Source organism: Asticcacaulis sp. W401b (assembly GCF_046503825.1).
Taxonomy (GTDB): Bacteria; Pseudomonadota; Alphaproteobacteria; order Caulobacterales; family Caulobacteraceae; genus Asticcacaulis.
Genome location: NZ_JBKFEE010000018.1, coordinates 1 through 50,584, shown reverse-complemented (window position 1 = coordinate 50,584; position 50,584 = coordinate 1). Strand labels below are relative to the sequence as shown.

The 50,584-nt window shown below is 58.4% G+C and carries 46 protein-coding genes, 1 pseudogene and 1 other annotated feature; of the genes and pseudogenes, 19 read left to right on the top strand and 28 right to left on the bottom strand.

Annotated features, from left to right (window positions below; genetic code table 11):
- The first annotated feature begins 567 nt into the window (after positions 1-567).
- On the top strand, positions 568-3,558 hold the full coding sequence (locus ACK8OE_RS18905) for a Tn3 family transposase (protein WP_410273886.1): 2,991 nt from the start codon (positions 568-570) through the stop codon (positions 3,556-3,558).
- An 18-nt stretch (positions 3,559-3,576) separates the two neighbouring features.
- On the opposite strand, the gene ACK8OE_RS18900 is transcribed toward ACK8OE_RS18905, so the two are convergent.
- Positions 3,577-4,614, bottom strand: a complete 1,038-nt coding sequence (locus ACK8OE_RS18900) for a Y-family DNA polymerase (protein WP_410273885.1) — start codon at positions 4,612-4,614, stop codon at positions 3,577-3,579.
- The gene (locus tag ACK8OE_RS18895) at positions 4,529-5,278 is read right to left on the bottom strand and encodes an ImuA family protein (RefSeq protein ID WP_410273884.1); all 750 of its coding nucleotides are present in this window, start codon (positions 5,276-5,278) and stop codon (positions 4,529-4,531) included. The genes ACK8OE_RS18900 and ACK8OE_RS18895 overlap by 86 nt, the downstream gene beginning before the upstream one ends.
- A 445-nt stretch (positions 5,279-5,723) precedes the next feature.
- On the opposite strand from ACK8OE_RS18895, the gene ACK8OE_RS18890 reads away from it, so the two are divergent.
- Together ACK8OE_RS18890 and ACK8OE_RS18885 are read left to right on the top strand one after the other, a co-directional pair.
- Positions 5,724-6,833, top strand: coding sequence for a hypothetical protein (locus ACK8OE_RS18890; RefSeq protein WP_410273883.1), 1,110 nt, complete (start codon positions 5,724-5,726; stop codon positions 6,831-6,833).
- A gap of 15 nt (positions 6,834-6,848) precedes the next feature.
- Positions 6,849-8,077, top strand: a protein-coding gene (locus ACK8OE_RS18885) for an IS3 family transposase (protein ID WP_410273882.1) whose coding sequence is annotated in 2 segments (ribosomal slippage) — positions 6,849-7,140 and positions 7,140-8,077 — 1,230 coding nt in all. Because the reading frame shifts where the segments join, the coding sequence is not laid out codon by codon here.
- Positions 7,130-7,246, top strand: a sequence feature (AL1L pseudoknot). It overlaps the preceding gene by 117 nt.
- 172 nt (positions 8,078-8,249) lie before the next feature.
- Here the strand turns inward: ACK8OE_RS18885 and ACK8OE_RS18880 are convergent.
- Positions 8,250-9,059: a DeoR/GlpR family DNA-binding transcription regulator gene (locus tag ACK8OE_RS18880; protein WP_410273881.1), complete on the bottom strand. Its 810-nt coding sequence runs from the start codon at positions 9,057-9,059 to the stop codon at positions 8,250-8,252.
- 206 nt (positions 9,060-9,265) lie between these two features.
- Here ACK8OE_RS18880 and ACK8OE_RS18875 point away from each other — a divergent pair, with 206 nt between their 5' ends.
- Together ACK8OE_RS18875 and ACK8OE_RS18870 are read left to right on the top strand one after the other, a co-directional pair.
- Positions 9,266-9,967, top strand: coding sequence for an SOS response-associated peptidase (locus ACK8OE_RS18875; RefSeq protein ID WP_410273880.1), 702 nt, complete (start codon positions 9,266-9,268; stop codon positions 9,965-9,967).
- Positions 9,967-10,401: a DUF1810 domain-containing protein gene (locus ACK8OE_RS18870; protein WP_410273879.1), complete on the top strand. Its 435-nt coding sequence runs from the start codon at positions 9,967-9,969 to the stop codon at positions 10,399-10,401. Before ACK8OE_RS18875 ends, ACK8OE_RS18870 begins: the two co-directional genes overlap by 1 nt.
- Positions 10,402-10,430: 29 nt before the next feature.
- Here ACK8OE_RS18870 and ACK8OE_RS18865 read toward each other — a convergent pair whose 3' ends face one another.
- On the bottom strand, positions 10,431-10,862 hold the full coding sequence (locus ACK8OE_RS18865; RefSeq protein WP_410273878.1) for a helix-turn-helix domain-containing protein: 432 nt from the start codon (positions 10,860-10,862) through the stop codon (positions 10,431-10,433).
- Between the two features lie 208 nt (positions 10,863-11,070).
- Between ACK8OE_RS18865 and ACK8OE_RS18860 the strand changes: the two genes are divergently transcribed.
- Both ACK8OE_RS18860 and ACK8OE_RS18855 read left to right on the top strand, forming a co-directional pair.
- Positions 11,071-11,271: a hypothetical protein gene (locus ACK8OE_RS18860; protein WP_410273877.1), complete on the top strand. Its 201-nt coding sequence runs from the start codon at positions 11,071-11,073 to the stop codon at positions 11,269-11,271.
- A gap of 81 nt (positions 11,272-11,352) precedes the next feature.
- A complete protein-coding gene (locus tag ACK8OE_RS18855) occupies positions 11,353-11,628 on the top strand; it encodes an HU family DNA-binding protein (protein ID WP_410273888.1) in 276 nt (91 codons plus the stop codon).
- Between the two features lie 129 nt (positions 11,629-11,757).
- Here the strand turns inward: ACK8OE_RS18855 and ACK8OE_RS18850 are convergent.
- From ACK8OE_RS18850 to ACK8OE_RS18840, 3 genes and pseudogenes are all read right to left on the bottom strand, one after another.
- Positions 11,758-12,129, bottom strand: a pseudogene (locus ACK8OE_RS18850) (MucR family transcriptional regulator); the annotation flags it as partial.
- 195 nt (positions 12,130-12,324) lie between these two features.
- Complete coding sequence (locus ACK8OE_RS18845) at positions 12,325-12,546, bottom strand: hypothetical protein (RefSeq protein WP_410273876.1); 222 nt, start codon at positions 12,544-12,546, stop codon at positions 12,325-12,327.
- Positions 12,547-12,640: 94 nt separating this feature from the next.
- Positions 12,641-13,420 (bottom strand): hypothetical protein, encoded by a 780-nt coding sequence (locus ACK8OE_RS18840; RefSeq protein WP_410273875.1) that lies wholly within the window; start codon positions 13,418-13,420, stop codon positions 12,641-12,643.
- A 745-nt stretch (positions 13,421-14,165) separates the two neighbouring features.
- Here ACK8OE_RS18840 and ACK8OE_RS18835 point away from each other — a divergent pair.
- The 4 genes from ACK8OE_RS18835 to ACK8OE_RS18820 all read left to right on the top strand — a co-directional run bounded on the left by ACK8OE_RS18835 (position 14,166) and on the right by ACK8OE_RS18820 (position 17,545).
- The gene (locus ACK8OE_RS18835) at positions 14,166-14,780 is read left to right on the top strand and encodes a GntR family transcriptional regulator (protein WP_410273874.1); all 615 of its coding nucleotides are present in this window, start codon (positions 14,166-14,168) and stop codon (positions 14,778-14,780) included.
- Positions 14,781-14,928: 148 nt separating this feature from the next.
- On the top strand, positions 14,929-15,081 hold the full coding sequence (locus ACK8OE_RS18830; protein WP_410273873.1) for a hypothetical protein: 153 nt from the start codon (positions 14,929-14,931) through the stop codon (positions 15,079-15,081).
- A 54-nt stretch (positions 15,082-15,135) separates the two neighbouring features.
- Complete coding sequence (locus ACK8OE_RS18825) at positions 15,136-15,786, top strand: lasso peptide biosynthesis B2 protein (RefSeq protein ID WP_410273872.1); 651 nt, start codon at positions 15,136-15,138, stop codon at positions 15,784-15,786.
- 1 nt (position 15,787) lies between these two features.
- The gene (locus ACK8OE_RS18820) at positions 15,788-17,545 is read left to right on the top strand and encodes an asparagine synthase-related protein (protein ID WP_410273871.1); all 1,758 of its coding nucleotides are present in this window, start codon (positions 15,788-15,790) and stop codon (positions 17,543-17,545) included.
- Positions 17,546-17,550: 5 nt separating this feature from the next.
- On the opposite strand, the gene ACK8OE_RS18815 is transcribed toward ACK8OE_RS18820, so the two are convergent.
- The 5 genes from ACK8OE_RS18815 to ACK8OE_RS18795 form a co-directional block, all read right to left on the bottom strand.
- On the bottom strand, positions 17,551-19,548 hold the full coding sequence (locus ACK8OE_RS18815) for an Atxe2 family lasso peptide isopeptidase (protein ID WP_410273870.1): 1,998 nt from the start codon (positions 19,546-19,548) through the stop codon (positions 17,551-17,553).
- 92 nt (positions 19,549-19,640) lie between these two features.
- The gene (locus ACK8OE_RS18810) at positions 19,641-22,202 is read right to left on the bottom strand and encodes a TonB-dependent receptor domain-containing protein (protein WP_410273869.1); all 2,562 of its coding nucleotides are present in this window, start codon (positions 22,200-22,202) and stop codon (positions 19,641-19,643) included.
- A gap of 135 nt (positions 22,203-22,337) precedes the next feature.
- The gene (locus tag ACK8OE_RS18805; protein ID WP_410273868.1) at positions 22,338-23,279 is read right to left on the bottom strand and encodes a FecR family protein; all 942 of its coding nucleotides are present in this window, start codon (positions 23,277-23,279) and stop codon (positions 22,338-22,340) included.
- Positions 23,280-23,349: 70 nt separating this feature from the next.
- Positions 23,350-23,919, bottom strand: coding sequence for an RNA polymerase sigma factor (locus ACK8OE_RS18800; RefSeq protein WP_410273867.1), 570 nt, complete (start codon positions 23,917-23,919; stop codon positions 23,350-23,352).
- Positions 23,916-24,230, bottom strand: coding sequence for a helix-turn-helix domain-containing protein (locus tag ACK8OE_RS18795; protein WP_410273866.1), 315 nt, complete (start codon positions 24,228-24,230; stop codon positions 23,916-23,918). The genes ACK8OE_RS18800 and ACK8OE_RS18795 overlap by 4 nt, the downstream gene beginning before the upstream one ends.
- A gap of 118 nt (positions 24,231-24,348) precedes the next feature.
- On the opposite strand from ACK8OE_RS18795, the gene ACK8OE_RS18790 reads away from it, so the two are divergent.
- From ACK8OE_RS18790 to ACK8OE_RS18775, 4 genes are all read left to right on the top strand, one after another.
- Positions 24,349-24,624 carry a helix-turn-helix domain-containing protein gene (locus tag ACK8OE_RS18790; protein ID WP_410273865.1) on the top strand — a complete coding sequence of 92 codons (276 nt, stop codon included), beginning with the start codon at positions 24,349-24,351 and terminating at the stop codon, positions 24,622-24,624.
- A gap of 83 nt (positions 24,625-24,707) precedes the next feature.
- Positions 24,708-25,022, top strand: coding sequence for a helix-turn-helix domain-containing protein (locus ACK8OE_RS18785; RefSeq protein WP_410273864.1), 315 nt, complete (start codon positions 24,708-24,710; stop codon positions 25,020-25,022).
- Positions 25,023-25,036: 14 nt separating this feature from the next.
- Positions 25,037-25,324 carry a helix-turn-helix domain-containing protein gene (locus ACK8OE_RS18780; RefSeq protein WP_410273863.1) on the top strand — a complete coding sequence of 96 codons (288 nt, stop codon included), beginning with the start codon at positions 25,037-25,039 and terminating at the stop codon, positions 25,322-25,324.
- Positions 25,325-25,631: 307 nt separating this feature from the next.
- Positions 25,632-25,901, top strand: a complete 270-nt coding sequence (locus ACK8OE_RS18775) for a hypothetical protein (protein WP_410273862.1) — start codon at positions 25,632-25,634, stop codon at positions 25,899-25,901.
- A gap of 17 nt (positions 25,902-25,918) precedes the next feature.
- Here the strand turns inward: ACK8OE_RS18775 and ACK8OE_RS18770 are convergent, their stop codons facing one another.
- The 16 genes from ACK8OE_RS18770 to ACK8OE_RS18695 form a co-directional block, all read right to left on the bottom strand.
- On the bottom strand, positions 25,919-27,196 hold the full coding sequence (locus ACK8OE_RS18770) for an LPD7 domain-containing protein (protein WP_410273861.1): 1,278 nt from the start codon (positions 27,194-27,196) through the stop codon (positions 25,919-25,921).
- Positions 27,193-27,366, bottom strand: a complete 174-nt coding sequence (locus tag ACK8OE_RS18765) for a hypothetical protein (protein ID WP_410273860.1) — start codon at positions 27,364-27,366, stop codon at positions 27,193-27,195. Before ACK8OE_RS18765 ends, ACK8OE_RS18770 begins: the two co-directional genes overlap by 4 nt.
- Positions 27,363-29,411 carry a type IV secretory system conjugative DNA transfer family protein gene (locus tag ACK8OE_RS18760; protein ID WP_410273859.1) on the bottom strand — a complete coding sequence of 683 codons (2,049 nt, stop codon included), beginning with the start codon at positions 29,409-29,411 and terminating at the stop codon, positions 27,363-27,365. The genes ACK8OE_RS18765 and ACK8OE_RS18760 overlap by 4 nt, the downstream gene beginning before the upstream one ends.
- Entirely contained in the window at positions 29,408-30,451 is a 1,044-nt protein-coding gene (virB11, locus tag ACK8OE_RS18755; RefSeq protein WP_410273858.1) for a P-type DNA transfer ATPase VirB11, read from the bottom strand. The genes ACK8OE_RS18760 and virB11 overlap by 4 nt, the downstream gene beginning before the upstream one ends.
- 28 nt (positions 30,452-30,479) lie before the next feature.
- The gene (virB10, locus tag ACK8OE_RS18750; protein ID WP_410273857.1) at positions 30,480-31,790 is read right to left on the bottom strand and encodes a type IV secretion system protein VirB10; all 1,311 of its coding nucleotides are present in this window, start codon (positions 31,788-31,790) and stop codon (positions 30,480-30,482) included.
- Positions 31,774-32,664: a TrbG/VirB9 family P-type conjugative transfer protein gene (locus ACK8OE_RS18745; RefSeq protein ID WP_410273856.1), complete on the bottom strand. Its 891-nt coding sequence runs from the start codon at positions 32,662-32,664 to the stop codon at positions 31,774-31,776. The genes virB10 and ACK8OE_RS18745 overlap by 17 nt, the downstream gene beginning before the upstream one ends.
- An 8-nt stretch (positions 32,665-32,672) precedes the next feature.
- Positions 32,673-33,386, bottom strand: a complete 714-nt coding sequence (locus ACK8OE_RS18740; protein ID WP_410273855.1) for a virB8 family protein — start codon at positions 33,384-33,386, stop codon at positions 32,673-32,675.
- Between the two features lie 42 nt (positions 33,387-33,428).
- Positions 33,429-34,190, bottom strand: coding sequence for a P-type DNA transfer protein VirB5 (gene virB5, locus ACK8OE_RS18735; protein WP_410273854.1), 762 nt, complete (start codon positions 34,188-34,190; stop codon positions 33,429-33,431).
- Between the two features lie 11 nt (positions 34,191-34,201).
- Positions 34,202-35,263 (bottom strand): type IV secretion system protein, encoded by a 1,062-nt coding sequence (locus ACK8OE_RS18730; RefSeq protein WP_410273853.1) that lies wholly within the window; start codon positions 35,261-35,263, stop codon positions 34,202-34,204.
- Positions 35,263-35,568 (bottom strand): hypothetical protein, encoded by a 306-nt coding sequence (locus ACK8OE_RS18725; RefSeq protein ID WP_410273852.1) that lies wholly within the window; start codon positions 35,566-35,568, stop codon positions 35,263-35,265. The genes ACK8OE_RS18730 and ACK8OE_RS18725 overlap by 1 nt, the downstream gene beginning before the upstream one ends.
- Positions 35,561-38,014 carry a VirB4 family type IV secretion/conjugal transfer ATPase gene (locus ACK8OE_RS18720; protein ID WP_410273851.1) on the bottom strand — a complete coding sequence of 818 codons (2,454 nt, stop codon included), beginning with the start codon at positions 38,012-38,014 and terminating at the stop codon, positions 35,561-35,563. Before ACK8OE_RS18720 ends, ACK8OE_RS18725 begins: the two co-directional genes overlap by 8 nt.
- Position 38,015: 1 nt before the next feature.
- Positions 38,016-38,294, bottom strand: coding sequence for a VirB3 family type IV secretion system protein (locus ACK8OE_RS18715; RefSeq protein WP_410273887.1), 279 nt, complete (start codon positions 38,292-38,294; stop codon positions 38,016-38,018).
- A 47-nt stretch (positions 38,295-38,341) separates the two neighbouring features.
- Positions 38,342-38,647 carry a TrbC/VirB2 family protein gene (locus tag ACK8OE_RS18710; RefSeq protein WP_410273850.1) on the bottom strand — a complete coding sequence of 102 codons (306 nt, stop codon included), beginning with the start codon at positions 38,645-38,647 and terminating at the stop codon, positions 38,342-38,344.
- A 271-nt stretch (positions 38,648-38,918) separates the two neighbouring features.
- Positions 38,919-39,437 (bottom strand): hypothetical protein, encoded by a 519-nt coding sequence (locus ACK8OE_RS18705; RefSeq protein ID WP_410273849.1) that lies wholly within the window; start codon positions 39,435-39,437, stop codon positions 38,919-38,921.
- Entirely contained in the window at positions 39,434-40,282 is an 849-nt protein-coding gene (locus ACK8OE_RS18700) for an AAA family ATPase (RefSeq protein ID WP_410273848.1), read from the bottom strand. The genes ACK8OE_RS18705 and ACK8OE_RS18700 overlap by 4 nt, the downstream gene beginning before the upstream one ends.
- A gap of 259 nt (positions 40,283-40,541) precedes the next feature.
- Entirely contained in the window at positions 40,542-41,588 is a 1,047-nt protein-coding gene (locus ACK8OE_RS18695) for a replication initiator protein A (RefSeq protein ID WP_410273847.1), read from the bottom strand.
- Between the two features lie 946 nt (positions 41,589-42,534).
- On the opposite strand from ACK8OE_RS18695, the gene ACK8OE_RS18690 reads away from it, so the two are divergent.
- The 4 genes from ACK8OE_RS18690 to ACK8OE_RS18675 all read left to right on the top strand — a co-directional run.
- Complete coding sequence (locus tag ACK8OE_RS18690) at positions 42,535-43,473, top strand: toprim domain-containing protein (RefSeq protein ID WP_410273846.1); 939 nt, start codon at positions 42,535-42,537, stop codon at positions 43,471-43,473.
- 37 nt (positions 43,474-43,510) lie between these two features.
- Entirely contained in the window at positions 43,511-45,529 is a 2,019-nt protein-coding gene (locus tag ACK8OE_RS18685) for a hypothetical protein (RefSeq protein WP_410273845.1), read from the top strand.
- A 117-nt stretch (positions 45,530-45,646) separates the two neighbouring features.
- Positions 45,647-49,879 carry a strawberry notch-like NTP hydrolase domain-containing protein gene (locus ACK8OE_RS18680; RefSeq protein ID WP_410273844.1) on the top strand — a complete coding sequence of 1,411 codons (4,233 nt, stop codon included), beginning with the start codon at positions 45,647-45,649 and terminating at the stop codon, positions 49,877-49,879.
- Between the two features lie 69 nt (positions 49,880-49,948).
- Positions 49,949-50,584 (top strand): ArdC-like ssDNA-binding domain-containing protein (locus ACK8OE_RS18675; RefSeq protein WP_410273843.1); only part of this gene is annotated, 636 nt, incomplete at its 3' end.

The following is a 50,584-nucleotide window of genomic DNA, read 5'->3' as shown; positions in this document are numbered from 1 at the left end:
CGTCGGAGGCATAGGCGCGCAATGTGGCGGGCGCGTCCGCCGCATCCTGGTAGGCTTGCGATTTCGCTAGGGCCATCGCGACACGCGCGCTGGGCGGTTTTGGTTTTTCCTTATCCATAAAGCGCTTGATAGCACATATTACACGCGATAACGATCCTTATCACGTGTAATATGAAGCAGAATTTCGCTCAGTATCTTCACTTTTTCTGATGATTGGATGTTTATCTCGGCCTGTTCACATATCGCATGTAAATAACGACCCCGAAGCCGAAAACCACGGCCATGATGATGCCGTTGAGAGTGACTCCGTTATCTCCGATTGTTGCTGGAAACTGAAAAACCCTAGCTGCCGGCATACCCAATAGACAGCCGCCTAAGGCAAAAGCAATAATCAGAGCGGTTCTAAAAAACACACCTTTGTCAATCATTCAGCACCCTTGCCCTTAGCAAGGTACGTTTGGCAATGTGCGGCTGGGGGTCAACTTGGACGTTCTGTCTTTCTCGCCTTTATGCTCTGTTGATTGCCGACACTGGGATCAAAAATCTGCATAAATCTCGGAGAGTTCTATGCCCAAACAGCTCTTGTTTTCGGATGACCAGGTGACAATCTTATATGGGCCCGCTGTTTCGCATCCCGATTTGATCCGTTATTATACATTGTCCGCTGCAGACATGGGCCTAATAAGGCGCTGCCGGGATAATCATAACCGTCTCGGCTTCGCGGTTATGCTTTGTTACCTCAGATACCCCGGGCGCCCATTGCGTTCCGAAGAGAGTCCACCAGTAGAGACAATCGAGTTCATCGCCGCCCAGATAGACAGCCTGCCAACCGATTTCGACCATTATCTGGAACAGACGCGTCGGCGTCATAGCGCTCAGCTCCAGGAGGCCATGAACCTACGACCGTTTGGGGCAATACCAGCCCAGAAAATCGAAGATTGGCTCGTCCCTCATGCTCTTGAAAACGATCAGCTCAATCACCTTGCAACCCTAGCACTGGGAGAATGTAGGCTGCGGCGAATAATAGTGCCGCCGATCGGCAGTCTTCAGCGCATTTGCCTTCGCGCCCGAGTGCGCGCCCGACGAGACACACATCGGGCGATGACCGCCGGACTAAGCGCCAGCCAGAAATACCAACTCGACCAATTGACCAAGGCGAAAGAAGAAAACGGAGTGACGTGGCTGGCGTGGCTGCGCCAATTTCCCGAAAGCTCAAAGCCATCCGCGATGACGGCATTGATCGACCGACTGGACCATGTGAGGGGCATAAATCTCCCTTCATCGATTGCCGGTCAAGTGTCACTCGCCCGCCAGACCCAGATAGGGCGCGAGGGCCGCCGAACGACTGTCCAGCACATCGCGCGTTTCGAGCCGGAACGGCGGCACGCGACGCTCGTCCTGATTTGCACTGACCTAAAAACCCACCTGACCGACCAGGCTATCGAGTTGTTCGAGCGACTCATAGGGGCTATGTTTCGCAAGGCTCAGGGGCGGCATGACCGCGAATTCAAGGCCGACGGCCGGGCGATTAATGCAAAATTGAGGCTTCTCGTCGATGTAGGGAATGCCCTTGTCGCCGCGAAGGATGCCGGCGGTGATGCGTTCGACGCCATCGCTCAAGTGACCAGTTGGGAGCAATTCCGCCAAAACCTGGCTGAAGCCGAGCAGTTGTTGCGTCCCGCTGACTTTAATGCATTCGAAATTCTCGATCAGCAATACATCGGCATTCGGCGCTGGTCGCCTGCCTTCCTTGAAGCATTTGAATTCCTTGGCGTGGCCGCAGTCTCCCCTCTTCTCAAAGCAATAGATCTGATTAAGTCCCTTAATCGATCGGGCCGAGCTGGCCTACCTCAGGATGCCCCCACCTCATTCGTGCGTCGGCGCTGGCAGAAATATGTCCGGAGTGACGGCGTCTTGAACCGACGATATTACGAACTTTGCGTCCTGTCTGAACTTCGCGAGCGACTCCGCGCCGGCGACGTCTGGGTTAAAGGAAGCTCAACGTACAAAAGCTTTGAAGATCGCCTTGTCTCTCATGAGAGGCTGAATACGCTACGTACAAACAATAGCTTGCAAGTCAATGTTCAATCTGACTTCGGCGCTTTTCTTCAGGCACGCCGTGACCGTCTTCAGGAGCGGCTTACCCAGATCGAAGCTAAGGCCAAGAACGGCGATCTTACCGATGTAGCCATCGAAAAAGGCAATCTGAAAATCGCTCCGATCGAAAAGACGACGACCACCATCAGTGACGCCTTAATAAACCGCCTCTACGCACTTTTACCACGCATACGTATCACCGACCTCCTGTCCGAAGTGAATGAGTGGACAGTTTTTACAGACCATTTCACCCATGTCAGGACCGCGGACACGCCGAATAGCCCTCAGACGTTAATGGCGGCGTTGATCGCCGACGGCCTCAATCTGGGCCTCACTCGAATGGCCGAGGCCTGCGACGTAGCCAGTCTCGGGCAGTTGGCGTGGGTGTCTGACTGGCACATTCGTGAGGAAACGTACAATCTGGCCTTAAAACGGTTAGTGGCGGAACAGCAACGGCAGCCCTTGGCAGCGGCATTCGGGTCCGGAACATCCTCATCGTCGGATGGACAGTTTTTCCAGTCGACGGGATATGGCCGCGACTCCGGCCGGCTCAACGCCCATTACGGCCATAAGCCGGGCGTCAAATTCTACACGCACATCTCAGACCGTTACGCGCCGTTCTACACTAAGGTCATCGCCGCCACCGCCAGCGAGGCCCTTCATATTCTTGATGCCTTGCTGTCGCACCAGATCGAACCCGGGGTGACCCGCCACCACACAGATGGCGGCGGCGTTTCCGACCACGTATTCGCCCTATGTTCGCTCCTGGGGTTTCAATTTGCGCCACGGATACCCGATCTGAAAGACCGGCGCCTGTACGTGTTCGATAAGCCTAGAACTTACCCCACCCTCGAAAACCTTATCGCTGCGAAAATTGATATAGAGCTCATCGGCGCCCACTGGACGGAAATTCTTCGTGTCGCCGAGTCAATACGCTCCGGACAGGTCACCGCGTCGGTTATCATGCGCCAACTCGCCGCCTACCCGCGACAAAATGGCGTGGCCATGGCGCTGCGTGAATTTGGTCGGATGGAGCGGACGCTGTTCACTCTCGACTGGCTCGAAGATCCCCAGTTGCGGCGCCAAACCACGCAGGAGCTCAACAAGGGCGAAGCCAGAAACAGCCTTGCGCGCGCGGTCTTCCTTCACCGCCTCGGCGAAATCCGCGACCGCACCTATGAAAATCAACAGCATCGCGCCTCCGGGCTTAATCTTCTCGTGACGGCCATTATCCTCTGGAACACAAGGTATCTGGAAAAGGCTGTCGCGGAGCTGCGGGCGCATGGTGAGATTATTGATGACGCCATGCTGTCCCACCTCTCGCCGCTTGGCTGGGAACACATCAATCTTACCGGCGACTATATCTGGGGCCGCGAGAGAGAACAGGCCCGTCCCGTGGGTGAACTGCGTCCGTTGAGGACCTTGCAATCTCGGGCACGTATCATCAAGCCGGCGGCGTGATGTTCACCTTTTGTCTGCTTATGCTACAGATTTGAACGTTTGGTTAGTTCGGGCCACCATGCGCTCAATCCCGAAGCCCGGGTCGACCTGCTCGATCTTGGCGCAGAGCAGTTTCGACAACCGAACGTCGTCACGCACCGGCTTGCCCATGCGGACTTGGATGGCCTCCACCCGGCTATCGACGCGATGGAACCGCAGATCGAGTTGCAAGGCGCCCTCCCCTGCCTCTTCCAGTAACAGGCAAATCTCCTCAACGAGATGATCCGTGTACTTGGCGATGGTCTCCGGAGCACCGATAGGCTCGAAGAAGGCTTTGCTGACGAGGATCAGTTCCGGCGGTTCTATGGGTGATATGGGCTCGGCCATGCGACCGAAGGCCATGTCGATCTGTTGGAACAGGGCCTTCCCGAACCGCAGGGTCAGCGGCGCGCGCGGTTGCGACGCCAGTTCACCGATCCGGTCAAAACCCAGAACCAGCAGATCGTCTATGGTGTTCGCTGGCAGGCGCAGCGACCGCACCGGCAGATTCAGGATGGCGTCTGTGGTGCGGCCCGGCTCGATCAGGGTAATGTCCGTGGCGCAATAGCGCGCCAGCGCGTGCGACGCCCCCCAGGTGTCGGACAGAGCAGCGCGGGCGGTAATCGCCATGGCGGCCAGTTGCGAGAGAAGATCGTCGAGAACCGCGCGTTCGCCACCGAAGCGATGGCTGGCGCCAGCGATGTCAATCACCAACCCATCGCTACCATCGCTCATCACAAGGGGCGAATAACGCCGCAGTGCCCACAGCGCCAGATCATCGAGACCACGCAGGTCGGCATCTGGATCGGCGTCCATCAGCACCAGATCTTCAATCAGGGCCTGCGCCTTGGCCACCGGCATACCGATGCGGATGCCGAGCTTATAGGCGAAGTCATCGACGGCGTTCACGACGCGGCGGCGACCGTCAGACCCTTTCAGGGCTAGTGGCACGTCAGGAGACGGCGCGGCCCCACCCGGCAACCGACGCAAACGATCCGTCGGCCAGGTCGGCAGATATATCGAGATGACCCTGTTCATCGAACGCCTCTACTTCAAAGTCCGCGCAATCTCCTCCGCGCGCGCGCATCAATTCCAAAAACCAGCGGGCGCGGCCGACACCGCGCACGGGCAATTTTTCCGATTCAATCTCGGTCACCCGCCAGCGCGTCGACGCCGCCGTTGGCGTCCCGAAATCCCGTGCCTCGGTCTGCCGCCGCCAGCGCCGCAGTGCGATGCCCATGGTCCCCGAGGTTTCCGCCGCATAGTTCAGCCGCTGCGATGCCTTCAGGCTTAGATGGCCGATTTCCGCGACCACGGCCCCCAACCCACCATGGCGCAGGGCCTCCTCGAAACAGCCGAGGATCAGCTTTTCTTCCGAGCACTCGAAGAAGACGACCCGATCCTCGGATAGTCCGGATTGGGCTAAGGCCGGCGCAAAGAGGTCGGGCTGGCTGTGACACCACAGGACCGGCCCCCCGGCGCGTGCCGCTACGCCTGCCGCAAAAGCCGCCGCTGCCGCCCCATCGACGGCCCCGTTTGCGCCACCGGCCACTTCGTGCAAAGCGCCCCGGACGAGACCGCGTCGGGGCAGCTTGTCATCGATAACGTCAAGACCGAATGGCACAACGGCCCGATCGTGCGGGGCAATGCCGCCGAAACGCGCCTTGAGAGCTTGAAATCTGGACCGGCCATCGGGGGACATGACATCTTCGATCCTTTCTGGACGAATGAATATGTTCCCTTTTTGTTCGCAACGCCGCTGACTGTCAAGACACCCCCAGTGACAGAAGCCTGTGATAGCCTGTGATTCTGGATGAAGCAGTTCTCGAAAAGATCTGAGTCCGACGGGAGTTGGACGATTCTGGTCGGTTCAAAAAAATATTTTCAGTCGGCGCGCCGGGCTGGGCCTTAGCCCGGATAGACATTTTCATTGGGTCGTTACACGGTGTGATCGTGATATTACAAATAAACCGTTGCGATGTGCTGCGGTGCGGTGTAAAACTGGAGGTGTTCAGCGATTTTTCGCTGATGCCCTTCCTGGGCGTTTCCTCCCTGTAGACTTTAGCCGCGCCGAGATGCGCGGCTTTTTTTTGCCCGATCGATCCCCATCTTATGGACAAGCACAAATCGACAGTAAGGGGGACACTATGGATGTGCGCGTTGAGAATGGAGTGGCGCTATGCCCTTCCTGCAGCAAAATCCACAACTATAAAGAAGTTCACTACGTTGGCGGCATCAATGACCGCGGACATTGGCAGATCAAATGCGCTGGATGCGCAACTGAGTTTCTAGTCCGCGTCAAAAATCCGATGGAGTCGCATCGTGAGTTCGCAATAGTGGCATCGTTTGATGACGAAATAGACGAGGACCTTCCCGATCTTCCGTTTCCTGATCATTCAGTCAGGCATACTTTCCCGGAAAATGACTACGCCCCGGACTTCGATTACGAAGGGGTGTCCCTATATGTCTGCGAACATACCGGAGACGGGTTGGAACTGGCTGCACTGAAGGCGTTAACCGCCGAATTTAAGCGCATTTCCAACCAGCAAATGATCGCACACAACTTTCTTCTAGCCCACCGAACGTCCTCACAGCACTCGATCGTACATATCGACGTACCCTGCACTTGTGGTCATAACCACAAGGCGACCTTCTACATGGATTTGAAGCTCGGGATAGACGAGCAACCCACCCCCACAGATTATCTCCTTGCCGACATAACTGGCACCGGTCTGGTGGATCGTTTGACCGGAGTGCACTCTAAAAGTGACGCCATGGCGTTCCTGGCAAAGTTGCTGGCGCGCTGGCACCTTCTCCATGATCGGGTACTGATCGTCTCCCCTTTTGTGGGATATAGCCAACTCAGCGCGGAAAAACGTTACGAGATCTGGACATGGCTGTTAGAGCATTTGTCGCCTGACCGCGCAGTCCTTGTGACGCGGCCGGCTACTTTCACTGAGTTCAAGACCCTTGAAGGCGATTTTGCCCCGCCGTACGAACTTCTGCGAATGTTCGGCATGGAGAACAAACTAATCTCGGCGAACAACAAGCTTCATAAGTCGCATGCCAAATTCTATGCCGGGATCGGATCCGAGGGTGTGGAAGTCCTGAGTGGTTCAGCCAATCTGGTGCCAGGCCCCTCACTAGAAAACCTAAGTTTCGGCCGCTTCACACCGGCGAAGTGGCAATCGAATTATGAGTCAAAGCTTGGGATTGAACTGAACCGCCCCGGATTTGCCGGAGGCTCCAACTTCTGAGAAGATGGAGCTACCATGAGCAAAACGACGAACAAGTTTTCACCTGAAGTCCGCGAACGCGCTGTGCGGATGTTTCTCGATCATCAGGGTGATTACCCCTCCCGATGGTCAGCCCTGCTATCGATATCGGGTAAGATAGGCTGTACGGCGCAGACGTTGAACGAGTGGGTCAAGAAGACCGAAGTCGACAATGGTCAGCGTGCTGGCGTGTCGAGCGACATGAGCGAGAAGCTCAAGAAGCTTGAACGAGAGAACCGGGAGCTGCGGCAGGCCAACGAGATCCTGCGCAAAGCCAGCGCATATTTCGCCCAGGCGGAGCTCGACCGCCCATTCAAGCGATGATCGCCTTTCTTGACGATCACAAGGATACATACGGGGTCGAGCCGATCTGCAGAGTCCTGCCAATCGCCCCATCCACATATCACGCACACGTTGCCTGCCGCCGAGATCCGGAGCGCCTGTCAGCAAGGGCTCGCCGGGATATCGAGCTCAAGCCCGAGGTGGCGCGTGTATTTACCGAAAACTATGAAGTCTATGGCGTCCGTAAAGTCTGGAGACAGATGAAGCGTGAGGGATATGGTGTCGCCAGATGCACTGTCGAACGGTTGATGCGGTCCTTGGGCTTGCAAGGTGTCATCCGCGGAAAGCCCGTTCGTACAACGGTTTCTGATAAGGCGGCGCCGTGTCCACTGGATCATGTAAACCGGCAGTTTCGCGCGCCGGCACCGAACTGTCTTTGGGTTTCAGACTTTACCTACGTGGCCACATGGCAAGGCTTCGTCTACGTGGCTTTCGTAATTGACACCTTTGCGCGCCGCATCGTCGGCTGGCGCGTCAGCAGAACGGCACATGCCAGTTTCGTACTGGACGCGCTCGAACAGGCCATACATCAGCGCCAGCCTGCCCACCGCGGCGGGCTCGTGCACCATAGCGATCGGGGCAGCCAATATATTTCAATCAAATACACCGAACGTCTGGCGGAAGCCGGGATTGAACCCTCTGTAGGAAGTGTCGGCGACTCCTACGACAACGCCCTGGCTGAAACCATCAACGGGCTCTACAAGGCCGAGGTCATTCACAAGCGAGGACCCTGGCGAAACTTCGAGGCCGTCGAGTTCGCAACGCTTGAGTGGGTGGATTGCTTCAATCACCGAAGGCTACTTGAACCCATTGGCAACATCCCGCCAGCCGAGGCCGAACAACTCTACTACGCTGCCCTCGACACTTTAGAATTGGCCGCGTAACTTAAACCAATGAGCCTCCGGCAAATCCGGGGCGGTTCAAACTGCCTGCCATCACACCTCAACCGGCATGGTTTCTGTGCACGTACTTCGACACCACAAAAGGCCACTGGACGACGGAAGAACGATCGGGGAGTCGCCTCCCTTCGCCACCGAGCCAGAGTTAGCTTTAGCATTACTTCTGGGTGATGATCTGCACCTCTATACCGGCGCCTTGCAGCCACGTAAGCGCGTCGGGATTAATGCCGTCATCGGTGAACAAAACGTCGATGTCTGTGAGGGGGCATACGGATAAGGCGCTTGGTGCGTCTATTTTAGAGGAGTCGGCCAAGACAATCACCTTCTCAGCCCGTTCTATGAGGCGTCGTTCAGACTGAACCAGCAGTGTGTCGGATTGCATAAGGCCGTTTCGGGTCAGCGACTGACAGCCGATGAAAATGGCTTCCGCCGAAAAGCTACGCAGAAGGCTGTCCTCGTAGGGGTTGAGAACGATGCGCTGCTCCCTAAACAGCTCCCCGCCCGGTACCGTGATTCGCACCCGCGACCGCTCCAGCAATTCATGCAGGATGGGGATAGAGGGTGTGAGCACGTTGTAGGCCTCGTCACCCATTGCGGCGGCGAAGGCATGCGTGGTTGAGCCGCCGTCGATTATGATCGACATGTTAGGGCGTAAGTATTTCAGCGCGGCTCGACCGATTGCGCGCTTAGCCGCTGCATTGATAACAGCCGCATCGGTGAAGAGTGCCTGCCCGCTCAGCCGCCCCGAAGCTATGCTCTGTCCTTCCCCCTTCGCGAAAGTGTCAGAACCCGACGGCATCGCCCCTCCCCGTACCCGGATGAGATGGCCAAGATCATGAAGCTCATTGAGGTCACGACGTATGGTTGCTGGAGACACGCCGAGCTTTTCCGTCAGGGTATCAACGGGTGTCACGGCATTCGGAGCCAGTTCAGCGAGAACCCGCTTCCATCTATCCTGCAAATGCATAAGGCACTCTCAATAAACATATTTATATTATCACATCATTTCAGGGTGCGACGACGTTTTCAAGAGCGCTGTTGTTCGCATACAAAAATCGCGTGTCAGTTCGCGCTTGTGCAGAGATGCGACCCAATCCTTCCGAAAACCTTTCAGCCCAAGGCTTGGCAAAGCTCCGGGATTGGGTCACTCTGTGAAACGCAGGAGCGCGCCCGATGTGTAACCTCTACTCAATGACATCGAACCAGCAGGCCATTGCGGCCCTGGCCCGCATCCTTAAGCCGGTCACAACCAACCTGCCGCTGTTCGAATATATCGGTGGCAACGGCTTCGGACCTATCGTGCGCAATACGCTCGAGGGCCGCGAATTGGCGATGTGCCGTTGGGGCATGCCTTCGCCCGCAGGCGCACTCAAAGGCAAGAACTACGATTCCGGTGTCACAAACATTCGCTACACGACCAAGCCCTATTGGAAGCCCTGGCTGACGGACGTGCACGCCCGCTGCCTCGTACCGTTCACCTCGTTTTCAGAACCCGATCAGGCCACGGGCAGCAACATCATTCACTGGTTTGCCGAAAGCGCCGAGCGCCCTTTGATGTTCTTCGCCGGCATCTGGACGCCTGCCGTCACCTCCGTGCGCCTCGTCCGCGAGGGGCCCACGACGAACGATCTCTATGGATTTCTCACGACCGACGCCAACACCGAGGTCAAGGCGATCCACCCAAAGGCTATGCCCGTCATTCTTCGAACCGAAGCCGAGCGCGAACTCTGGATGACAGGCACTTGGGAAGAGGTGCAACACCTGCAACGCCCGCTTCCCGATGGTAGCCTGACCGTCGTCGCCACTGGTCGGCGCAAAGACGGTACGCATCTCGATGAGGGCACTATCGTTCCCGCACAGGCCTCTCTACTCTGATGTCTGGTGATCCCTTCCGCCTCCAGAGATTTGTTGACGCCCAGACCCCGGTACTCGATCAGGTGACTTCGGAACTCGCTGCAGGACGCAAACGCACCCACTGGATGTGGTACATTTTTCCGCAATTGGGTGGCTTGGGCTATTCCGTCATGGCCAAACATTTTGGAATCGCCGGTCTGCCCGAGGCGCAGGCCTATCTGGCGCACCCCATTCTGTCCGAACACTTGCAGAGGTGTACGCAACTGGCCATAGATGCGCCGACAGCCACCCTCAATGCGCTATTCGGGTCACCCGATGACCTGAAATTCAAGTCATCGATGACTCTATTCGACATTGCTGCCAATGGTCAGGCGTTCATCTTCCAAGAAGCACTCGATAGATGGTGCGGGGGTGCAGCCGACGAACGAACCCTAGCACTCTTGGCAAAAGCGTAGCCGTCGCCTTGTACTACGCGCACACCCCATCAGATATCAGCGGCCATGTCATCTTCTGCAAGCGCCGTTACAAGGTCGAGGATCTTCTTACGCTGCTTAAGGGATGAGATGCGCGGGAAAGCGGCCGCCAGTTCGATGCCCTCTGCCGTCAGAAGAAAGGCGTTCGCCGCCTCTTCCTGGCTGGAACGGACCTCATCATCGGTCTCGTATCCGTCACCTACAACGCCCTCAAAAAAGTAGGCGACTGGAACCTTTAGCGCTTTTGCCGTTTCAAACAGCTTGGACGCACTGATGCGGTTAGCGCCCCGCTCGTATTTTTGGACCTGCTGAAACGTTAGACCCAAGGCCTCGGCCAGTTGCTGCTGGCTGAAGCTCAGGAACTTCCGGCGCATGCGTACCCGCGCGCCGACATGAACGTCGATTGGATTGGGCGTATGCTCAGTTGAACCAGCATCAAACATGTCGAAATCTCTTCCTGAATCTCACGGCACGATGAACCGACGGCAACTTGCCAAGTCGGTTTGTCCGTAGACGGATGGTGTGAACCCTATTAGTGGCGAGGTGAAGGCAATACGTGTGCCGCGATAATATGTAGCGGTAAGGTTGAATTAACCAAATTTCCCCATAACGCAATTATACCAATTTCGTAACCGATGAGTAGCGTAAAATATGACCCGTCAGGATCGTGCCCTAAATGCCGTATTCGGCCAAATCGAACTTCTCGAATCCCTGGCAATTGCCGGTGGGGACGAGGTTCTGGCCGGCGAATTACGGAACTCCATGATGGCGGCTCTTGAACGCTACTGCGACCGTCAGCGCGAAAAACTGGAAATCGAGCTGCTGGTCCCGGGCCCGCAAACGGCTGCCTGATCTCAAATACGGTCTCAGCTACGCTTGTCGGAGAGGACGATTCAGCGCATTTTCACCGCCAATTGGAAATGGAGAGAATTTATGAACACGTCCGATTTGGTTGAGAAGATTGCCAGCGAGCATGGCGTAACCAAGACGGCGGCGAAGGCGATCGTTGAGAGCGTTTTCGGCGCGATCACCGAAGCCGCTGTTCTTGGGCAAGAAGTGAACTTCCCTGCCTTTGGCAAATTCAAGGTCCAGACGAAAGCGGCTCGCGAAGGTCGGAACCCAGCCACCGGCGCGACGATTCAGATCGCTGCCTCGAAAAAGCTGGTGTTCCAACCGGGAAAGTCGGTCAAAGATCGCTTGAACGCTTAACCGGCTACAAACGGAGAGACGGAAAACCGCGTCTCTCCGTCTTATCTCGCGCGGGTTAGCCTTCGCCTTGGCCCGTCGTCCGGCTTTCACCGGCGCAGGCTTCTGTCGCCCACCTTGACCTAAGCCAGACTGCTTGGCCAATGCCGAACGCGCCGCCGCATAAGAAGGGGCCACCATGGGGTAATCCTTCGGCAGGTTCCATTTGGCGCGGTACTCTTCAGGCGTCATATCATATTTGGTCGCCAGATGGCGCTTAAGCGACTTGAACTTTCGCCCATCCTCCAGACAGGTAATGAAGTCGTCCGAGATCGATTTCTTAATCGACACGGCTGGCGCCTTCTTCTGTTCCTCAACCTTCGCTGAATCCTGAGAAAGCCCGTTCAAGGCGTCAAAAACATTCCGGATCAGGTTCGGTACATCTGCCGCTGAGACAGAGTTATTGCCCACATAGGCCGAAACGATCGCAACGACATTTTCGGTAGTCTCAGATTTTTGTTCCACGCACCGGTCCTTGGCAAAGCGCAGGCCCTCGGCCCGCACAACTAAGGCGAGCCATATACGAACTTGCTCAGCCGGTCAAAACAAGCGGTCGAATTGACTTTTCATGCGAATTAGCGAGCATCGGGAAGGCCTGCCGCGGAGAGGCGCGCAGGCACAAGGGCTCATCCGTACGGTTCCGGTCGGCGGATGGGCCCGCTAAATACGCACAACCACAAGATCTACCATCTCCCGTCCGCCGATAGCGGTCGGGTGGGAGCGTGCGAAGTAGCCCTTGCCTTGCGCGAAATCTTCCAGTTCTTTGGCCTGCCAACTCCAACTTTCTAAACTGACGTCTTCACTGCGTGCGCATGCGTAATCGCCAGCTATCCCGTTATTGATGGCCTGCCTTAGATCCTGCAATGTCACGTCTTTAGGCATTTGCCATCCATCCTACACTGGATATCTTACCACTGCGGCAAGCTGCCAGCCATCTCTTTCCCCAATTGCCACATCCAAAACGGGCGCGTACCCATCAGGCGACAATTAGCTGGCCTTGAAGCTCCCGAAGTTTGCTGGCGATTTCAGTAAGGGCTTGTGCGGCGAGGAAAACGCTCATCTCCCCGTCCCGGACCATTATCAGCATATCCCGAACAAAACGCGGCACATCCGGGTCGGCGCCGGCATCCATATGTTTGAGGATTTCCGTCCGTACATCTTCAGCACGTGAGGGATTGGCCGCGAATTTTAAGATGGCGGACGTATAGACGTCGTCGACCTCAAAGGGTTCCCCGCTCATAGAGGTCACCCGAACATAGGCCATCCCAATCTTAAAGCCTTCGAACATTGTCCAGCCCGTTCGGGCATCGCCAAGCGTCATCGGTACATCCCGATAGGCCAGACCCGCAAACGACTCGAACTCCGATTCAAATATCCCGATGGACAAGCAGAGTGCGGCGAAGTCCTTACGCGAAATATGCAGAGATAGCTTCTCATCAATCTCCTCCTGCGCGATGTGCAAGGCGCGATTGAGGCGCTGAACGATCTGGACGGAAGGCGTGAAGACCAGGATGTTATCGAGCTTGCGGGCAGAGGCTGGTGCCGGATTCGGAGCCAGAACGATCGTCAATCGATTTACGGGGTCCATATCCCGCCACCCAGGCGTTGGGCGCATAGCTGATATTAGATATTGATCGACTCGAGGGTAGTTTAGGATTCTGACCTCTTGTCCGGGAAACGGCACTTCGCACTCGATCAAAAACGGGGCGATCGCGCGGCCCTGCTCATCCTCGATCCGATAAAGATTTGACATCATCACCTCCCTTATGTTCTATCTTTGTTCTCTTTGCGCGCGGAGTCAAGTCCGCGAGTCATAACGGTCGTGGAGAACTCAGATGAATATCGACGCCAGTTGGTCCCCTCCCCCCATGGTCAAGGATCTACCCCGCGACGGCCGTATAGAAATACGTTGTAAGGCCTGCGATCTGTCCTGGTCGGAGCCCGTCAGTGATCTCATCGAGCGTAAACTCGGGGCCATGTATATCGATCTTCTTGAGATGCAAACGCGGTGCCTTCACCCCGCATGCCGCAAACACGTGGCGTTTTCATGCGAGGCCACATCCGTCGTGAAGACGTTGAATCCTAGATCGCTGGTCAGACGGCCACAGCCGACAAGGCCAATCGGCACACGAGTGGCAGGTCATATTGATCTGTTCGGGCGAGATATGGTGCAGACGCATTCAATGCCGGCGCACCAGGTTCCGGGTATGTGAAATGCAAACGGGCGTCCCCAGAAGAGGACGCCCGTAATTCGCCACCGGATTCGAGGGGGGGGGGGGGATGATCCCGGCGGCTATCAAACCCTAACGAAGAATCAGGCCTGAAAATAGACCGCTATGGTCACAACTGAGTTACATACCACGGTTTTTGATAGCATCGTCTTGCGATATAAAATTTGTCACAATACCAATTACAGGTTGCTTTAACCTGACGTTCGCTTTCCCGCTCTCCGCCTTCCCAAGAGCGCACATTTAGCGTCCGTCCCATCGAGGGAGGCCGCCATGCGGGACTCAGTCAATGAACGTGTCTACGCCAGTGTAAAACGCGCGATCACGTCAGGCACAATCGTGCCTGGCATCCGGATCGACGCTTCGTTGCTGGCGTCGACCTTAAACTCCAGTCTGACGCCGGTGAGAATGGCCCTAAACCGTTTAGCCGGGGAAAGGCTGGTCGAGGTCCATGCGAACGAGGGCTTCTATATGCCGCGCGTCACAGAGCCTGGACTTCGAGACCTTTACGAATGGAACCTGCATCTCTCCCACACATCGTTGCGCGTGCGCCCCGACACCCCGCAACTGAAATTCGATCTTTCCGAACTCCGGGCGGTGGCCGCGAGCGATATCGTTTCTGCGACTGAGCTATTATTTTCCGCTATCGGACGACTATCCTCCAATGCCGAAATGATGATGGCGATCGCCGCGTGCAATGACCGGCTACGGGCCGTCAGACACCTGAAAAATGGGATGATCGCGGACCGGGAAAGCGAGCTGACCGAGCTGGCGGATTTGCTTGAGCGCGGTGATTTTGTCAGCCTTTCAAAGGCCCTCATCCCCTATCACAAAAAGCGCAAGGATACAGTGCCGTGGCTAGTGAAACGGCTGCATGACTTGCAATGAAAGCGCCCGGAAAATCTACGGAAAATCAAAGCCGAGTTTTCTGAAAACTATCTGGAAACTATCTAAAAACTCCCAAATTACCCCTGATTTTATTTGTTAGCCTCCTCTCGTCATGGATGATCATGACGTTCAAACGATGGAGACTATCATGTTCAAGATGCGTAACAGTGAAATGACTCCGATGCCCGCCGGGTTTGTCGCGCTGGGCGACGCGAAGGTGGAAACCAAGGGCGACATCGGCGAACAACCCGATGGCGTGCAGCTCCAGCAGTTCGATACCCCACGCGTCGCCGCGGAATAATCGAACGGACGGGGGGCTATCCTGGCCCCCCGTTTTCTATGCAAGGGGCACGAGATGACATACCGACTAACCCCCGCCTATGAGGCGTGCCTGTGCGACGGCCAGATCATTCTGCTTGACCTCAGCACCGACCGTTATTGGCTGGCTCCCCCAAGTCAGCTCGCCGCGCTGTGCGCCGTTCTCGACCCAGGCACACGCGGCGAGGTGAACACGTCCGACCTCCAAGATCTACTGCGCGCCAAAATTATCGAACCCTGCCGCGCATCGGATTTACCCGCACCATCCCTGCCGCCGGCGGATGGAGCACGACCCGCCTTTGTCACACACCTCTCGCTCACAGGCGTCATCCTTGCCTTGATGTATCAAGTGCGCGCCATTTGGCTGTTGCAGGTCCACAGTCTGGACTGGATACGCGATCACATACGCACCCAAAAGCACCCCACACGCTCCCACTCAGCGATGGCACTAGCCACCGTGCTGCAAAGCTTCGCGCAAAGCGAGCGCATCCTGCCCTCCACTGACAAATGCCTCCGCCGATCTCTGGCCTTACGGCTTTACCTCAAAGCGCACGGGATAGACGCGAAGCTGGTCGTCGCAGCGCGTTTACGCCCGTTCGGTGCGCATGCCTGGGTCCAGCAGGGTCCACACGTGCTGAACGATCATCTGGAACGGGTGCGGCCCTTCACGCCCCTGTTCGCAGCCTGACATGGCCAGTCGTTTTCTCGCCGTCTATGGCCCGCCTGCCGCCTTGGAAGGCTTCGCCGCAAATTTGAGCCTGAACGTCAAAGACATGGCGCTCACTTTCGAGAGCGACAGCCTTCTGTTCTTTACCAATGATGCGGTAAGAGCCATACCCCTGTCGTCTGGCCAAGGGGTGGTGTTCGGCCATGCATTTACGCGCACCTTGCCGCATCAAAAGGTGACGAACCTGCCCCCTGAGACAAGCTCGGATATCGTCAGAACCGATGGGCTGTCCCTGGTAAAGTCGGTATGGGGCGGTTACATCGCCTTCGTGCTCGGCGGTGCCCAAACGCGACTATGCGTTATCCGCGATCCGTCAGGAACCGTACCCTGTCTGATGGTTGGGAAACAGGCGCTCTGGATATTCGCCTCCGACCTTCATGCGCTCATCGACAATGGGCTCTATCAGCCCCGGATTGACTGGCAGAACCTTAAGCAGCATCTGCGCGTTCCCGATCTGAAAACCGGCCGCACCGCATTGTCCGGATGCCATGAGGTCTTACCCGGTGAACGGCTGGCGGTGCGCGAAGACGGCTTGCACAGGAGCTATGTCTGGAACCCTTGGGATTATACCGCACCGATCAATGCTGAAACCGAAGAGATTGCCGCGGCACTGACGGAAACCGTCACCCAAACAGTCAGAGCCTGGGCCGGTAGCTTCAACAACATTCTTCTCGGCGTCTCCGGTGGGCTAGACTCGTCGGTGCTGGCCGCCTGTCTGTCAGGGCAAGGCGCCACCTGGTCTGGCGTCACCTTCGCCACGAAGCATATTGACGGGGATGAACGGCCATTTGCTCAATTGCTGGCCCGCCATCTGGCATTCGACCTCTTTGAGCGTCATCACGAAGTAGACGAGGTCGATATAACGCTATCCGGTTCAGCGCATCTGCCGCTCCCTTCCGGACTGCCCTACGCGCAAAGCCACGATCACGCCAAACAGAAACTGGCGACGCAAAATGACTTCGACGCATTCTTTACGGGACAGGGCGGTGACAATGTATTCGGCTACATGATGTCAGCCATCCCCCTCATCGATCGGATGCGATCAAAGGGGCTAACGCCTGCGCTATGGGAGACATTCTGCGATCTCTGCACCTTAACTGAAAGCAGCTACTGGTCCGTCGGCAAAGCCGCCAACCGGGCATACCGAGACCGATTGCGTCCCTACACTTGGTCTGCTCGAGCCGTCTATCTTACGGACTTTAAGGAGCCCCCGAAACTTGAACACTTCTGGCTCGATGCCCCGCCCCAATCCCTGGCCGGAAAAGGCGTACATATCGCCAAGATCCTGCGTATTCTGAACACCGTTGACGGATACGACCGCAGGCACTTCGGGCCGCTGATAACACCATTGACGGCGCAGCCCATACTCGAGCTCGCGCTGAGTATTCCGACTTGGGAATGGTGTCGCACCGGCATCAATCGCATGCCGGTGCGTGACGCATTCAGACCTGCCTTACCTGCAGAATTGGTAGAACGCGTGTCTAAAGCCGGTCCGAACAGCTTTGCGTTCGAAGTGATCGAACGCAATGCCGTTCAGATGACGGACTTCCTGTGCGAGGGTAAGCTTGCGGCTCGCGGGCTCTTGGACGTGCGTGCCATCCGCGAAAGCCTTCAAACGCCACAGCTTATCCGCCCACCTCTTCATATCGATCTGATGCGGCTCTGCGAGGTCGAGGCTTGGGTCAGGCACTGGGATGGCCAGATGACCGCGAGCCCGTAAGCACCTCACCGCTTCACCTTTGTCAGTAGGCCACGCCAGCGGTCATACGTGTCGGCCTTTGACGGTTCCGGATCGACCTCGCCTTTTAGCCAGAAGCGAAACCAATCCGAAGACCGTTCATACAGGGCAGCGCGATGCGCTGGCTGCCACTTGACGTGGTGCTCCCCCTCGAACAGGTAGGCCTCCACAGGTTGCTCCAGTTCCTTCAGGGCCGTCAGCCCCTCAATAGCGCCAAGATACTCATCGTCGGACAACTGCACCAGCAGGGGCGAAGATAACTGAGCCGCATTTAGCCTTATCGACATGTCCTGCCAGTTTGCTGAGCGTTGCGTGTCCGTCATCGCGGGATACCCTATTCGTCGCAGCCATCGATTGACCACGAAGCCGGTCGTTGAAAGGGAGGCGACAGGGTCCTCACAACAATGGCTTAGCGCAAACGCCTGAAACTTATGGCTATTGACCATCGCAAACTGCGCCACAGACGCGCCATTGCTGAAACCGGTGAGCCCTACCCGCGACGCGTCTACGATCCTGGCGCGCACCAGTTGGTCAACGCCTGTCTCGATCGAAGACAACACATTGCGATAGTCGCTCCACCCTTCATGGCCGTACTGCGTGGCTGAAAAGCCTGTGCTTGCCCCTTTCACCGCGCCGTAAAGCGGGGGCCGCGAATAGACCAAAATCGCAAAGCCATGGGCGGCAAATAGCTGGACAGGGTAGTCGTCACCCGTACCGCCGCGAAGGAACCCGCGCGCATCGTAGCCGACAACGACGAGCGGCAGCCGTGAGTCACCCGTATAGCCCGGTGGCAACACCAGACGCCCGACGGTTTCGATACCCATCCCATTCTCCCACCGCAGAGATTGGACAGGACCTAACTGAATGGTAGAAAACTCGGGATTGGGATCGAAAAACGTATCGATGCGACCATTGTTCAGATCGATACGCGCAAGGGTCCGCGGCGAAACCGCCCCTTCCCGGGCGCAGACGAGTTGCTTGCCCGTCGACTGGCACCCCACCCAGCTGTCATCGGACTCGAATAGCCTGACCGGCGCCTCATGCCCCGGCGTCCAGCGATAAAGGGACAGGCCCAGTCCGGACCTGTCCTTCTGGAAATAGAACACATCACGACCGTCTTCCGACCACCAGAGTCCATACGCCCACTCACACCGCTCGCAAACAAAGGTCCGCTCAGCGATTTCGGCGGCCAGCCGCTTCGGCCCCGTCAGGCTCCCCGCGGTCTGCGCCGCAACCCTGACCCACCTATCTGAAGAATAGGACAAGGCCCGAATAGCCGATGACGCTTCAGGATGGGGCGGTGCGAACAAAGTTCCCGCCCGGTCGGCGACGTCGGCTGTGCGAAGCGCACCCGTCGGGAAGTTGAGCGCCAGCACCGCCGCCGGTTCACGGTTGCGCGCCAAAGGCTTAAGCGAAACAGCCGGATTGAAGCGATCATCGATCAGATAACCTGATCGATCCTCCGCCACTTCGCTCCCGTCCGTGGAGACGACCGGGCGAAATACCAGCGACCCGCCATCGGGTGCCAGATCGAATTGCTCTACATCATAACCAGAGGGCGAGACCGGTGTTGCCGGTTGGCCGTCAAGGGAGGCACGCCAGACACGCGTGCGTCCCGCATCACGCCTCAGATAGTAGACGGATCGGCCATCACGCGCCCAGACAGGCCGCACTACCTCGGCAAACCCGGCCTCACGGGGCACATAACCCTCCCCGCCCGTCCTGGCCTTGATAAATTCACCGCCCTCGTCTACCAGCCGCGGCGATTGTCGGCCATCAACCGATGCCACCACAATACCGATGCAATAGGTGTTGCGCGCAAGATCCGCCCGGCGCATCTGAAACGCGACCTTCGTCCCGTCGGGCGAGAGTGCCAGGATCGGCGCGTCCGGACGCCCGACCCCAAGAGGACCGATGTCGCGTAACTTAACCAGGTCCTCGGTCGCAAGCGCCCGCTTTTCCGTCGCCTGCGTTGAGACCGCCATCGGCAAAAGGTCTGAGCAGGACCCCGCATAAGCGGGGCCTGCCAGGCCGATGACAAGTGCGGCAACGCATCCGGCAAACCCGGCCCCGCCCCTCACCATGCCTTCACAATCGTCAGGCTGGCGAAGCGGCCCAAAATGGACGCATTGGTGCTGTCATAGGTCAGACCGGGATTGGTCGTGGCCGGGCTCAGCGCGATCGGCGGATTACGATCAAAGAGGTTCGACACGGACGCGACGACCTTGAGCCCGTCACCGAACACGCCTGGCCCTTCGAAGCGATAGGCCACAGATGCATCCATTGTCGTCCACGAGGCGATGCGTCGTTCGGGTTTCACGCCGGTATCGCGGATATCATCGACATAGTTGAGCGTCCCCGTCGCCGACCAGCGCGCCCGTCGCCACGAAGCTCCTGCCCGCGCTTTGACATCCGGCGCATTGAACAAGGTCCCCGATAGGGTTTGTTCGGGCGCGGCCGCAACGGTCTGTTGCTGAAGCGTAAGCCAGGTCGCATTGGCAAACAGGTCGATATCGTGGCGTCCCATCTGAACATTTTGACGATAACCCAGATCCACACCCCGAACGGTCTGGCTCGACGCATTCTGGTAGGTATTGTGCAGGATCGCCACCACCTTCGTCGGGTCATAGCTCCCTCCGGAATAGTTGTAGGTGATATCCGCACTGGCCAGAACTTCGGCCAGACGCGCAGACGACGGCGTCTCGACAAAGCTCGAATAGATGGGATCGCTCAGGCCCACGGCAAGGTTGGGAATCGGCTGAACGACGCGATCTGTGTAGTCGATACTAAAATAGGTGGTGGTGACTTTCAGGCCCGGCCAGCGGGCCGGCTTCCAGTCGGCGCCGAAGGTCCAGGATTCAGAGGTTTCGGGTGTCAATTCAGTCAGACCGCCGCTGGTGACCAGCGCCGTACCCGTCCCGCTGTAACCGAGGATATTGGCCTGATAGATTGCAACGATCGACGCCTGGTACATCTGGGTGAAGGATGGTGCCTTAAACGAGGTGCCCCACGACGCGCGCATCGTGACATCGGGCGTCGGCAACCAGCGCACACCCACCTTGGGATTGGTCGACTGCCCAAAGTCGCTGTAGTCTTCCGCACGGAAAGACACGTTCAGTTCCAGCGCATTCAGACCGGGCCGGTTTGAGGGCGACACCAGCGGGAATAGCGCTTCGCCGTAAAGATAGGCCACATCGCGGGTTGGCTCGATGTAGCTGGAACTCGGTGCACGGTTGTTGCGATAATCTTCGCGACGAAAACCGCCGCCGATGGCGGCCTTTACCGGTCCCGTCGGCAAGGTGAAAAGCGTTCCGTCGGCCGTCACCTCACCGTAACGCACGCTATTTTTACGCGACGTGAAACTAGCTGTCGCAAGTAAGGTGCCGCTCCAGGTGCTGTTACGGCTACCTGAAGCGGCCGCCGTGGCGCGCAGGTTCCAGTCACCCGGAAGACTGAATTCCAGCGCGCTGGCGATATTGTAGCTGGGAGTGAACACCTCCCCGACCGTTGGCGTTGTGGTCGCCGTCCGGCGCGAGCGCGTTGCCGATCGGCGCTCCGTGATCAGGGCATCCACGCTTAAGCGTGCATCGCCCCCGAAATCACGGCCGGCACTGACCAATAGGCTTTTACGCGTTTGCGGCCGCAACAACCAGTGATCGGCCGGTGCGGCTTTAGTGAAGTCGCGATCATCCGCGCGCACCGCGCCCTGTTCGGCATATTCAAGGTTGGCCAGCAAAAAGCTGTCCGCGCCCGTCCGCCCGCCCAAGGCGGTGAAGACTTTTTCGCTGGCGCCGCCTTGTGTCGCTGCCCCCGTGCGGGCCGAAACCTCCGCCCCTTCGAAATTGCGCCGCAGGACGAAGTTGACCACGCCTGCCACCGCATCGGAGCCGTAAATGGCCGAGGCCCCGTCCGTTACGATCTCGATCCTCTGGAGCGCAGACAAAGGGATCGCCGAGACATCCGCGCCCTGAAAGAAGCTGTCCCCGGACATGCGGCGACCATTGAACAGAACGAGCGTGCCGTCCGTGCCGACACCTCGCAGGTTTACCGTCGAGCCGTTGGTCAGGTTCTGATTGCCGATGCTCGCCGAACTCGCCCCTATAACCCCGGGGTTCTGGCCACCGGAAAAGCTCTCCGGCAGACTGCGGATAACATCGCCGACCTGTGAAAACCCGCTGTCTTCGATTTCGCGCCGCCCCATGACGCGCGCCGGTGATGTCGGATTGGCCCCTCGGATATTAGTCCCTGTCACGATAACTTCGACGACATCTTGGGTCGTGTCGTTATGGCTTTGCTCGGTGCTTTTGGACTTCACACGAAGCGAAATGGTCTTGTCCGTCACCCCGGCGATTTCGAGGTTGGTGCCTTCCAGCAGCTTGGCCAGTGCCGCCTCGCGGCTGAACTCGCCTTTAAGGGCCGGCGCATTGAACTTCGTCGCTTCATCGTAGGGGAATAGGAGCTGGATGCCCGCTTGTTTCGAGAATTCCAACAGGGCCTGAGCCGTATTCTTCGGTGCGATATTGAATAGGACTGGCTTTGTCTCGGCATGCCCGACACCTGCCCCTGCAAGCGTCAAGGCCAATGCAATGGCCACAGTTGAGCATCCACGCCGAAGCGCGTTGAACTTATTCTCGAACATGAATTATCCCCTTGGTGCCAGCCCCGTAATCGGGTTGCTTAGGGATGGACCAATGGTCAGCGGGAAATGTCCCACGTCCGCGATAAAAAAATTACAACGATATGACGAGTTGATGTCATCGCAGCTTTGAAAGGCCTAGCCGCCTAGAAGGACGTTGCCTTCTGCGTCGTTCCGAACCCGTACCTCAAACGAGGTCTTCAGGGCCGTGATAAACTCGCTTGGGTCTTTCGTATCGAAGCGTCCGCCCAGTTTAAGGCCTTCAAGTGCGGGGTCGGTCACGATCAGTTTGGCCTTCAGATAGCGATTATACTCCCTAACAGCTTCAGATAAGGCCATGCCATCGAGGACAAGCTCATCGTTCTTCCATGCTGAAATTGCGTCGGCTGTCGCTGGCGGCATAGTGCCGGACTTAATATTGGCGCGACCGATCATAGCGATCTCACCGGATTGAACCTGCCGGGCACCTCCCGACGCTGCTGAATTTATTACGCCTGCTCCAGAAAGCACCGCTACCTGGAGACCAGCTTCAGTCCGCCTCACATTATATTGGCCAGCGCTGAGTTCCAGTCGTGTGGGACCAGCATGAACAACAAGTGGACGACTGTCCCTTGCGACAAGAAGCGCAACCTCTCCCCGTTCGAGCCAAACGTCGCGGGCACGCCTTCCGAATTTCCAAAAGACTTCTGAATCCGTATTTATGTCGACCCGACCGCCATCCGGCAGCGATAGTGAGCTGCGTTCACCAACCGCCGTGCGCGCGACCGCGCGTTGAGCCATCATCGCGTAGCCCCCCGCGCCTGAAGCGACGACTATTAGGCTAGCTGCAGCGCCAGTGATCCACGCCCGGCGGCGCGGTTTGACCACGGCAAGATCTGAATCAGGTTGAACCGCCGGCGTAGACAGGTTTTTCTCGACCCAGTCAGCGGTCTGCGACACCCGGATATACGCCAGTGCGTTGGCGGGATCGGTACGCCAGCGCTCAAAGGCTTCTTCGCCCCCTCGCCCGCTTTCGAGGCGTGCGAGCCACATCGCCGCCTCCTCCAGGCGCGCCTCTTCAATCTCTTGGGCAGTTGGCACCTTAGACCGTCTCGCAACGTTGAGAGAAAATGACCGATAGGGCCATCATAGAGTTGGTGCAGTCCAGAGTCTAATCCAGTTCAGCAAGGCGGGGTTCGTTGTCGCGTTCGTCTGTATCGACACTTAGCAAAGAGCCTAAATCTCGCGTGAGCTGGGCAAGACTGCGGGAGATGTGGTTGCGCACGCCAGACGCAGTTAGCCCCAGAACCTTCCCCGCCTCCTCGGGTGAGTAGCCCTGAACCCGGCAGAGAACAAAGGCCTTCCGCCGCTGTGGGGGCAGTCCGTCGATTGCCGCCATGACCAGTTTCATACGCTGGCGGTCCGAGACTATGCGAAAGGCATCAGGCGTGGCGTCCGCAAAATACAGAGTGTCGAAGGGAGGTAGAGGCTGAAACGGAACGATCTTCTGGCGGTTCAAAATATCGAGCGAGCGCGTGTAAACCATCCGCATCGCGTATTTGCGAGGATTCGAAATAGCCCTCCAGCGTTCCCCGGTCAGGAGCTCGGCGATTACATCCTGAACCACGTCCCGCGCTGCATCCTGGGTACCAAGGAGTTTCCGCGCGATAGCCAGCAGCGTCCCCTCGTGGGGAAGGATATAATGCCCGATCCAAATGTCGATTTCGCGCAGATGCTTCACGGTAGCGCCTCGAAATCCTCTGGAAGCTCAAAAAGGGAGGCAATAGTGACGCCTAACGTGCTCGCAGCACGGTAGATCTGGATTGCAGACGCTTCTTTATGTCCCTCTTCAATGGCACCCAGATCATCTAGGTCACACCTTATCTGGTCGGCCAGTTGACGCCGCGTTATCTCGCGTTCCTTTCGAACACGACCGATGTTTGACCCAACTATGCCGGCAACGCAGTCGCTGGCCGCAGTAGCAAGTGCAGCGTGGCGACGGGGAAGCACCTCACCAAAGAGCCGATGATTGACACCGCGTAACCAAGTCATTTGATTAGGTCCTAGAAAAATCTCATGCCTATCCACTGCACGCGTCAATTTTTATGGACCAAAATGAATATGTCATCAATCACTTTATAGGTTTAAACCTATAGATGTTCGCCTAGTTATGGTGAAATTGGATGGGATGAATGTCTATCATCTCCTCGGATGGCGAGTTAAACAGGTTCGCATTAAGCTTGGCCTAACCCAAGAAGAGCTAGCAGCTCGACATGGCAAGGTAACCCAAGGATATGTAAGCGAATTTGAAAACGGCAAAATCAACGCCACGCTAGAAATTATAAATGGCTTTAGCCTAGCTTTAGACACTCCACTGTCAGAACTTTTTATTGTTACCGGCGTTCCGGACGCAATACTCAACTCCAAAATTCGCACCAAATTCTAACATTTATTAAAATAAATAAAGAATAGCCGACATATAGGTTTAAACCTATAGAATGCAGGCATTTCATCCGCATCATTGTGGAGATGAATTATCTTCTGGTTATTGGTTGGAACGTAAGAAAAGGCCGGATCGCACTCAAGCTCTCGCAAGAGAAATTTGCGGCGGCGTCTGGTATGTCCGACCAACCATCGGTGAGCGAACTCGAATGCGGAGAGGCGAACCCTACCTTCAGCACGTTAGCTGGGGTCGCAGAGGCACTAAACATCACCGTACCTGACTTGTTCTCAGTTGAGGATCTTCCCGACGAGGTTCGGAATGCCAGTGAAAAGAAAACATGGTCAGGTGATGAGATAAGATCCCTTACTATAAAATACCTTAAGGCACCGAGCGCAAAGTAGACGAGATTTAAGCAGTGAATGTTCGAGCTCTTATTGGTTGGAACGTGACGCGTCTGCGACTTCGGCAAAAGTTGTCTCAAGATGCTCTTGCGAAATCGACCGCGGTACTTGATCAAGCCTATATCAGTGGATTGGAGAATGGAAAAAGAAATCCAACTGCTATTGTTCTAGCACAGTTGGCAAGTGCACTGGACGTTCAGGTAGGAGAACTTTTCTCGACGATGGGCGCACCAAGCACAATTCTCGACGGGCCGATAGATGCTCGAAGTGCTACTTTAAAACGGAAAAGTCGCGTGATTTAGTCAGGTTGCATAGAGTGCACATCTTCCCGGCCCCCGTACCCAGCTGATTATTGTGACGACCAACGCGATAAGAAGCTGGTAGATCGGAAGGCGTTCGCTTTCCCGATGCATTTCGTGAACACACCCCGCTGGCCAGTGGTTTCGATACCTTGGCTGACACAGAGATATCACATGAGCGCCGGGATTGACTTCCCTCCACCTTAAGCGTTCAATCTCCTTGACGCCCGACTCTGCGTCCCGAATGAATTCTCTTTTCTCCGCCTACCCCCGTTTTGATCGCCAGCCCAGCTGCGCGAAGGAGAAAAGTATGTCCTCAATTTTATCTATTGCTGCTCGAACTGGCGACGCCCTGCGCGCGACCCTGTGGTTCATCGAGGGCGTCTATTCTGATTGGATCGAGCCGCCCTTCAGGTTGTTGTATCGTTTGGGCGCGTTGATGGTGATGTTGGTAGCCATTCTCATCCGCGTCGTCCTGTTTATCCCAATGATGTTCGCCGTAGCCGTTGTCCTGCTCTTGGGATCGGCGGCGAGCGTGATTATTGTCTTCTCGTTCGGGAAAGCGTTTGGCTTTTGGTGATCCTGTTTGACCGGCCCCTATCGCGTCCGTTCGACGCTGCGATGGGACTGCCGCACCCGGTCATTCGCCTTCTTGTTCGAGCGAGCCTGTCGGTCATAGACCTGTATGATCGGCTCGACGTTGGCTGCCCGCGTCAGGCGCGCCTTCACTTCGTTTTGGAGGTCATCAAGGCGGCGGGCATCCCAGCTATTGCGATCGACCAACTCTTTGCGGCTGGTGTCGCGACCTTCGGCGTCCTTTGACCGCACAGTAACTTCGACCCTTTTTCGGCCCTGATAGGCAAGAGCGATTTCGTCACCGACCTGTATCCACCCCTCGCCCAAAGCTCGTGGCAGGTCGACGCCCCAGATTTTCTGGTCCCCGCTACGCGTCGTCAAGGTGACATACGGACTATGTGTATTGTCCGGGTTATCCTGATAGGGCGCGTCGCCGATCTCCTTGACCTGACCGACATAGGTCCGACTGGTGCGGAACCGCTGCCGCGCGATGTCCGCTGCCATTTCCACGGCGATCTCACTGTCGCCCCGATCTTTCAGGATGGCCTTTAATGCCTCGACCGCCGTCTCCTGTTGGCGCGACAGCGGCTGCTCGGCGTCCCCTACGCCCCGCTCAACGGGGCCACGGGACTTGCTCCCTTCATGTCGCCTCAGATCATTTAGCTTGGCGCGATCCACATCGTTGGGACGTAAGCCCTCGATCTCAATGCCCCGAACGCTGGCCTGCAGCCAAGCCTCGCGCTTGAATTTTTCAGATCCTCGAACTCGGATCGACGTCCAGCCTCGTGTCTGGGCGACGTCGATCATGGCCCGCACCACATGAACATCGTCATGCGCCGTGACAAGGCTCTTTTGCTTATCCTGAAACGCAACGACACCGGCCTTATCCCGGTAGTGAAACGCCTTGCCGACCTGCAAAAAGCGGTTGCGGACCGCCTCCGGCACCGGATCAGCCGTACTCAGGCGCTGCGGCGTTTCCAGCGGCTGACGAGTCGCTCCGGCGAGTTCGCTGCGCTCGTCGTCCGCCATGCGCTCGTCAGGACGTCGAGTATAGCCCTCGACCAGAAACTCAGGGAGGGTCGTTTCTTTGGGAGCGTGTTTGGTCCAAAGGTCGCGCGCCTTCGTCTGATCCGACTGGGCCAGACTCTCCAGTGTGTCCATCGCGCGCCGGTAGGATTCGTAGCCTCGCTGGCGCGCTGAGGCGTCATCCGACCAGTCATAGTACCAATCCGCAGCGGCCAACGCCTTATCTGCGGCTTGGGCCTTATCCGGTGCACGGGCCGACTCGACCTCGTTCATGGCTTGGCCTTCGTCGCCGGCGGATCGACTGGCTTAAGATAGACCGACATCGCTTGCGGGGTGTTCACAGGGATGCGGTGTTTTCCATCCAAAGTGACCGGCTTTGGGGGCGCGGCACAGGCACTCAGCGCGAGGCTTGCAGCAAGCAGACATATCCATCGGTTGGTCATGAGGTCTCCTTCACGTTGGGAATTTCGAGATCGAGCTGGCAACCGCGGCGGCGGGGACGGCGGGTGGTCTCCTGCGCTGCGGTCGCCAGCTTGTTGGGCTCGGTGGCTTCTACAGGGCGACCTTGCGTCTGACCGAAGAATGCGCTGACGATCGATTCCATTACTTGCGGCGACGGTGACTGTTGGTTGTCCACCGGCGGTATCTGGCTGACATCGATCGCGAGTCGTTTGACATCGACGGCCTCGCCCGGCTGGAGCGGCCGCGTGCGCTGCTCGTTTTTGGCGACGAACAGGTCGACATCGAGCTTCGGCAGCGGCGCACGCAAATCGCCGCGTGAGGCGGCCTCAATCTGTGCTTGCGACGGCAGCGCGCCTTTGAGGGCGGCGAGTCCCGGGCTGACAGATTTCAGCCGACCTACCAAGTCCGCTTCAGCGTAGTAGAGAGCTTTCTTGGCCTGCACGGGCTTGGCGCCTTCGATGACGATGATTTCCTCGTCACGCGGCAATTCGCGCAGTTCCTGCGGCAGCATTAAAGCGCGCCTCTGGTCGGATACGGATTCCGATTTCGATCCGTGGCCGGGCCCACCCCCACGATTATGGCTGACGCTACGGCTCTTGACCTTCTCCGTCGTGTAACCAAGCATCTCGCTATACGCATTGGCATCGCGCGTTTCACGCGGCGCGAAGAGGATTTGCAGGGCGTGGTTGGTCATCAGGGTGCGGGCGTCGCGTTCGCCATAGACCGACTCCAGTTGCGCCACACTCTGTACGACCGTCAGAAGTCTGAGCCCATAGCCTGAGATGAACGCATTGGCCTTGGCGAGAATGTTGATCCGGCCCAAGGCCGCGAACTCGTCGAGGATCACCAAACAATCGTGCCGTATGGTGGGGTCATCCTTCGGCTGGGTTCGGACGTTCAGGTTGATCAGTTGCGAGAATAGCAAATTGATCAGGAGCGCCGCGTCCGCCAACTTGTCGGGCTGTATGCCGATATAGATCGACTGCTTTTCCTGCCGGACCCGCGCCAGTTCGAAATCGCACTGGCTGGTCGCGGCATCGACCAGCGGGTTGGCGAACATGGTCAGCGGCGCATTGAAGGTGGCCAGAATAGACGTCAGGGTGTTTTCGCTCGTTGCGCAGAACCGCGACAGGGCCTCCTGGCATTCCGCACTTAGGGGCGATTCCGACCGATTGCGGTCGTCGATCAGATCTTCGAGGTAGATCCGCACGGGTTTGCCCTGCCCCGACGACTGCCGCAGCACTTCGCCAAGCGTCACCGGAAGATCGGGCGTCTCCAGTAGGAACAGAACGATGCCAAGGAACAGGTTGCGCGCCTGATCGTTCCAGAACGCGTCCTTGTCGCCGCCCGACGGATAAAGGGTCTGTCCGACCGTCAGTATGTCGCCTACGCGGTAATTCGGATCGCGGCGGATGGCGTCGAGCGGGTTCCAACGATGGGTATGGTAGGTCTCTGCGAAGGGGTTAAACAGAAACACCTTCTGGCCATGTGCCGCGCGGTAGGCGGAGGTCAGATTGAAGTTTTCGAGCTTGATGTCCAAGACGACGACCGAGCCCGCGTAGTTCAGCAGGTTCGGAATGACGACGGCTACGCCTTTCCCGGAACGCGTCGGGGCGGCCACCAGCACGAATTGCTGTCCGCCGAAGACCAGAAAGCGACCGGCATACTTCCCGACAATGATCCCCGTTTCAGCGAACAGGCCGGCCTTGCGGATTTCGGTCGTATTGGCGAACCGGGCTGCGCCGTGCAGTGGGCGGCCAGGACCGCTGAGAATTTGCGCAAAGATTAGGCCGGGCACAACATAAACGGCGGCGATGGCGACGACCAGTGACACCTGAAGCGGCTTTCGCTGGACGGGGTCATTGCCATAGGCCTGCCAGTAATCGAGCCAGGTCGTGATCTCCAAGCTTTCGGGCCAGGCCTTATGGTAGCCGTAGAAGGCCCCGCCCGCGATCCATAGAGTCGCAGGGATGCCCAAAACGGCGTAAAGCACTACAGCCACCGCAATGACGCCGCGCGGCTTCACGACGGGACCCCAGCTGCCGGTGAGCGGCCGCCCTTGTCCGGGTCGAACCACACCTCGCGGACATACCTTGCCGGTCGGTCGCTATCGCCGCTGCCACGCGCAGTCATGTGAACGATGACATCGAGCGTCAGATTGACGAGACGTTTCAGATCGGACGTCGCGTACACCGCCGCATCCGCATGTTCGCGGCACATGAAGACATAGCGCTCTGCCGCCAAAGCGCAGGACTCGGCGTGAAACGAGGTGATCGAGCCGGCGTGTCCGGTCGTCAGCAGCTTCAGGTAGTCGAAGGCTTCCGATCCGCGCAGCTCAGCCAACAACACCCGATCAGGCTTCATGCGCATGTTCGAGGCGATCAGGTCCGACGGAGTAATCTCGGCCACGCCATGACCGCCCTTCGCATAGAGCAAATGGACCCGGTTCGGGTGGTTCGGCAACTCAAGTTCGCGAACATCCTCGATGGTGATCAATCGTTCCGTTGCCGGAATCGACTGGCACAGGGTCTTCATGAGCGTGGTCTTGCCCGATCCAGTCTCTCCTACGATCGCGATATTCTTCCGCGCCTTCACGGCCCTCTCAAGAAAGCCAGCCAAATTGCCGGAGGCAAGGTTTGCACACAAAGCCCGGTCACTGGTCGACTGTGAAGCTTCATGTGGGGTGGGGCCGTTGATCCATGTAAAATGAGCAAACGCGCCTTCTCGGTCGTAATCGTCGAGCCGGCGGATCTGGCTGGCTGGAATGCGTATCGAGAGGGATACCGTGCCCGGCTCACAGGCAGGCGGCACGACGATCTGTATACGCTGACCATCCGGTAAAATCGCTGATAGGATCGGCTGGCGCGGCCCGATATCTTGGTCAGTGTAGTTGGCTATTGAGGTGGCCAAGGACGACAGCCGCTCATAGCTTAGTTCGGGAATGGCCTCACACTCCCAAGTGCCCCCGACCTCGGCGAAGACCTCACCTGGCCTGTTGATGGCCAGTTCGGTCAGGCCGGGCCTATTCAGATAGGGTGTGAACGGCCGCAGCAGTTCGCGCACCATCGCATCCGGGCCAAGCCGCGCGGGAGGGTCATCGTGATTGTACCGCATAGACGTCCCCGAAATCGAGATCGCGCGCCACGTAGATCAGCCCCCTGTCCCCTTGGTTCTTGTAAAGGGTTGGCTTGATGTTGATCGAGTTTTCCAGCACGCGGTCAGCCATCTGGCGCCCGGCCGACTGCGTGTTTTGTAGGACGATCGTGTCGCCATTGTCGTTCCGGCTCGCCGCGTAAACGATCGCATCCTGGATGGTCGAGAGCAGGAACGCCGATCCGACCCGTTGCCACCAATGGTTATCGACATGGCCGGGAAGGCCCGCGCCGCCAAGTCCATCCGCCCCCGGTGAGTTCAGTTCGATGATAATGCCATTGGGCGTCTTGATGCGGGTCCAGATTACGAACAGGCGGCGTTGCCCCCGCTCCATGGTCGCCCGATATTCCCCGACCGCTTCGGAGCCCCGTTCAAGCAGAACGACGCGCCCGTTGTCAGAGTATACATTCTGCGTCAGTACACACGAGGCCTGACCGGCCAGGTCGCTGACCAACCTCACCGACAACCCGCACTCGATGGTTTTGCCCTTCGGCAGAATGAGATTGCGATCGCCGAGTTTCGTCGCCCGCACCTTTGCTGTCCGGGTCGTTTGCAGCGCGGATGCCAGCATCCTATCGTTGGCGCTGGCGGCCAAAGGCGCCACCGACGCGTTCCCCTCCCCTTCCGTCGCGAATAGCACGGGAAAGTCGTCTCCGGATTCGGCGCGCGGGGCCAGTCGAGACCGCCCCGAGGAAAGGAACACATCGCCGGCATAGGGATCGACCCGTTTTGTTATCGATGCCGTGCGCGGAGCGCTCGCCGCATAGGTCGATTGTGAGGAGGATGAAGGCGGAGGAGGCGGTGGCGGTGCCTCCACATAGGTGGTGTCATCGGTGACCGGCACCGTTCCATCGCGGCAGACCAGCACGGGACCATTGGGCGTTACAACGGGTGCGCCGTTCGAACCTCTGACCGCGATAGGCGCCAAGCCATCGGCGCACAGGTCTGAAGGGTTTGACATCGAGGCTTGCGCCTGTGCGCCTGGCAAGGGCGGCGGAGTCTCGAAGGTGCGTCGCGCTGGCCCACTTGCCGACTTCGATGCGCTGCTGGCGGCCACCTCGTCGGGTTTGGCATTGCCCTTCGCCATGTTGAGAACGACGGCCATGCCTACCACGATTGCTGCGGCGACGGCCGTCAGGAAAATGACCTTGCCCAGCGGGTTGCCGCCCGGCGCCGTGCGCGCATTGACAGAGACGATGTCATCGGGTTGTGGCTGCGACGGGGGAATGCCGAGATCATTGTCGGGTGTCATCGTTACCCTCCTTTACGTCGCGGTGCAGGCCCTTGACTGTCGTCCCGTCGCTTGGTGGAATCCCATCTGGATCGAAGGCGTCGTTCCATATCCCGACGCTCGCCGCCCCCAGCCTCAGTACGAAGCGCTCGGCCGTTCGCTGCACGACGACGAGATCACCCTCCATATGGAAGTTCAGCCGTTCTTCCTCGCCTGCGGGCGTGATCCGGTAGAGCGTCGGTACATCACGGTTCGCCGCGAATCTGAAATAGGTGAAACGGCCATCGTCGAAGGTGAGAGACGGCGCGATGCTCTCGGACTTCGGCGCGATCTCCATCGAATAGGCCCAGTTTCGAGGCTCAGGCTTTGACGGCAGCTTCTGAGATGGCCTCTGTTGCGAAGCTTTGGCCAGGCTTTCGGATGCCGGTGAGATCTTGACGGGATATCGGTAGATCACCCGGTACATCGGATCAGGGCTGGTCCAGCGAATGACCTTGCCCTTCCGGTTGCGGATCGGTTTCGCCGTCACGACTTCGAACTCCAGACTGTAATCGCGCCGGTCCGTTTTTAGTTCGAGATTGTTTTTGATGGCCCCGGCCTTGGGCTTGATCCAGATCGTGTTGCTGCCTTCATCCGCCCGCACACACCACTGGCTCGTCTCAACGGTACAGTCGGCGGTCAGACCCGTAGCCGCTGTGAGGATACGTTCACCCTCTTCCAGAATGACCCGCGACACGTACCCGCGCCGGACCTCTACCCGCGTCACCGCCTCGGGATGGTAATCGACGAATAGAACCCGCGCATCCCGACCCGACGGCGTTGGGGCTTCGGCCATAGCATGTGGCGATGAAATCAAGCAGGCGACTGACCATAGGCTGATGATAAGACGTTTCATGGCCACCCCTAATATTCGCCGACAGGGTCAGCGCGCACAGATTGCGCTTCCGGATCGACCCGGTAGCTCGTGACGCGGAACCCCAGCGGATTGTTGATCAGATCCTTTTCGCGGCCGCTCATCGACGGCACATACTCGTAGGCGAGCGTCGCCACATAGGTCTGTGGCGGCTCGACCAAACCGCTATCGAGGTGGCGCGTGGTCTTCGAGAAACGAACGACAGCCTTCGAGCCGATATTATCCGGCGCAAGGGCAATCGAGTGGACGTCGACCGTCTGCTCGGTATTGGTCCCAAACCGTTTGTCGCGCGCGTTATCGCCTTCGAACAATTGCGCATAGCCACGCGCCGTCCGGTCGTCACTCAGGCCCAACGTCGTGTCATAGTCCGTCTGAAGGAGCTTATATACATAGGATTCGCGGGCGAGGACGTAGCGCTGCGCCCAGTGCTTGTCGACGATCTCCTGATAGCCGCGCGTGGTCCGGTCATCGGCGGCCTGGACAAAGGCGACATTGCCAGTCGCCCGGTCCACCTCGAATACATAGGGCACTGTCCGCCGCAGAGGGGCCAGCGTGGCAAGTGCAACGACGGCCACCGCCGCGACCCCTGTCGCCAGCATAGCGACCCGCCATGCGCGCCGCTCCGAGCGCTGCAATTGCCCCTGACGATCGGCCTCCCAGTCCTGAGCCTTCTGGTAATAGTCCTTTTCATCGGACGGTTTCACGGTTCGCGCCTCAGCGGGCATGGTTCCCCTCCCCTACTGCTCTCAGCTCACCGGCATCGTGAAGACGAAGCTGTCGGTCGCCGACGGCGCATCCTTGGCGTAGCGTTTCATCGTTCGCTCGCGCTGCCTCTGCTGCTGGACCTGCTGCTGGCTTTGAGACAGGGCGTTAACCGCTGCGATGCGGTTTGCATCATTCTGGACATGGGCCTGTTCGACGGCGATGCGGGCCTGCAATTCGGCGATTGCCTTCGGGTCCTGCGTCAGATTGATCTGGCTACGCAGCGCTTCGATCTGGGTGCTGCGGTTTTGAAGCCGATCCAGCGTCTGCTGCTGGTAGGCGATATCCTGATAGCCGATGGCCAGGCCCGCTTCGCACTGACGCTTTCGGTCACCTATCTGATCGCCGCAGTCATAGACTGTGGCATCAGCGCGAAGGGTGCGCGCGACATCCGTCAGGCCTTCGGCCCCGCGCACATCGAGCATGTTGTAGGCGGAGACCACCTCGTCCGGCGCAACCTGCCGAACGAGCGGGTTGTTTAGTATTTCCCCGATGCCTCGCGCGCCGGTGAGCGCATCAAGTTGTCCCTTTGCCTTGAGATAGGTCTGCTGAAGTTGGGTAATCTGCTGGTTCATTTGGTCGAACTGCTGTTTCCACGCCTGAACCTGCTTTACGGCCTGAGCGAGGTTAGAGACGTCAACAACGGGCATGGCGGCGTTAGCTGTGACGGCGGTCACCAGAAAAGCTGCGGCGGTGGCCGACAAACGGGCGGACTTGGAACGGCGCAGATAGTCGAGGACGGACATGACAATCTCCTTCAGGTGGATGCGGATCGGCGCAGGTTTTCAACAATTGGCTTTTGGTAGAGGGGCGAAGTGCCAGGGCCATCATTCGATGCACCGGATGAGGCCGCTACGCCCTGACCGCCACCGGGTGCAATGCTTCCACCCTTTTTTCGGTTGCTGTACGCCTTCGCCGCCTTACCCATAAGCGACGCTCCCAACCCGACTACCGCACCGCCGACAGCCATGAGTCCCTGCCCTGCCGCGCCTGCGGCTTGTGTGGCACCGGCGATGCTGGCACCGCCGCCAAGCGCCGATGCGATGGCATTGAGGTTGAGCATGACCACAACCAACGCTGCCGACACGATGAGGAGAGCCGTGCAGTCTTTGATTATCTGGCTGTCGTCGTTGTAGGTGGCCAACGCCCTATCCGCGAATTGCTGCGCAAAAAAGGTCAGCATGACGAACGCTGCAACCACCAGAATGTTGAGCAGTATGTAGTTCAGAACCTGCCCGATCCAACTTTCCGTGAATCTCTGGGTTGCCGGGAATGCTGCGCACAAGATGAAGGCGGGTCCGATAGCCATGACGAGCGTCAGTGCCACTTTCGCCAAAACCACCATTCCGATGCCAACGGCGAAGAGCACCGCCTGGCTGATCGCGACAATCGCCAATGCCAGATACAGCGTTAAATCCGGAATTGCAGAATTAGAAGCCTCTTGGCCAATGGCCCGGCTAAGTTCGTTGTAGGGCTCCATGAACTCATCAATCGTGCCGCCCACCGATCCGGACTGGCTGAACGCACCGATCATCCCGTCCTGAATGCCGTAGAAGGCATTCAATATCATGGACTGAAACTGGCCGACGCTCAGAGCCACTGTGACGACGAAGCCGAGTTTGACCAGTTTCCACAAAGGCGTCATCAGCGTATGCCTTACCTCGCCCCGGGCAACGCTATACCCCATCATGATGACGTAGATGGTTATTCCCACAAGAGCGACGGGCGCCAACATGGCGCAGACGGCTGCGCTTTTTTCACTCACGTAGTTCGCCAGCATCATATCCATGGCGAGTTCGATGTCGGTTGCGATACCCATCAGCCAGTCGCCTTTTTGGACGAATATTCAGGGGGTGGCGCGCAGTCCCTGCGCAAATTTCGGTAGAAGCGATTATCGGCAGACGTTCCTGCAACACGCCACGCCTTCCGCCACTCCTCTGCGGACGGCGGGTTTTTCGCGTTCCACTGCTCGCGGGTTATGCCGCCTTGCTTGAGCCATTTGTCACTGGGGACAAAAACGAAGCTGTCGGCAGCCGAAGGATCGGTTTTCTTCCATTGGGCCTGTGCCGGCGGGCAGATGCTTAGGCAAAGGGTGGCCATAGCTGCGAAGAGGATCTTACCCATTTCGTTGCTCCTTACCGCGCGCGCGGCGCGCGCGGATACGTTCTTGGAAAATCGGAAGCCATGCGTCCGGATCGTCGCCGATCTCTTCGCGTATCTCGTCGAGCAGCTCGACGTTTTCCGTCGTACCGGAGACAATGTTGAGGACGTCTGGGAGTCCGCCCAGATCGAAGCGCGCCAGCGCCGAAGCATGGCCCTGTTTGACAAGGAACAGCCGGCTGGTCTCGCCGAGGTTCCGGATCAAATTGAATTCGGCTTCAGTGACCTTGAAGCCGTTGACATAGTCGTCGTGGTCCGCCTTGGGATTGGGCAGGAAAATCTGAGTGACACTCTGCTCGACCATGGTCTTGCCGATGCGATGCAGCAGGACGTCAGAGGGGCTCTGGGTCACGAATACCCCGAGCCCGCCCTGCTTGCGGATGGTCTTCTGCTTGTTGAGCGCGAAGTCCGCGAAATGGTCGTCCTGCAAGGGTTTCCAGAACTCCTCCATCACGTAGATGAAAGGCCGGCCATCAATCAGCTCCTCAGTACGGTGGAGCAGATAAGCCATGATCGGCGTACGCACCTGAACGTCGTCGAGGAACTCGGTGTAGTCGAACCCGGTAACCCGCGCGCCGCGCAAATCCTGCAGGTCGCGAGGATTGTCGAAGACCCAGCCCAAGGGCTGACCACGTGTCCATTTGCGTAGGCGGTCATGCAGGCTATTGTCGCCGGTCTTTGGCAGGTTCTGCGCGACGGCGGTCATGCCCCGAACCGCGGCGGTAACCTGATCGGACATCACAGTGCGTACCGCCTTTGAGATGTCGCTTTCTTCGCGGGCGGTGAGACCACGCCCCTCCCCTGCCGGTAAGACCAAGAGGCGTATGATCTGTTCGCAGAACTGAATGTTGCTCTCCGTCGGCTCAAGCTGCAACGGATTGAAACCGGTGGGCTTACCTCGCTCCAGCCGGAAATACTGACCGCCCATGGCACGCACCGCTATCTCGGCGCCCCGATCCTTGTCGAACAGGACACAGCGCAGGCCCGGATATTTAAGTGCGAAGGCGATAAGCGTCATCTCCAGCGCCGTCTTGCCAACACCCGTCGCCCCGCACACGAACGTGTTGCCGGGGTATTTCTCGTCTGTGACATCCCGACGATCAGGCGAGGAATGGAAGTTGAAGTAGAACGGCTGGCCCGATGGGGTTCGGAATAGGGCCAGCGCCTCCCCCCAGGGGTTCCCATCGCGTTTGCCGCGCGCAAAATTATGGTATGGGCTGAGCGCCGCAAAATTCTGGCTGGTCAAGAGAGCTTCGCGTGGCCGCATCGACCAGTTGCCCGGCAGTTGCGCAAACCAGGCGCATTCTGGAATGGCGTCGATGACAGCCATCTTGAAGCCGGCACCGTCCTGCAGGAGCGCCCTCGCCTCCCCCATCGACTTCGATACGGCTTGCGGTGTCTCACCGAAGATAGCCAGACTGAAGTGGTATTCCCCCAGCTCGATCAGTCCGGATTGCAGGTCATCCATGGCCTGATCCATTTCGGCGATCTCGCGCTCAGCGACATCCTCTGACGCGATCAACTGTCCCTTCTGCCGATCGAGCGCCGCCAAGCCATCTCGCCTGTTCAACAAGGAAAACGACTGCGTCTCAACATATTCGTACTGGCCATAGAGGATGGCATTGCACATCCCTGGCTCGGAATAGCGGGGGTACTCCTGAATATCGAGCAGCCCTGCGAACTTGCGGCCCTTGGGATGCCAGATTTCAACCAAGCCATTTCGCTCGCCGAAATGCAGTCGCGACGTCGGCAGATAGCTGGCTAAGTTGGCATATCGCAGCGGGACATCTTCCCACACGCCATTGAGCAGGAAGCCATAGAGCGTTAAAAGTTCGGAGTGCACAACGTCGCCCCGCGAGACCGTTTTCAGACGTTGCGGATAGAAGCGATCGAGTGCCGCTTCGACCTGTTGTGCCGTATCGTCGAGATAGCCCAGCGCCTCTTCTTCCTGTGCTCGACGGGCTTCCCGCGACAGCTTGCCGCCCTTCGAGAACCAGCGTCCTAGGCCTGCGGGTTTGGGCCGATAGACCAGCGTCAGGTAGAGCTCGGTGGCCATCTGCGAATGGGTGTCGAAAGACCGGTTGTAGCGATCGCTCAGGTCCTGGCAGAACGCGTTCTCGAAGCGCGCATCCAGACGCTCATGAATCTTACGGCGTAATTTGTGGGTCCACAGCGCAAACTGGCCGCCGGAAATGCCGCGTAGAAAGCCGACGAGGCTTTCCTTGCGCATGTGGATTTCGAGGGGATCGGCGGTCTCAAACGCTACGCCTTCTAGCCTCCAGGCGGCGATATAGTCGCCATTGGCCTTCAGCTTGATCACGTCCGGCCGTACATGGCTGCCAAAAGGAACGTGGTCCGCCGTCGAGACCTGTGCGTTCGCAGCTTGGCGTATGGCTTGTGCGGTGCGCATCTTAAGCCCTCCGCTTATAACGAAGTGCCGAATAGGAGATTGCGCCCCAGTGACTGAAGCCAGCACCATGTCGGACTCGCATCCGAGCGCGCAGGAGGATTTGGCGCAATCGCTGATCATCGCGCCGGGTGATCTCCCGCATCGTGACGATTAGCGGAACATAGATCACCATCAGGACGAGGGTCGCGTATCCGCTGAGTAGGTAAAGCAGCCACATCCCGACGACCAGAAAGGCTCCGGTGGTTACGAGAAAGGGAATCAAGGGCACCCCGAAAAACATCGGCGGGCGGGTCGATCCCCTAAATATCGGATCGCGATACCCCTCCATCAGTTGATTAGCCATCCGGCTATGGCAGCCGCGCCACCGACAAGGACAGCGCCGATGACGATGTTGGAGACCTCCGACCACTTAGCGTGCTGGAACCCCATCTTGTAGCCGGCCCAGGCGATCATGATGGTGAAGGCGACGACACCGATCCCGAGGAGTGCCGTCTTGACGTTTTCCAGGACCGATGTGAGCTTTTCAATTTGGGCGAAGGCCGGAGACGCAGCGAGCATAAGCACGCCGCTAGCGGCTAGAATTTGGGGCATACGGGGCCGTTTGGCCCAACGCGGCTGGGAGCGCGCTACCATCTGGAATCTCCTGAATTGTCTGAAGGGCAATCAACTCAAACTATCGCTCAATGACGCTAGGGCAATCGCGTGCCGATAGTCAAGCAACAATTACAGGTTGGGCTTCGTTTCAACCATATAGGGAACTGCCAGTAAGATGTTGCGACCTCCGAGCTGACTGGTGGAGGCTCGCCTAGGTCCCGATCCGCGGCCTGAGACGACGAAAAAGGCCGATCCTTTCGGATCGGCCTTGATTATTCGCATTATTTGCTAGTGAAAAATGCGCTTAATTCTAAATATTCGAAAACACGCGTTTGGCTAGCTCCAGCGTCTCCTTATCGAGCGGCATACGCTTATAGCGCTTTTCCTCGTAAACCTTCCGTGCGAAGGCCACGAGCGCTTCCTCAACGATGCTCGCCACTGTGAAGTCTCCACCAGCGATGACTTTGATCAGCTCATCATGCTCTTGGCGAATACGCACTGACATTTGCACCGTTCGCTCTCCCTTGGGGCGTCCCTTCCCTTTGGCTTCGATCTCAATAACCTTCGCCACCTTTGCTTTTGGCGATTTTGGCGGGGCTTCGGCTTTAGCCGCAGGTGCGGGTTGCGGTACGGCCGCAGGCTGGGTCGCGGGTTGAAGGGCGACTTCTGACGGGGCGACGTAATTGACTGATGCCGCCGCCTCCCTGGTCTTGCGCTTTAGCTCGTCGCGGTCAACGCTCGGTGCTGGAGTGGCCTGAGCCGGTGGCGCGTCGTCGAGCCAGTCCTGAGCTGTGCCGAACGAATATCTGGACCCTTTGTCGCCGCTCATGCCACCTCCCCCTTCTCTTCATCGGCGCGCATCTTTTCAACGATACGACTCGCCTCCCCATCAACCATCTCGTTTTCGTCGGAAGCCAGGTCCACGGTTCGGCGCGCTGCTTCGCTGATGACCGCGCCGATTGCCTGTTCGGCAGCCTCTGTCGCTCGGCCAGCTTCACTCGGACGCAAACCGACCATAACCGCAACGTTGTCCGCAAACAGATAGGCTTCTTCGTGGGCCGCCTTTACCTGTTTTTCGGAGACACCTTCGAGGCCATAGATAGTTCCGCCTTCCATAAGGACACGGCGGTAAATCTCCCGGTCGACGAGGTGTGCGGCCATTGGGATATTGGCCCGGTCGAATGTCGCCTTAACATCGTAAAAGGTTCGAGAGCGAATAGCGCCATTCAGGCCATTGATCACGATGCAGTAGCGCTTCTCCTGATTGATGGCCCGCTCAATTGCGCGAATGGCCTTGATCGTCTTGCTGGCCTCAACCCCGTCGGGCTCGCTTGGGCGCACAGGGATAACGGTGAGCATCGCTGAAGACATAGCCAGCGTTCCAAGCGCAGAGGCCCGCCCCTCGACATCTATCAGGATCAGGTGATGGCCGGCAGCGCGTGCGGCGTCGATCGAATCCATAAGTTCGTCTTCGTTTCGAGCCTTATAGGGCGTGACGTTTGCCGGCTTCCCCGCCTTTTGCGCCCAGCGCCAGACCGTTTCGTTCGGATCGGTGTCGATGACGGCGACTCGCCCGCCTTCATGGGCGAAAACCGATGCGAGGATGATCAGAGCCGTGCTTTTGCCCGATCCACCCTTGGATGTCGCGAAGCTGATTACCGGTGCGCTCTTCATCACATTCCTCTTCTCTTAATCAGGCCTATAATTACGCGATATAGTTAATGCCTCTTTAACCAGCAAAAACTTCAGGCGAAGTTTTCCACGACAAAAATTCGCAATATGCCGATTCTGCTTAAAATGCAAAAACTAGCCATAAATTATATAAATGCGAAAACTTCTCTTAATGACAACGCATTTTTTAATTCATACGAATTTATATAATTTTCAGCATTATTAGAACATTTGGCATTTTTGGAATTTTCCGCATTTTTCACTAGCGTTTATACGGCCCCCGCTGCTTCGCGAAGGTGACGAAATGGGCGTCGGCATTCTGAACCTCGATCGCCTTGGATGTCACCCAGTCACGCCACTCCGCTTCGAGCGCATAAATGTCCCAGCCCTTCGCATGCTTCTTGGCACGCTCCCGGGCTGAATCGCTGACGATAAGACCCCGCTTTGCAGGGGAGGGCAGGGCGCCCCCCTCTTCCCGGCGATAGATATCCAGAAAATCTCCGTCAAACGCGAAGTCGTATTCAGGGATATGCTGATGGCTCGCATTGTCGCTGACGATTTTTGAAATCAGACGGCGAAACTCGTAAATGCTACTCTGGCTGCCAGCCTTCTCCTGAAGGCGTTGCAATCCAATCCGGAAGCTCTTTTGATGTCCACAGTGTTTACGGGCAATTTCGTAGAGCCGGCGTTCCAGGGGTTTTCGAAGCCGAAAGTAGTCACGATGGAGCGTCAGAAGATCGCGTCCCTTGGCCTCGATCGCGTCGAAGAGCCAATTCGACAGCGTGATCTCGACCTCCTGCATACGCCCATCACGCGTCTCACGAACGATGGTCGCGTCTGCGATGAGGGAAAAGACGTTCCATTGTTCCTTCCCCCCCATCTGAATGTTGGTTTCTATCTGCGTCCCCTGCAGGCGCTTTAGCGCCTGTTTGAAATTCAGGTATCCCCGGCCCGATACGTCCCGGTTTGTGACGACCATCAGGTCATGGGGGTTGAACCGCATGGTGCGGCTTACCTTCCGACCTTCATTGATCCGCGCCATCATCTGCGAGATGCAGTAGATGAGGATATCGCGGTCATGGACCGTCGCGCGTCCGATCGGGGAGGGGCCTATGTTTACAAAAATGTCCCCGTGTCGGTATTCTTGGGATTCCATGTCGGGTTTGGTCGCCAAGGTGAACAACGGGTGTTCCATGGACGCCTGATCGCCCTTAGGCGTCGCGTCAAAAATGTCCGCAACAAAGAAATCGGGTTCCGGGTGTCGATCCGGTAAGAGCGGCGATCTCGGGTTTAAAGGCAATTCAGACATAGGGACCGTTCGTGTTTTCACACAAATTTGAGTGGCAATGCACCCGGGCTTTCAATGGAACCAACGCCCGATTCGTGTTTTCACACAAATCGTGCAAACTTCGTGCTTTCACACAGATCAAGGTCGCAGGGTTCATTCGAACTAAACCTGCTAAACTGTCCGATGATTCGTGTTTTCACACAAAAACGGCGCATAAACCGACGTTATGACCATTCGTGCTTTCACACATTAAATCCGCTGTGGATAGAAACGCAAGCGATTCGTGTTTTTACCCAACAGGATTCGTGCTTTCACACACATCCATTCGTGTTTTCACCCAAACAGCCGTCCGAAAATACCAACTTTTCTTCATTTAAATCATGAATTTAAAAAATTCGAGTTTCCTCTTAACTCTGACTCTAACATATCTATAACCCTCACGCGCGCGAAGCCCCTGTGGAAATTTCAACCGCCTCAGCCGCCTGCACCGATCATCTCCGGCCTCAAAAACCATCCCATTTCACACCGTCAGTGTCCGTGAAACGCACAGTAGGCTCTCCGACGGGAGAGACATTGTCCCGTCAGCGCTAAGACGCCTGAAACTCGCGCTTGAGGCCTACTACAAACTTCGTGTTTTCACACAGAAATACTCGGGTCAGCGTTTTGGTGATTTTCCACCCAAACCCTACCCAGCTGCGATCGCATAGAGCGCCAGCCATTCGTGTTTTCACACAGAATTGGAGCGTCTGAGTAAGACGCGTGATTCATAAATAAAACCATCGACTTAAAAGACAGACCTAAAGTCGGCTAAATTCGTGTTTTTACCCAAAAATGAGCCCGCCCCGCCGGACGACAGGGCCAACCCTCCCGGTAAGGCGACGCACGCCCCGCAAACACCCCCATTCGTGTTTTCACACAGAAAACCGATACCGAAAGAACGGGTGAGGGCCCCTCCTGCAGAACATCCATGGAGGGAAAAATGTCGCTCAGAAAGATCGTTCAGACCGCCGGAGGCATCCTATATGCGAACGGAACCAAAGCGCTAATTCCGGCACCCGGACACAGTCAAACCGACCGCTCCGCCTCCCTTATGATCAGCCGAAACGGCAAGGTGATCGTCCATAGTTTCGGCGGGGCAACAATTTCAGAAATCCTCGCAGACCTGAGATCGCGCGGCCTCGTTAACCAACAGGGCTATCCGTCCGAATCATTTGGCACCGCCGTTGACGTACGGTCGCCGCTTTCGGACCCCGCTAGGACCCGGCGGGCATTAGACTTATGGTCACTCGGCCACAGAATACACAACACGCCCGCAGAAGCCTATGTCCGTGGGGAACGGGCCATCAGACGCCCTATCGAGCACATCTCCAGCCTACGCTACCTGTCTGATTGCCCACTTGCCGTCTATGACGAAGCCTGCCGGCGCACCGCGCGAGCCCTTCTTTCTCGTATCGAAACTAAGGATGGCAGTCTCTGCGGAATAGAGATCACCTATCTCACCGCGTCGGGGTGTCGGAACACGAATATTCGAACCTCTCGCAAGATAGTCGGAACGGTCCCATCCGGCGCCATGGTCGCCTTAGACCCCATAGCCGAGCACATGGTCGTCGGAGAGGGCGTAATGACTGTGCTTTCGGCGAGCGAGCACCTCCAATTGCCAGGTCAGGCACTCCTGAGCGTAACCAACCTGACCCGATACATCCCGCCACCGGCTGTGCGGCATCTGACCATTGCTGCCGATAGAGGACCGGTCGGCGAAGGCGGAGCGCGATCCCTCCTAGAACGCCTCAAGCTGACGCTCAATTCGGTCGAGATAGTTCTGCCGCCGGCACCCTACGACGACTTCAATAGCTGGGCGCAGGCCCTGAAGAAAGAAGAGGGGAGGGCAGGGAAGGGTGACGTTTGATCGGGGATGGGCCCCGAAAGCGTCTGGAGTTCAAGCCATGACCACTCAGTCCTCAACCACTCTGAAACCCATCACCGTCCGCCTCGGCGCTCTCGATATTGCCGCCGAGAACCCTCGCTATCTCGAAGGGCCCGACGACCAGATCCCTGATCTGGCCGAAAGCCTCGATCCCAAGGGGCCGGGCCTGCTGATCCCGCTTTTGGTCCGTGCTGGGACCAAGTCCGAAAAGCCCTATATGGTACTCGATGGCCGTCGCCGACTGCATGGATATTGGCATCTTTTGGCCAATGATCGGGTCAGCGAAGACCTCGAAATCTCCGTCCTCGTCTGTGAGGGCAAGGATGCCATCGCGGCGGCCGCCATCACCGCCAATATCGCCCGCTTGCCGGTTAAGCAGGCCGATCTGGTGCTGGCGGTGCGTGCACTGATCGGCAAAAAGCTGAAGGTCGAACAGATCGCGCGCGCCCTGTGTGTCGAGGTGGGTATCGCTCGCCGCTATGTCGGCGTCGCCCGTGCAGACATGGACGTTCTGATGGCTTTCCGGGACGGCCTGTTCGACTTCGCCGTACTCAAGCTCATCGCCCGTCTCTCCCTGACCGAACAGCGCACGATGGCTAAACACGCCCGCGCCAACGGACGGCTCTATTCCAGCTTCGTGCAGGACTATCTCGACGCCGCAGGCTTTTCGGCACTTTCGCCACTTATGAGTTTCATCGGTATAGACGCTTACCGTGAAGCTGGGGGCCGGGTCACCTCCGATTTGCTGGGTGAACTGCCCGACACCTGCGTCGATATCGAGACCGCCCATAGGCTCTGGACCGAAAAGGTCTCACCGATCAAGGAACTGCTCGAAAGTCAGGGGCTTGCGGTCTTCGTCGTTGCCAGTGAAGACTACGATCTCGGCGATGAATATACTGACGCCCCCTATCGCTACCGTCGCAGTGCTGATCTGGAAGCCGATATGAAGGCCGCCGCTGCAGGGCTTTCGGCCGCCAGGGAGGCTCTGGCTCAGTCGGAAGATCCAAACGCAATCGAACTGTGGACCGGTATGGCTGCCGCCGAGTTCGATGTCGCACATGCCAAGATGGCCCCGATGGCGGTGCGTGCGGCGATCCTTTCTATCGGTGCGCGCCAGGCGCTCGATTTCGAGTTCGTCACGACCGATGAAGACGTCGAGGCGTGGCGTGAAGCCGAACGCAGTGCGGCCCCTGAAAGCACGATAGCGGCCACTAAGGTCGCCGACCCTATTCCGGAGCGCCCGGTCGTGGTCGATACCTCTGATCGCGGTAACGCCTTCCACCGCGCCGCGACTGACGCCACTGTGCGCGGTTTCCGCCGTGCTCTGGCCGATAACTTCATGCCGGCCCTAAAACTGCAAATCTCGACCCTGTTCCAGCAGGTCGTGCTGGTCGAAGGCTACAATGCCGATCTGAACCGGGCGCTCGCCGTCTCTTGTCGTCGCAATATCCAGTCGGACAGCTTCGGCGCCATTCCAGGTCTCGACAGGGACCTGGTCGACAGACTGCTGGCCTACCGTCAGGACTTCCTCGACAGCGGGCTGCGTCCCTACCCGTGGGTGTCGCAGCTACCGTTCGCGCGCATTCAGGATCTGCTGGCCCTGATGACCGCCGCCTCGGTTGCCATTTCTGAGGATCGGGTGGATGGCTTGCGCCGCAAGGCGCGCGCCGAGGTGCAGGAGGTGTCCGAGGAGATCGATTTCGACCTGCGCACCTACTGGTATCCGGACGGCGAGTTTTATCGCAAGTGCTCCAAAGCCCAACTCCTCGGCTACGCCGAACGTATGGGCTGTGACGTCGAAGAACTTGGCGGATTGAAGAAGGCGGCACTAGCCGATTTCGTCGCGGAAGCGGCCGTTCAGCGCGAATGGCAGCCCTCAGCCTTCAGCTTCACCAACGACGAGCTGCCGCCCGAAAAGGAGCACGAGTCTGTTGCCGACGACGAGGCGGATGAAACGGATACCGACGGTCCAAACGACGATGAAGGGGAAGCAAAATCGGATGGCGACGACGAAGGCGTGGCCGAAGCGGCGGAGTAGGTGAGCGGGGCCTCTGGTTTGCCAGGGGCCCCTTTTCCTTCAGCGTCAGGAAAGAAGAGGGAAGGGCGGGAAGGGATGCCCGAACGGATCGGGTGCAGGTCTTAACTGGAGCCTCCTATGTCCCTCAATCTCTCGCTCTTCGATGCCAAACCCGACAAAGCCGCCTCGACGCTGGCTGCCGCGCGCGCACTGGCCAATCTCCTCTCGCGTAATCGTCGCCTCGATCGCACGCTTGTCCGCGAGGCCATGTCCTTTGCCTTTATGGGCTCCGATGCCGACGGTGTGTGGGCCTGGAAGGATGCCTATGACGCGATTGAGGCGGCGCAGGTATTGCAGGTGCGCAAGCTCGCGGGGCCGTTGTCGCGTCTGGAGGACACGTCGGTCGAGGTCGTCACGGCCTTATCGGGCATTGCGGCGCTCGGCCTGACCCATAGCCGTCGCAGTGAGGAGCAGGTCGCCCTCGATCAATTTTCGACGCCGCTGGAGATCGCGGCTCTGTGTGTGCTGGGGGCTCAGGTTCGCCCGGGTGATGTGGTGCTGGAGCCGTCCGCGGGTACAGGCCTTCTGGCCATTCTGGCCGAAATCTGCGGGGCCAGCCTGCATCTCAACGAAATCGCCGGCCACCGGGCCGAGGTTATCGAGGGATTGTTTCCCTCAGCGGGCCGTACGCGCTTCGATGGCGCGGTCCTGCATGACCGTCTGCCCGTGTCGGGATCGCTCGATGCGGTCGTGATGAACCCGCCGTTCCAGTATCTCGAAGCGCATCTTTTGTCGGCGGCCAAAGCCCTCGCCGATAACGGCCGGGTCAGCGCCATCGTGCCGGCCAGTTTCTTTACGGGTGAGGCTGTTCTGCGTCTGTCGCGGCTGTTTGCCGTCCGCGCCATGATCCTTCTGCCCACTGGCAGTTTCGACAAGCACGGCACCCATGTCGAGACCGGTCTGCTCGTCTTCGATCGGGCGGCCGGGGACGGGGTCTTGCCACCCGTGGCGATGCCGGAAACGCTTGAAGCGGCTATTGGCATCGTACTGGCCATTCCGGATCGTCTGACTGCCAAGGCGCGTATATTCCGCCCGTCGGCGGCAGGCGTTGTGTCGGGCTTGCGTTCAGGGGGCCTCGTGGCGTCTTCGCGCTTCGGCTTCCTGCAGACGACCGATGAAGTGGAATACCAGCCACGCGCTTGGGGCGGATCAGGGGACGATGTCGGGCTCTATAGCGGCTATCGCGTATCGCGTATGGTGCTGGCGCACGCTGTGGCGCACCCGTCGAATTTGGTCGAGTCCGCGGCCATGGGCTCGGTATCGCCGCCGGAGCCTGCCTATCGCCCGCGCCTGCCGCGTACCGTCATCGAAGGCGGGCTGTCAGACGCCCAGATGGAGACCGTGATCTATGCCGGTCAGGCGCATGAAAAAATCCTGCCGGGTTTCTGGGCGCTGAACGAAGCCAAGACCGGCTACGGCGCGGTGAAAGATGATCATCCGGGGGGCTTCCAGCTTCGTGGCGGCTATTTCATCGGCGACGGCACTGGCGTCGGCAAGGGCCGCCAGATCTCGGCCATCATCGCCGACAATGTCGCCCGCGGTCGTGTGAAGGCAGTTTGGCTGTCGAAGAACGAGGAGCTTTTGGAGGATGCCCGGCGCGACTGGACGGCTATTGGCGGATCGCTTGGGGATCTGGTGCCGCAGTCGGGCTACAAGCTCGGCCAGACCATCCGCGCCGACAAGGCCATCCTTTTCTCGACCTACGCCACGCTGCGGGTCGCCGGCCGTCAGGGCAAGGCGTCGCGCCTCGATCAGATCGTTGACTGGCTGGGCGCCGACTTCGACGGGGTTCTGGTCTTCGATGAGGCCCACGAAATGGCCAATGCCGCCGGCGGCAAGGGTAATCGCGGGGTCAAGAAACCCTCGCAGCAGGGGCTGGCCGGTCTGATGCTGCAATATCGCCTGCCCAATGCCCGTGTGGTTTATGTGTCGGCTACGGGCGCGACTACACCTGAAAACCTCGGCTATGCCTGTCGTCTGGGCCTGTGGGGCTCGGTCGAGGCCCCGTTCCTGACCCGCGACGACTTCCTGAAAGCCGCCGATTCCGGTGGGGTGGCTGTCATGGAGCTGATAGCGCGGGAACTAAAGGCGCAAGGGCTTTACACGGCACGCATGCTGTCGTTCGAGGGCGTGACCATCGAGCCGTTGATCCATGAACTGACGCCCTCCAATATCGAGATCTGGGATGCGTGGGCCGAGGCTTTCGAGATCATCCATGCGGGTCTGGAAAAGGCGCTGGAGGCCACGGGTATTACGTCGGATGGTGAGACGTTATCGGGTCAGGCCAGGTCCGCCGCCAAGTCCGCCTTCGCCTCGACCGCCCAGCGCTTCTTCAACGCCCTCCTGTGCGGATTCAAGGCACCGACCGTCATCCGCGCCATCGAAGCCGACGGGGCCGCGGACCTGGCGAGCGTCGTTCAACTCGTCAGCACCAATCAGGCCGTACTTGATCGTCGGCTCGATCAGGTCTCGCCGACCGAGTGGAATGACCTGTCTATCGATCTGACGCCGCGCGATACCGTGACCGAATATCTGCAAAACGCCTTTCCGACCACGTGCATGCAGGTGGTAACCGACGATAATGGTAATGAGGTCACCGTGCCGATGAAGGACGCGACCGGCAACGCCATCGAGTCCCAGGAGGCGCTGGCGCTGCGGGAGGAGTTGATCCTGTCTCTGGCCACTTTGCCCGGCGTGCCCGGTGTGCTGGACGCGCTCGTCCATCATTTCGGGCCCGAACGGCTGTCGGAAATCACTGGGCGCTCACGCCGGGTGATCCGCAAGGACGACCGATTGGTACTGGAGCGTCGTCCGTCGGCCTCGGCACGTACCGAGACCGACGATTTCATGTCCGGACGCAAGAAGGTACTGGTGTTTAGTCAGGCGGGCGGGACCGGGCGTAGCTATCATGCGGACCGCGCCTGCGGCAATCAGCGCCATCGCCAGCACTATCTGGTCGAATCCGGCTGGCGCGCCGATGCGGCCATTCAAGGGATCGGACGCACCCATCGCTCAAATCAGGCCTGCGCGCCCTGCTTTCGCCCCGTCATGACCGACATCCGCGGCGAGAAGCGCTTCTTGTCGACGATCGCGCGGCGACTGGACACCTTGGGCGCCCTTACCAAAGGCGAGCGTCGTAGCGCCGGCGGCGGTCTATTCCGACCGGAGGACAATCTGGAAAACGAATGGGCTCGCCGCGCGTTGCACGCCTTCTATGCGGCCATGTATCGCGGTCAGGTGGCGTGTATGGCCATCAGTGACTTCGAGCGCAAGACTGCTCTGTCGCTGAGGGACGGCGAGGGGTCACTGAAGGAGCCTGATGATCTGCCACCGCTACATACGTTCTTGAACAGGCTTCTGGCGTTGCGGATTACCGATCAGAACGCCCTGTTCGACGATTTCGAGACCCGGCTACGCGCCATTCTGGAAAAGGCCGAGGCGTCAGGCCAGCTCGATAAGGGCGTCGAGGATCTGGTGCCGGAGGCCGTCGAACTGCTGGACGACACCGTGGTCCGGGTCGATCCGACGGGGGCGCAAACCCATCTCCTGCGCTTTCGGGTCAGCGAGAAGCGCCGTGTCGTATCGGTGTCGGACATGCAGGCGCGCTTCGAGCGCTGGCCGGAGACGCGTTTTGACTATGTGCGCAACGACAAGTCGGGTCGGTTTGCACTGGTCGAGCACGGCATCACCGCGGCGGGCGACGATGATAGCCTCTTCCCGGCGGTACGTCTCTATCGGCCTGTGGGCTCGGAAGTCGTCTTCTCGACCACCTATGCGGAATCCAACTGGCAGGTCGTCGATGAGGCCGTTTGGACGGAGGGATGGGCGGACGAGGTGGCCGCCATCGATCCGCTGGTCCATTCCGAGCTGTTTCTGGTTGTGGGCTTGCTGCTGCCGATCTGGAAGCACCTGCCGGACAAGGGCTGTTTCGTCAAACGCCTGCGCGCGCCCGACGGTCAGACCTGGCTTGGCCGGGTTTTGAAGGAACGCGATGCGCTGGACCTGATGCGCAAACTCGGTGTGGCGATGTCCGACACACTGCCGGGGGGCGAGGCGGCGCGTGATCTGGTCATGCGTGATGGGGTTCAGGTGCGCCTGACCTGCGGTCTGCGGCTCAAAAAGTCTCTGGTGATGGATCGCGCGCGGTTGGAGGTCGTCTCCCTCGACCTCTCGGAGATCCGTCGTCTGAAGGCTTTGGGCTGCTTCGTCGAGATCATCAATGGTTCCGCGCGTGCATTTGTCGGCGATGACACCGTGCTGGCGTCGGTCATCGGTGCCTATCCGGTGCAGGAGGTGCTGGCGGCGGCCTGATCAAAGAAGAGGGGAGGGTGGGGCTCGGTGAGCCCCGGATGGTCCGGGGTGAATATGGGAGATTTCCACATGTCCGTTTCGAAACCCACCCTTCTCGACAACGCCCTGCAATCCATCATCAACGAACTGGCCAAGGGCACGGCGCCGTGGCGCAAGCCTTGGAAGACCGTGCGTCCGTCCCTGCCGTTGCGGTCGACCGGCGAAGCCTTTTCCGGCATGAACGCCATCCTGCTATCAACCATTCAGATGGCGCACGGCTACGCCTCGCCCTACTGGCTGACCTACAATCAGGCGGTGGCGCAAGGGGCCAGCGTGCGCCGGGGTGAGCGCGGCTCGCCTGCGATCCTCTACAAGGTCAAGGTCGTCGATGGCGGCGAGGGGGCTGGCGGGAGCGACGGTAGTGAGGGCGGCGAAGGGGACGGGGATCGCGTCTTGCGCTTTCTCAAATCCTACGCCGTCTTCAACGCGGCTCAGATCGACGGGCTGCCGGATATCTTCTATCCGGAGGCGGCTGCGAGCGGCGAGCGGTCTTTCGAGCCCCTGTCGCCGGCCGTCGTTTCCATCATTGCGCATTTCCCGGCTCCTGTGGTCGTAGGTGGTGATCGCGCCTGCTACGTTCCGGCGGCTGACCGGATACATATGCCGCAGCGCATATCCTTCGAGAGCGATGCGGATTATGTGGCGACGCTGTTTCATGAGTACACT

Coding starts and splice junctions, on each gene's coding strand:
- ACK8OE_RS18690 (WP_410273846.1), top strand. CDS start 42,535: ATGGAGGGAAAAATGTCGCTCAGAAAGATCGTTCAGACCGCCGGAGGC.
- ACK8OE_RS18785 (WP_410273864.1), top strand. CDS start 24,708: ATGAATTATCTTCTGGTTATTGGTTGGAACGTAAGAAAAGGCCGGATC.
- ACK8OE_RS18700 (WP_410273848.1), bottom strand. CDS start 40,282: ATGAAGAGCGCACCGGTAATCAGCTTCGCGACATCCAAGGGTGGATCG.
- ACK8OE_RS18810 (WP_410273869.1), bottom strand. CDS start 22,202: ATGTTCGAGAATAAGTTCAACGCGCTTCGGCGTGGATGCTCAACTGTG.
- ACK8OE_RS18815 (WP_410273870.1), bottom strand. CDS start 19,548: ATGGCGGTCTCAACGCAGGCGACGGAAAAGCGGGCGCTTGCGACCGAG.
- ACK8OE_RS18895 (WP_410273884.1), bottom strand. CDS start 5,278: ATGTCCCCCGATGGCCGGTCCAGATTTCAAGCTCTCAAGGCGCGTTTC.
- virB5 (WP_410273854.1), bottom strand. CDS start 34,190: ATGTCCGTCCTCGACTATCTGCGCCGTTCCAAGTCCGCCCGTTTGTCG.
- ACK8OE_RS18710 (WP_410273850.1), bottom strand. CDS start 38,647: ATGGTAGCGCGCTCCCAGCCGCGTTGGGCCAAACGGCCCCGTATGCCC.
- ACK8OE_RS18875 (WP_410273880.1), top strand. CDS start 9,266: ATGTGTAACCTCTACTCAATGACATCGAACCAGCAGGCCATTGCGGCC.
- ACK8OE_RS18880 (WP_410273881.1), bottom strand. CDS start 9,059: ATGCATTTGCAGGATAGATGGAAGCGGGTTCTCGCTGAACTGGCTCCG.
- ACK8OE_RS18795 (WP_410273866.1), bottom strand. CDS start 24,230: ATGACTTGGTTACGCGGTGTCAATCATCGGCTCTTTGGTGAGGTGCTT.
- ACK8OE_RS18725 (WP_410273852.1), bottom strand. CDS start 35,568: ATGGGTAAGATCCTCTTCGCAGCTATGGCCACCCTTTGCCTAAGCATC.
- ACK8OE_RS18870 (WP_410273879.1), top strand. CDS start 9,967: ATGTCTGGTGATCCCTTCCGCCTCCAGAGATTTGTTGACGCCCAGACC.
- ACK8OE_RS18775 (WP_410273862.1), top strand. CDS start 25,632: ATGTCCTCAATTTTATCTATTGCTGCTCGAACTGGCGACGCCCTGCGC.
- ACK8OE_RS18890 (WP_410273883.1), top strand. CDS start 5,724: ATGGATGTGCGCGTTGAGAATGGAGTGGCGCTATGCCCTTCCTGCAGC.
- virB11 (WP_410273858.1), bottom strand. CDS start 30,451: ATGGTGCGCGAACTGCTGCGGCCGTTCACACCCTATCTGAATAGGCCC.
- ACK8OE_RS18820 (WP_410273871.1), top strand. CDS start 15,788: ATGGCCAGTCGTTTTCTCGCCGTCTATGGCCCGCCTGCCGCCTTGGAA.
- ACK8OE_RS18730 (WP_410273853.1), bottom strand. CDS start 35,263: ATGGGTATCGCAACCGACATCGAACTCGCCATGGATATGATGCTGGCG.
- ACK8OE_RS18865 (WP_410273878.1), bottom strand. CDS start 10,862: ATGTTTGATGCTGGTTCAACTGAGCATACGCCCAATCCAATCGACGTT.
- ACK8OE_RS18790 (WP_410273865.1), top strand. CDS start 24,349: ATGGTGAAATTGGATGGGATGAATGTCTATCATCTCCTCGGATGGCGA.
- ACK8OE_RS18705 (WP_410273849.1), bottom strand. CDS start 39,437: ATGAGCGGCGACAAAGGGTCCAGATATTCGTTCGGCACAGCTCAGGAC.
- ACK8OE_RS18835 (WP_410273874.1), top strand. CDS start 14,166: ATGCGGGACTCAGTCAATGAACGTGTCTACGCCAGTGTAAAACGCGCG.
- ACK8OE_RS18905 (WP_410273886.1), top strand. CDS start 568: ATGCCCAAACAGCTCTTGTTTTCGGATGACCAGGTGACAATCTTATAT.
- ACK8OE_RS18745 (WP_410273856.1), bottom strand. CDS start 32,664: ATGAAACGTCTTATCATCAGCCTATGGTCAGTCGCCTGCTTGATTTCA.
- ACK8OE_RS18720 (WP_410273851.1), bottom strand. CDS start 38,014: ATGCGCACCGCACAAGCCATACGCCAAGCTGCGAACGCACAGGTCTCG.
- ACK8OE_RS18765 (WP_410273860.1), bottom strand. CDS start 27,366: ATGACCAACCGATGGATATGTCTGCTTGCTGCAAGCCTCGCGCTGAGT.
- ACK8OE_RS18685 (WP_410273845.1), top strand. CDS start 43,511: ATGACCACTCAGTCCTCAACCACTCTGAAACCCATCACCGTCCGCCTC.
- ACK8OE_RS18695 (WP_410273847.1), bottom strand. CDS start 41,588: ATGTCTGAATTGCCTTTAAACCCGAGATCGCCGCTCTTACCGGATCGA.
- ACK8OE_RS18770 (WP_410273861.1), bottom strand. CDS start 27,196: ATGAACGAGGTCGAGTCGGCCCGTGCACCGGATAAGGCCCAAGCCGCA.
- ACK8OE_RS18680 (WP_410273844.1), top strand. CDS start 45,647: ATGTCCCTCAATCTCTCGCTCTTCGATGCCAAACCCGACAAAGCCGCC.
- ACK8OE_RS18715 (WP_410273887.1), bottom strand. CDS start 38,294: ATGTTTTTCGGGGTGCCCTTGATTCCCTTTCTCGTAACCACCGGAGCC.
- ACK8OE_RS18840 (WP_410273875.1), bottom strand. CDS start 13,420: ATGATGTCAAATCTTTATCGGATCGAGGATGAGCAGGGCCGCGCGATC.
- ACK8OE_RS18860 (WP_410273877.1), top strand. CDS start 11,071: ATGACCCGTCAGGATCGTGCCCTAAATGCCGTATTCGGCCAAATCGAA.
- ACK8OE_RS18825 (WP_410273872.1), top strand. CDS start 15,136: ATGACATACCGACTAACCCCCGCCTATGAGGCGTGCCTGTGCGACGGC.
- ACK8OE_RS18855 (WP_410273888.1), top strand. CDS start 11,353: ATGAACACGTCCGATTTGGTTGAGAAGATTGCCAGCGAGCATGGCGTA.
- virB10 (WP_410273857.1), bottom strand. CDS start 31,790: ATGACACCCGACAATGATCTCGGCATTCCCCCGTCGCAGCCACAACCC.
- ACK8OE_RS18900 (WP_410273885.1), bottom strand. CDS start 4,614: ATGAACAGGGTCATCTCGATATATCTGCCGACCTGGCCGACGGATCGT.
- ACK8OE_RS18845 (WP_410273876.1), bottom strand. CDS start 12,546: ATGCCTAAAGACGTGACATTGCAGGATCTAAGGCAGGCCATCAATAAC.
- ACK8OE_RS18830 (WP_410273873.1), top strand. CDS start 14,929: ATGTTCAAGATGCGTAACAGTGAAATGACTCCGATGCCCGCCGGGTTT.